Here is a 57,671-nt window from a genome sequence, read left to right on the forward strand (position 1 = left end):
CCCGCCGTCTCCACATGCGCCAAGGGTCAGAAGGGCGAGGGCCGAGGCAGCGGCGAGAAGGGTGCGGGTCATGAGAACAGCTCCGTAAGGTTCGTGGCGCTTAGAACAGAGGATTGTGACGGTTGGACGAAAGGGAAGCCAAGATGTTCCTTGTGCATGGCGGGAGGATTCTGCCGCTAGGACGAAGACCGGGTACGTATTTCGCACGGTTGTCAGACGATGGTCGTGAGGAGACGTTTTCAAAGTGTCGACTAATCGGCAACGATCCGTCTGTACGATCATCACACCAACGTCCGCCTTCAGGTCGCGAGCACGCGCATGGCATCCGTGGTCCGAAGCGACAGGAAATGCCGCCGGGAGCCCATGCGTCCGGAGACCGGATTCGACGAGCCTCCGAGCCGACAGTCACCCGGTCAAACACATCGTGAAGTCGAGACGGTACGGTATCGGAAACCGTCTTCGAACGATCTGCAGGTGACGGGGGCGGTAACCTGCCGGCCCATCCCACCCGTCAAGGGCTAAGCTCTTGCGGACAGCGAATAGCCATACCTGTGCAGTCCCGCTTTTGCTCGCAATTCACGCGCAGATTCCTATATATCTGGGTATGTGGCGCGGATCGGATTCGTGACCCGAAAACAGTCCGTCCAAGGCGGTTTGGCCGCCGCCTTCAGAGGCCCCGATCAGGGGCGTTTCACCGACCGAATAGATGACCGAAAACACCGAGACCGCGCGCAACGTCGATACCGCCGAGGAGGCCGCCTACGGCGCCGATTCCATCAAGGTCCTCAAGGGGCTGGACGCCGTTCGCAAGCGGCCCGGTATGTACATCGGCGACACCGACGACGGCTCGGGCCTGCACCACATGGTGTATGAGGTGGTCGACAATGCCATCGACGAGGCCCTGGCCGGACACGCCGATCTGGTTCAGGTCATTCTGAATGCCGACGGCTCGGTGACCGTCACCGACAACGGTCGCGGCATCCCGACCGACATCCACGGCGAAGAGGGCGTCTCTGCCGCCGAGGTCATCATGACCCAGTTGCACGCGGGCGGTAAGTTCGACCAGAACTCCTACAAGGTTTCCGGCGGCCTGCACGGCGTGGGCGTTTCGGTCGTCAACGCGCTCAGCGACTGGCTGAAGCTGAAAATCTATCGCAACGGCAAGCGCCACGAGATGAAGTTCGAGCGCGGCGACACGGTCGAAAGCCTGGTCATCACCGGTGACGCCCCCATCCGCGAGACGGGGGACAAGGCGGGCCAGCCCCTGTCGGGCACCGAGGTCACCTTCTATCCGTCGGTGACGACGTTCAGCCACATCGACTTCGACCTGAAGACGCTGGAACACCGCCTGCGCGAACTGGCCTTCCTGAACTCGGGCGTTGTGATCAAGCTGCGCGACGATCGCGGGGCCGAACCCTTCGAGGAAATCCTGCACTACGAAGGCGGCGTCGAGGCCTTCGTGCGCCACCTGGACAAGTCCAAGTCGCCGATCCTGAAGGACGTCATCGTCATTCGCGGCAAGAAGGAAGGGATCGAGATCGATCTGGCCCTGTGGTGGAACGACAGCTACCACGAGACCATGCTGTGCTTCACCAACAACATCCCCCAGCGGGATGGAGGCACCCACCTGTCGGCCTTCCGGGCCAGCCTGACCCGCGTCATGGGTGGCTATATCGACGCCGCCGGTGCCGCCAAGAAGGAGAAGGTCTCCGTCAGTGGCGAGGACGCCCGCGAGGGCCTGACCTGCGTTCTGTCGGTCAAGGTGCCGGACCCCAAATTCAGCTCCCAGACCAAGGACAAGCTGGTCTCGTCCGAAGTCCGCCCGGCCGTCGAGGGTCTGTGCTCCGAGGGCCTGTCGCAATGGTTCGAAGAACACCCTGCCGAAGCCAAACAGGTGGTCGCCAAGATCATCGAGGCCGCCGCCGCCCGCGAGGCCGCCCGCAAGGCGCGCGACCTTACGCGCCGCAAGACGGCCATGGAAATCTCCAGCCTGCCCGGTAAGCTGGCCGACTGTCAGGAACGCGATCCGGCCAAGTCCGAACTGTTCATCGTCGAGGGCGACAGCGCCGGCGGCTCTGCCAAACAGGCTCGCAACCGCGAGAACCAGGCCGTCCTGCCTCTGCGCGGCAAGATTCTGAACGTCGAGCGGGCGCGGTTTGACCGCATGCTGTCGTCCGAACTGATCGGGACGCTCATTCTGGCGCTGGGCACCGGCATCGGCCGTGACGACTTCAACGCCGACAAGCTGCGCTATCACAAGATCATCCTGATGGCCGACGCCGACGTCGACGGCGCCCACATCCGGACCCTGTTGTTGACCTTCTTCTACCGGCAGATGCCGGAATTGATCGAGCGCGGTCACGTCTACATCGCCCAGCCGCCGCTCTACAAAGTCTCCAAGGGCAAGCAGTCGCGCTACCTCAAGGACCAGTCCGAAATGGACTCCTATCTGATCGAGGAGGGCTCATCCGAGGCGGAACTGGATCTGCCGACGGGCGAGCGCCGGACCGGCATGGACCTGCAATCCCTGGTACGCGAAGCCAAGGCGTTCAAGGCCGGCGTTGATCGCCTGTCGCAGCGCGCCCCCGCCTTCGCGGTCGAACAGGCCGCACTGGCTGGTCTGTTCGATGAAGACGCTGCCGATCCGGCCAAGGCGGCGGCCCGGCTGAACCTTTATGCCGAAGAGGGTGACGGCGACTGGTCCGGCGCACCAGGTGCCCAGGGAGCCGTGGTCTTTGAACGTGTGCGCCGCGCCGTCACCGAACGGATCGTGCTGGAGGAAGCCCTCATCCGGTCCCAGGATGCACGCCGGCTGGCCGAGCGCTCGGTCGCTTTCGACGGCCTGTTCTCGACCCCGTCGGTCTATCGCCGCAAGGATAAATCCGTGACCATTCGCGGTCCGCTCGACCTGCTCGAGGCCGTCCTGGACGCTGGCAAGAAGGGTCTGGCCATCCAGCGCTACAAGGGCCTGGGCGAGATGAACCCCGAACAGCTGTGGGAGACCACCCTGGACGCCAACGCCCGCACCTTGTTGCAGGTGTCGGTCGAGCATCAGGAGGATGCCTCCGACCTGTTCGCCAAGCTCATGGGCGACGTGGTCGAGCCGCGTCGCGAGTTCATCCAGGCCAACGCGCTGGATGCCGCCGTGGATGCCTGATGCTGTTGGCTAGATGGGCGGCAGTACCCGCCCCGCGTCGACGAAGGCTTTGATCGAGGGCCATGTCGGTGGGGCGGCGCGCATTCCGTCACAGGCGATCTGTTTCAGGTATTCGGGCAGGGTGTTGGCGCGGATCGGCACCCAGCTGCCGCCTTCTTCGGGAACGCGGTCTGCTTCGGATCCGTCTTCGCCATATTCGACGATGCCCGCAGTCCGCCACTGACCGGCATTGCAGTTGAACTCGTAGGTCTCGATAGAATGACTGTAGTCAGCCGCGTCGCCACTACGCGGTACAGTCGCCACCGACACGATCGTGACGTCACCGGTCACCACGATGCTGTCCACCTCGATCATGAATGCGTTGTTCGGACTGCGTGATACGGAATTCCAGTTTTCGGCCATAACCGGCCCCGCACAGACCAGAAGAAACGCTCCGCAAAGTAGCGACACTCTCATGACAATCTCCCCGTTCCCGGAGATATCATGCGCTACATTCGTGCCTTGGCAAGAGGATGTAGCCCCAAGGCGTCAGCCGACCAGATAGGCCGCGCCGCCATCGATCGGGCAGGTCGCCCCGTGGACAGTCACATCGGCCTCGCCAAATGACAGGCCAAGAGTGTCGAGAACACCGTTGACTACGCCATCCAGCACCGGCCCCAGAGGTGACAGCAACCCGCTCAGAGACTGGGTCAGATTACCCAGCCCCAAACCCAGTCCGACCACCTTTACATCCAGTTGCATTCTGCCCAGCAACGAGGACACAAGGCCGGACGTGAAGCCGGTCGATTTTACGGTTTGCGGCGTCTGGCTCGTGATCTGGGCATCGCTGAAGGTCACTGGCTTGAAGCTCTGATCCGCCGCTTCAATATCCGCTGCCGCCTTGATGACGATCAGACCGGCAACGTTCACCAGGGACGCCGCCTGAACGGCAGGCGCGGCCTTGAAGTCATCGAGGGCGGCAATGCTGGTCGTGCCGATCCGCGCCCTTGCTACGCCTGGCCGGACGCCCAGACGCACCGATCGAGCGCCCTCACAGTCTATCGCTTCCAGTCGCGCCTCCGACGATGCCAGCTCGACCAACAGGGGCACCTTGACCTGGGCCAGTCCTGACAAACTCTGGCTCGTCCTTGCTTCGATATAAAGCCGCGCCTGGGCTGTACGGATGATGGGCTGGCCCGACTTGGCCACCGCCAGCCAGGGCGATCGGTTCGGCCGTTCCCCGATGGCCAGCCAGACGTCCAGATCAGCCAGCCCGGCCCTGGCTCCCAGATCAAGCGCGACCTGTCGATCGCCACTGGAGAGCTCCAATACGGCATTGGACAGGTCCAGAGCCGACACGGCAACCTCCAGTCCGCCTCGCAGCCCTTGTTCAGCGCCCGCTTCCGCCCCGATCAACTGGCCGACCTGAAATCTTTGGCCATCTGCTGCACGCGCCAGTCGGTTCAACCCACTATCCGCTCCATCCGTCAGGGTCTCGAGAATGCGCAAGGCGTCTCCTGCATCGACGTCCTGGGCCAGCAAGGTCTCGTAGTCTCCCACCGTCACGCCGGCATGTGTCGCCAAGGCGTCCGTAAAGCCCAGCAGGTCAACATTCACATCCGCCAGAGACCGATAGTCCATCAGGCTCAGCGAGACCTGGCTGCCGGTAAGCCCGCTCAACACCTGGTTTGCCAAGCCCCCATCCAGCGCGGCAAGGCGCGAACCTATGGACAGCGTGGCCATGGGCTCGGCAGAACGAACAGCTGCAGTGCCTGTCCGCTTCACCTCGACCCGATCCTTGCCCAAAAGCCATCGTGAGAACCAGACTTGAGCAGGCATAGTGACCGTTACCTGCGCGGCGTTGGCGTCTGTGTCGCCTGGAATGAATCTTTCACTCGGCGCAAGCGAAGCGTTCGGAGCATAGACCCCTGTTGCAGTCATGATCTGCAAGTCTAGTCCGACGTTGGCCTTTGCTGTGGCTTCCGCAGCCTGCTCGGCGTTAGCAAGGTCGCGCGCGGCCGCCAGCGCGCTGAGGTCTGCCGCCGATTGGGCCCGTCGTGCAGCCAGCGCTATAGAGCCACCGTCGATGACGACTGCTGCCAGCAAACAGGCAAGGCCCGCCCCCACAGCCGCCATGGTGGCGATTCCCCCCTTGCGGCACCGCCGGAGGGACTGGCATCGCGGACGCATCAATAGCCTCCTGTACGGATCACCGCTTCTCGGCGGATAGTGCGGGGGGGCGACGGGACAAGCCTTGCCAGCGCCATCAGCGGATGGCCGGATGCGTCATAGGTTATGGTGACCCGGATTGCTCCCGTATCGCTGGTCACTTCAACCTGAACCGCTTCGGGGTCGAGAATCGTAGCGCCGTCCAGCGAGCCGGACACGGCAGATCGCGCCAATGTATCGCGCTCGTCTACGTCGATACCTGCAATCGCCGCCCTTGCACCTTCGGCCGCCAGATGCTGGACCCCCTGCGCCATCCACATCCAGCCGCCGTAAACGACTGAACCAATCAAGAGCAGGATGAACAAGGGTCCAACCATTGCGAACTCGACTGCAGCCGAGCCTCGCTCAGACCTATGAGGTCGCTTGAGTCGTCCACGCATGGCCTTCTCCCTAAACGAGAGGTCACTATGCAACCTTAGCGTTAAGTGTGCGTGAAGGCGGGCGAAAATAATCCAGGCCGACCCGCTGGAGGTCATTCGTCCTGCTCACGCAAGGCAGGCTATCAACCTGAAAACAGTCGGCAATATACCTATGCCGGTTCGTAAGGTCCGGCGCAGAATGAACACGGGCCGGTCCCTGATCCGTACCGGCCTGCGGCCGAGTTGGCATGCCGGGGGGGCCGCCTCCTGAATCGAACGCGCCTGTTCCGGCCTGGAACAGAACTCTGACCGGACACGGCTTGCGCCGGGCTATCCGTTCATCGACACCAAGCTGGGCGATCAAGGCTGAAAAGGATTGGACGCCGGGTCCTGTCCTGCTTGGACTCGAAAAGTCAGAACTGTCTCGACAGCGTGACAAAGACCCGCCAGTCATTGTCAGTCTCTGTATAGGGGACCCAGTCGAGAGGCTTGGCGAGCTCGGCCCTGAAGGTCGTTCTGTCCTTGAACGTGACCCTCACGCCGACGCCGGCAGAGGACAACTCGTTGGAGCGGGTGCCGGTACGCGTATAGTTGGAAACCGAGGCCGCATCGTAGAAGGCGTAGGTCTGGAAGAAACTGACCGGGGCAAAGTCAGGGTCCCATCCTGCACGCAGTTCGATCGCGGCCGCCGCCCCCATGTCCCCGCTGACCTCGCCATAGTTGTAGGCGCGGCCGTAGGTCGGTCCACCCACGGAAAACTCTTCCGAGCTCAGAAGCGGATCGTTGGACCACTGTCCCGAAACCTCGGCGTAGATGCCGAGAAAGCGCCAGACGTCTGTGTAGCCCGAAACTCGTGCATTGAGCTTGGTGAAGATGCCATCTGCGTTGCTGCGGGAGAGGTTGGGAGCGTTCCCCACCGTTGCTCCAAATGCTTCCAGGCCCTGCGAGACTTCCAGGCTGCTGGACAGATATCCGTCGGCAAACCGCTGCCAGGCAAACAAGGATGCCCGCGCGACCGCCAATGTCTCATCAGCGCGACCCGATTGGGCATAGGTCTGCTGCTTCTCTCGAACATCAAGGCTCGTATTGAGCCACAGGCTCTGCTTGCGTTTGCGGATCAGCGGTTGGGCCAGGTTCATCCAGACTTCGACGCTCTGCCCACTGAGGCGGCCGTTTGTCGAGGAGGGCTTGGCATTTGTGGTGTAGCCTGAGACCCCGGCTTCAAGACGACGTCCATCACTCAGTGGCAGAGAGTAGCCCCACTTGGCCGATGTCAGTTCGTCGGGGTTTTGAGGGGTCGTCGACGCGGCCAGGGTCATCTGGTCGCCATCTGCGATTATCGAGTTCGCCGCAGCGGAAACATAGACCTGCCATGGACCTTGCGTATCGGATCCGCGGTTGGTGACGCGGGCGTAAGCCGAGTATCTTTCAAACTCCGGCGTCACGACAAGCCGATGGCCAGCTGGATCACCCAGCACAGGTTCGATCCGACTCTCCAGGGAATAACCGGGCAGATCGGCGGCCAGCGTCAGCCGACGATCAAGCTCGGCAATCGTCGTGGGGTCGCGTCGCCCCAACGGGCCAACAAGGGCTCGGATAGTCGAAGGATCGGACCCTTCAACAATGACCTCGTCGATGTAGCCTTCGTAAACGACGATCGTCGCCAGGCCGCTTACGCCATCGTGTGGAGCCACGGCGGCGCGCGTCAGGAAATAGCCCTCGGCGCGATAGTGATCGGTAATGGAAGCGGCGACCTTCACCAGGTCTTCAACCGCGACCGGGCGCGTCAGATAGTCTTCATAGGTGTAGGCCAGCTCTGACGCAGGGAAGGCTGAGACACCCTGTAGCTGAACGCCCGTCAGGACAAAGCAGGCCTGCTCACATTCAGGAACGTCTGATGCCACAGCCGCGCCCGATAGAGCGCCTCCCGCCACAAGAGCTGCGAAAATCGCGGCTTTTTGCAATAGACGACAAGTAAAACGCAAATAACTGGGCACTATGTCGGCTTCCGGACACAAACTGGACAGTCCTGATCATACCGATGCCTGATTAAGTTCAGATTAAGTCTGCCGCTTAAGGGCCTCGTAGCTAAGCGAGGGTAAAAGTGATTGCGTAAAACAGTGCGCCGAGGGTTCTGGACGTGGTAAAACTCAAGTTAATCGTGGTCACACTGGCCATACTTCTGATCTTCGGCCCAACATCAGCCTGGGCTGCCGACTGGCGGCTGCGTGAAGTCAGCGGCGGCGTCCGGGTGGCAGTACCCGCACGGGCCATCGCCCCAGGCGTTGTCGGCCAGATGCTTCCGATCGGAACCAGTGTGACGACGGGCGGTAACGGTCGGGCCGTGATTACCAACGGCGATCAGCGCATTGTCGTCGGGCCGAACAGCCGCACGACCCTGGCGGCAGAGCAGCGTGGCATGACCCGTATCCTTCAGGATCTCGGGTCGGCGCTTTTCCAAGTGGATCGACAAAGACAACAGCATTTCCGCGTCGAAACCCCCCTTCTCGCCGCCGTCGTTAAAGGCACGACCTTCACTGTCAGCGTCGACTCGCAGGGCGACCGGGTGCACGTGTCCGAAGGCCTGGTCGAAGTGCGGGCGATCAGCGGCAACGCTGGAGGTGATGTGGGCCCGGGCGCGACCGGTGTCGTATCGCGCACCCAGCCGGATTCGGTTGAGATCACAGCCCCTTCGGCAAACGTGGTCGTCACAGGCCCCGTTGTGGCGCTGGCTCCCATCGACTTCAAGGAAGTGACTGGCGGCCTGGTACAGAACCCTCCGGCGACTCTGGCGTCGCTGCCCCCAACATCAAGCCCCACCGGCGGCACTACCGGTAATACCAGCACCCTTGGCGGCAGTTCCGTCGCCAGTGCCGGTGGAGGATCGAACGCAGCGGGTACGGGAAATAGCAGTGCGGGCGCAAACTCCGGCGGGGCCGGCAATGGAGGTAACAGCCCTTCGGGGAGCGGGAACGGAAATGCAGGTGAGGGTCCTCCTCCCGGCCTGCCGGGTGGCGGAGCCGGATCCGACGATCCGGGTGATAATGATGACTCCGGCTCCGGTGCACCCGGCAACGGCGGCGGCAATGGAGGCCCCGGCACACCTGGGGGTCCAGGAAACGGTGGCGGCAACTCCGGTGGCGGCAATGGAGGCGGTGGCTCCGACGACGACGATGGCGGCGATGGTGGTCCCGGCACGCCTGGCGGTCCCGGTAACGGGGGCGGCAACGGCGGCGGCAACGGCGGTCCCGGCAACGGCGGTGGCAACTCCGGCGGCGGCAACGGCGGTCCCGGCACGCCCGGTGGTCCCGGAAGCGGTGGCGGCAACGGCGGCGGCAACGGAGGCGGTGGCTCCGACGACGACGGCGATGACGGCAATGGTGGTCCCGGCACGCCCGGTGGCCCCGGTAACGGGGGCGGCAACGGCGGCGGCAACGGCGGTCCCGGCACGCCCGGCGGTCCCGGCAACGGCGGTGGCAACTCCGGAGGCGGCAATGGAGGCGGTGGCTCCGACGACGACGGCGATGACGACGACGATGGCGGCAATGGTGGTCCCGGCACGCCCGGTGGCCCCGGTAACGGGGGCGGAAACGGCGGCGGCAACGGTGGTCCCGGCACACCTGGCGGTCCCGGCAACGGCGGTGGCAACTCCGGCGGCGGCAATGGAGGCCCCGGCACACCTGGCGGTCCCGGAAACGGCGGCGGCAACGGCGGCGGCAATGGAGGCGGTGGCTCCGACGACGACGGCGATGACGACGACGATGGCGGCAATGGTGGTCCCGGCAACGGCGGCGGGAATGGCGGTCCCGGCACGCCCGGTGGTCCCGGAAACGGTGGCGGCAACTCCGGTGGCGGCAATGGAGGCGGTGGCTCCGACGACGACGGCGATGACGACGACGATGGCGGCAATGGTGGTCCCGGAAACGGCGGCGGCAACGGTGGTCCCGGAAACGGTGGCGGCAACTCCGGCGGCGGCAATGGAGGCGGTGGCTCCGATGACGACGATGATGATGACGACGACGACGGCGGCAACGGTGGCGGCCGTGGGGGCGGTGGCTCCGATGATGACGACGATGATGATGACGACAACGGCGGCAACGGCGGCGGCCGTGGGGGCGGTGGCTCCGGCGACGACGATGATGATGATGACGACGACGGCGGCAACGGCGGTGGCCGCGGGGGCGGTGGCTCCGACGACGACGATGATGATGATGACGACGACGACGACGGCGGCAACGGCGGTGGCCGCGGGGGCGGTGGCTCCGACGACGACGATGATGGGGACGACTGATCTTGATTACCGTCGCGGGAAGAGAGTTCGGAGTTCGCTCGGTCAACCTGTTCTGGGCCACCCTGATCATCGTGGTGGTGTCGATGGCTTTGCTGTCGGGGTTTCTGCGCCCCGTCAGCGACGCCCTGGCGGGCGTTCGCTTCAGGCTGACTGACCGCGAGGCCAGCCAGACCCTCACTGTGGTGGAGATCGACTCGCGCAGCCTTCAGGCGGCGGGAGCCTGGCCTTGGGACCGGCAGCGGTATGCGACCGCGATCGACAATCTGGTCGAGGCAGGAGCCACCTTGGTGGCGTTCGACGTGGATTTCAGCGCACCCTCGCAAACGGCGGCCGACGCCGAGTTGGCGGCCGCAGTCTCGCGTCATCCGGGACAGGTAGTTCTGGCCAACTTCCTCCAGCAGGAATCTTACGGATCGAGGGACAGCGCGGTCGGCGAGAACACGCCCATCCCCAGCCTTCGCCAGGATGCGCTGCTGGCGTCTGTGAATGTACCTGTCGATGTGGACGGCAAGGTCAGAAGCTATGACGTCACACCATCGGGAGCATCCCAGCCGTCGCTGGCGGCGGTCGTCGCAGGACGCAGTGGCGGAACAAGCTTCGATATCGATTTCGGGGTCGACCACCGGACGATTTCGCATCTGAGCTTCGAGGACGTTCTGGCCGGCGACTTTGACAGGACGCTGGTTTCGGGCCGGGTCGTACTCATCGGCGCTACTGCGGTCGAACTTGGGGACGAGTTCGCCACGCCGGCGGGTCTCATTCCAGGCGTCTACATCCATGGCCTCGCTTACGAGAGCCTGATTGGCGGCCGGGCTCTGGTGGGGCTTCACCCGGGCCTTCTGCTCGCGCTCTGCCTTGTTGTGAGTGGCCTCCTCTTGCCGCGACGCGACGGCGGGGCATCGCTCCATCGACTGGTCCAGGTCCATGCCCTGGCTGCGGCAACCATCCTGATCGGGCCCGTGGTGCTTCAGGCAATCTCTCCGATCAGCCTGAACCCTGCCCCCCTGATGCTGACGCAGCTTCTGTTTGCCATCTGGGGCACACGCGTCGAGCTGGAACGGCGCGAGCGGGCCATCGTCGCCGAGCGCGAGGCGGGCCTGCTGCACCTGGCCATGCACGAGCCGGAAACCGAGTTGCCCAACCGCCGGGCCCTGCTGAAGATCATCGGCGACACCTGGGCGGCCTCGTCTGATGCAGAGCTTGCCGTCATTACCGTAGGGGTGGAGCGACACGCCGAGATGCGGGGCGTGGTGGGCTATAACGTCGCCAACGCCGTGCTGGTCCAGCTCGCGGCCCGACTGGAAGCCTTCGGTGCCACCGGAGGGGTGACCCAGCTTTCCAGCTCTGTTCTTGCGTTCGCGAGAACGGATCTGAGCGCAACCGGCCTCGCCGAACTGCTCACACGGCTCAAGGGACTTGAGACCAACTTCGTCGTCGGGGATCATTCCATCGATATCTTCCTTCGCCTGGGTGCGGCCCTCGAACGAGGCGGTCAGCTGGAACCAGAGGCGCTGGTGGAGCGCGCGACGGCCGCACTCAACTCCGCCCGTGCCTCGGACGATCGCGGCGTGGTCTATGACGATGACGGGCAGGGCACGCCCGAAAACAATCTGGCCCTGATGTCAGAGATGCGCGAGGCGATCGCCGCCGGTGACATCTCGCTCCACTACCAGCCCAAGATGAGCACTGCCGACGGTGTGATCCGGTCGGTCGAGGCCCTCTGTCGCTGGCGGCATGCGGAACGCGGCTTTGTCTCTCCCGATCTGTTCGTTCCTATCGCTGAGGATACCGGCCAGATCCGTGTCCTGACCGAGTGGAGCATCACGCAGGCACTTACGGATCACGCAGTGCTCCGCCTGGGCGGGCAGGACCTTGTCATCGCGCTGAACATCTCCGGGCGTCTGCTTGCGGATCAGGTCTTTCAAGCCAGGGTCCTCGACATGGTCGGGACATCCGGAGCCGCTCTGTGTTTCGAGATCACCGAAACGGCCGTGATACAGCAGCCCGGTCTGGCCAAACAGGCGCTCGCCGCCTTCCGTGCGGCGGGCATAAAAATCTCGATTGACGACTACGGCTCGGGCCTCTCGTCGCTCAGCTATCTGAAGATGCTCAATGCGGACGAGCTGAAGATCGACCGCTCGCTTGTCGTCGACGCACTGGAAAGTCAGCGGGACCGGCTCATCCTGAAATCCACGGTCGATCTGGCGCATGGTCTCGGCATGTCTGTTGTAGCCGAAGGCGTGGAGACCGAAGAACTGACCTCGTGCCTGACGCTTCTCGGATGCGACGTCATCCAGGGCTACTGGGTATCGAGGCCGCTGCCGCTCGCGAAGCTACAAAGCTTCGTAGAGCACAGCCGATCTGCCCTTTCAGAGAGCTGGCCGGACCACAAGGCTGACGTTGTTTCTCTCAATCCCGAACGCTCGAAACAGTCGCTGGCTTTATGAATTGCACGGCCGCGCTCCCGGAGAAGACCGGTAGCGTCAGTCCTTCTCGGACTTGACCAGTGAGGAAGACCAGAAGTTCGACACAGCCAGGCAGAAGACGTCCGGGGAACCCTTACCAATATCGGGAGGCGGTCAACTCGTTCGCCGTATCCTGAAGCAAGCCGGCATGGGAGGGGGCTCTCATAAGAACCGGGCGACACCATAAGGCTTTCCGAACGATGGGCTGGCCACTTCATGCACCTGAAGCAGGGTCCACGCCGTATCGGCCAGGGCCTTTCGGCTGCGGTGGAAACCTTGGGCCAGATGTCACACTATAGGACCATGCCTAGAACCAAGATGAACCCACGCGTCTTCTGGGGCGCGAGCCTGATTATCGGGCTCCTGCTCGCTGTAGCCATTGCTGCTCCCGGAGAGTCCGACCGCCTGTTTCAGGCGGCCCAGGGATGGGTGATCGAGACGTTCGGCTGGTTCTACGTCGCCTCGGTGGCCGGCTTTCTGATGGTCGTCCTGTTTCTGGCCCTCGGCCCGACCGGAGCGCTCAAGCTCGGTCCGGACGACTCGGAACCCGATTTCCCCTACCTCTCATGGCTGGCGATGCTTTTCGCAGCAGGCATGGGCATCGGCCTGATGTATTTTGCGGTTGCCGAACCGATCCAGCACTACGCCAGCCCTCCGGAAGCCCAGCCCCAGACCTTCGACGCGGCGCGCGAGGCGATGGTGATCACCTTCACCCACTGGGGCGTTCACGCCTGGGCCATCTATGCGCTCGTCGGTCTGAGCCTCGCCTATTTTGCCCACCGCAAAGGCCTGCCCCTTACGCTACGGTCTGGTCTGGCACCGCTGTTGGGCAAAAGGATCGACGGTCCGATCGGCGATGCGGTGGATGTGTTCGCCATCTGCGGGACTCTGTTTGGCATTGCCACCTCCCTGGGTCTGGGCGTGTCGCAGATCAATGCAGGGCTGAACTATCTGACGGGCCTGCCGAACACACCGTGGATGCAGGTCGGACTGATTGTCCTGGTGATGGCGGGGGCGACCGCGTCCGTCCTTACGGGACTGGACAAGGGCGTTCGGCGACTATCGGAGCTGAACCTCGTCTTGGCGGTGCTGCTCATGCTGTTCGTGCTGGCCTTCGGGCCGACGGCTTTCCTGCTCAAGGCACTCGTGCAGAATTTCGGCTTGTATCTGGACCATTTCTTCGTCCGGACCTTCAATCTCTACGCCTATGAACCCAGGGGGTGGATGGCGAACTGGACGCTGTTCTACTGGGCCTGGTGGATCGCATGGTCTCCCTTCGTGGGGATGTTCATCGCCCGGATATCGCGCGGCCGGACCGTGAGGGAGTTCGTGATCGGCGTCCTGTTGGTGCCGACCGGCTTCACATTCCTGTGGATGACGGTCTTCGGCAACACGGCCATCAGCCTGGACATGGGCGTCGCGGCCGGTGCCATTTCGAATGCGGTCACCGCAGACCTGTCGACCGCCCTGTTCCGCTTCTTCGAAGAACTTCCCGGGACTGCGATTACATCGACGCTGGCGGTGACGCTTGTGGCGGTTTTCTTTGTCACATCGGCGGATTCGGGCTCCCTTGTGATCGACACCATTGCGTCCGGCGGGGCTGATGACACTCCGCGCTGGCAGCGGGTCTACTGGTGTTCCCTGGAAGGGCTGGCGGCGGCCCTGTTGCTTCTCGCTGGAGGACTGGGTGCGTTGCAGGCGGCGACGCTGGTGGCTGCCCTGCCGTTTGCGGTCATCATGATCCTCCTGGCAGCCGGGCTGGTCCGACAGATGAACGCTGACGTCGCCGGCCGAACCGTCGAGACCGAGGGCCCTCCCCTCGCAGAAAAGCTCAAGCGGATACTGTCTCCGGCCACCCGACGTGACATCGAACGGCAGATTGATCAGGTGGGCGCACCAGCGCTTGAGACCGTGCGCCAAGGGTTGGCGGCGGAGGGTCTGGAGGCCGAGGTTAGCCGCGAGGCAACGGGCCTGTCCCTTCTGGCCACTTCAGGGGCCGGCACCGCCTTCCACTACCATCTCGAAGCGCGTGAGCGACCTCGTCCTGCTCTGACGGCACTGGAGGCTCCCGAACGTCACCGTGCCAAGGAATGGCGCATGACGGCGCGTTCCGACGATGTCGCGCGCGTCCGGGATGTGACGGGGTTCACCCAGACGCAGATTGTCAACGATGTCCTCGACCATCTGCATCGCTGGCGGACGGTCTGATGTAAACGGACCCGATCCCCTCAACCCTGTGTGCGCCTGCCTGCGAGTTCATATGGGCGCTGATGGCTTCCATTGACCGGCGCACATGTCTTCATCCAGCCGTCCGCAGTGCTTCTGGAACTTCTCGGCGCAGCCATCCTAGGCAGTGACAGCCGACGCTGGTTTAGGGAGGGCGGGGCGCGTTACAAATCTCGTCGGCTTTCTGATAGCGGCTGGAGGCACGCTCGCGCAGCGACATCAATGGAAGTCGCGCGATCCCGGCATTATCCGAGCGTTACGGGGATGCGTGTGGCCGTGGTGGCGCGGATACTGCGGACGCACGATTTCGTCAGCGCGGCAAAGGGCGATCTCCGGGCAGTGCCCGTCCGATAGTCGGTTCAGTTCGACAGAGCGATCAAAGACCCGGTGCGCCATCAGATGAACGACGCCCTCCGGGCTTTTCTCGACCACGCCTTCGACGCCCATCAGCCGGGCAGCCATGACGACGCCTCGATACTCTTCGAACATTCGCGCCCACAGAACCAGGTTGGTGACGCCGGTTTCGTCCTCCAGGGTGATGAAGATGGCATTGCCCTTTCCCGGGCGCTGCCGGACAAGGACGACGCCGGCGGTGCGAACCTTGGTGCCGCTGCATTTGGTTTCCAGTTCGGCGCAGGTCAGCATTGTCTCCGCTGCAAAGATCGGCCGCAGGATCGCCATAGGGTGCGCCTTCAACGATAGGCGGGTTGTCTGATAGTCGGCGGCGACATGCTCGCCCAGAGCCATAAGGGGCAGTCGGGCATCGGCCTCCTCGCCCAGTTCGCGTGCGTCGGCCGCGGCGAACAGCGGCAGAGGTGCGTCGTCGGGCAGGCGGCGCACGGCCCATAGGGCCTCGCGTCGGTCCAGGCCGATCGAGCGAAAGGCGTCGGCCTCCGCCAGTCTGCGCATCGCCGCGCCGGGCAGGGTCGCGCGCCGAGCCAAGGTTTCGACACCCTCGAACAAAATGCTGCGGGCAGCCATCAGGGCCTTGGCCCAGTCTTTGCGGAATCCGTCGATCTGGCAAAAGCCCAGCCGCAGCGCCAGCGATCCCGGTGGCCCCTCCAGCTTATTGTCCCAGTCGCTCAGATTGACGTCGATAGGCCGGATTTCGACGCCGTGCTCCTGGGCATCGCGCACAATCTGGGCCGGTGCATAGAACCCCATTGGCTGGGAGTTCAGCAGTGCGCAGGCGAAGGCTGCCGGGTAGCGGCATTTGATGAAGGAGGAGATGTAGACCAGCTTGCCGAAGCTGGCCGCATGGCTCTCCGGAAAACCGTATGAGCCGAAGCCCTTGATCTGCTCGAAACAGCGGTGGGCGAAGGCGCGATCATAGCCGCGCTCGACCATGCGAGTGACCATCCGGCCCTCGTATTTCCACAGGGTTCCGTCGCCTCGGAAGGTGCCCATGGCCTTTCGCAGGCCGTTGGCTTCCCGGGATGTGAACTCGGCGGCGACCATGGCGACCTTCATCGCCTGCTCCTGGAACAGGGGCACCCCCAGCGTCTTGTGAAGAACCTCCTTCAGTTCATCCGGATTGTAGCCGGGACCGGGTTTTGAGTAGTCGGCCTCCTCCACGCCGGCGCGCCGGCGTAGATACGGATGCACCATGTCGCCCTGAATAGGTCCCGGCCGCACGATCGCCACCTGGATCACCAGATCGTAGAATGTACGTGGCTTCAGGCGCGGCAGCATATTGATCTGGGCCCGGCTCTCGACCTGGAACACGCCGATCGAGTCGCCCCGACAAAGCATATCGTAGACATCGATCTGCTCTGTCGGGATGGTGTGCAGTTCATAGGGCGCGTCTTCGTGATCGCGCATCAGGTCCAGCGCCTTTCGAATGCAGGTCAGCATCCCCAGCGCCAGCACATCGACCTTCATCAGCCGCAGGTCGTCGATATCGTCCTTGTCCCATTCGATGAACGTCCGATCCGGCATGGCTGCATTTCCGATGGGGACCAGTTCGTCCAGCCGGTCCTGGGTCAGGATGAAACCGCCGACGTGCTGGGACAGGTGGCGGGGAAAGCCCAGCAGCCGCGTCGCCATGGCGACCGCCCGCCCGATCATCGGATTGGCAGGGTCCAACCCGGCCTGTTCAACATGCTTGCCTCCGATCTCGGCACCCCAGCTGCCCCACTGACTGGCGGCCAGGCGGGCGGTCACGTCCTCGGTCAGGCCCAGCACCTTGCCGACCTCTCGGATGGCGCTCTTGGGGCGATAGCGGATGACGGTGGCGGCGATGCCCGCGCGGTGGCGGCCATAGCGCTCGTAGATGTGCTGGATAATTTCCTCGCGCCGCTCGTGCTCGAAATCCACATCTATGTCGGGCGGCTCTCCTCGGTGGTCTGACAGAAAGCGTTCGAACAACAGGTCGTTCTCGGCCGGGTCCACGCAGGTGATGCCCAGCACATAACAGACCGCCGAGTTCGCAGCAGACCCTCGCCCCTGGCACAGGATTCCCTTGGAATTAGAGAACCGCACGATGTCGTGGATGGTCAGGAAATAAGGCGCAAAATTCTGAGCCTGGATGAAGGCCAGTTCCTTGTGCAACAGGTCGACGACCTTGTCTGGAATGCCGTCGGCATACCGGGTTTGGGCATGCCTCCAAGTCAGTTCCTCCAGATACTCCTGCGATGAACGACCTGGCGGCGTCGGTTCCTGCGGATAATTGTAGGTCAGGTCTTTCAGGTCGAACCGGGCGCGGGCCAGCAGAACTTGCGTCTGTTCCAGGGCCTCGGGCGCATCCCCAAATAACCGGTTCATCTCGGCAGGGGTTTTAAGGTGTCGTTCCGCATTGGCCAGCAGCCGTCGCCCCGCCGCCTCGACCGTTACCCCCTCTCGGATACAGGTCAGCAAGTCCTGAAGATCGCGCTCCGACGGATCGTGATAAAGCACGTCGTTAACCGCCAGCAGGGGTACATCGGCCGCCTGAGCCATCGCCTTTAACCGCGCCAGACGACGCCGATCGTCGCCCTGTCGCAGCATCGCCGCAGCCAGCCAGATCGAACCGGGCGACGCCGCCTCCAGCCGTTTCAGGATGGTTGGCAAGCCCTCCAGCCGACGCTCTGGCATGACGATTAGCAGCAACCCCTCCGAATCGGCCAGAAGGTCAGCCAAGCCGATATCGCACTGGCCCTTCACAGCACGGCGGTTGCCCAAGGTCAGCAACCGCGTCAGCCGCCCCCACCCCGCCCGATCTTCGGGATAAGCGACGATGTCGGGTGCCCCGTCGTTGAAGGCCAGTCGTGTACCCGTCAGCAGGCGAAAATCCTGTGCCCGCGCCTTTACCAGGTCTGATAGGGCCGGATCATTCATGGTGTCCTCGACGAAGATGGTCTCGCCCGGCCCGCCACCGTCGCGGACTTTCTCGGGTGGCGACAATCCCTCCTCTCGCAGAGTATTAAGCGCGCTCCAGGCTCGAACGACACCCGCCACCGTATTCCTGTCCGCCAGACCCATACCGGTGTGGCCCCGCAGGATCGCGCTCAAAACCAGCGACTTGGGATGCGAGGCACCACGTAGAAACGAAAAGTTGCTCGCTGCCGCCAGCTCTGCATAGGCGGTGGAAGAAGTGACGTCCGTCATGCGAACAGACCGTGGATATACCAGCGCGGTTCGGGAACCTCGCCATACAAGCCTGCACGAAACAGCCAGAATCGCCGCCCCTCATGGTCCTCGACGCGGTAGTAATCCCGCGTGCGATGTCCCGGCCGACGCCACCATTCGCCGCCGATGCGTTCGGGACCTTCTGCGTGTGCAACCTGATGCGTGACTCGCCGCCAGCGAAACCGTGCCGGAGGTCCATCAGGAGCCAGAGCGATGGTTTCGATCGGCTGGGGTGAATCGAACATTTGCAACGGGCGTTGAGGCGGGGATTCTGGATCGCGCGCGGGCCAGGTGGTCTCGCCCCGGCGACGCCCAGCCCAGACCAGACGCGTGGCGCGTTCAGGCAGATGCGACTCCACCGGTTCGAACCGGCTAACCGCTTCTGGCCCCAGACGCGCTGTTAGTCGGTCGATCAGCCGGTCCAAGTTTTCGGCACCCGTCCCATTGCGATCTGGCGGCTTGGCTTCGAGCCTCGTCTGCGTTGACGCCATAGCTTGGGTGACAGGAACCGAGAGGCGCAACTGGTCGAACCCGAAGCCGGAGTCGAGCGGACTGGCCAGAGCCGCCAGCCTTTCCTTGAACAGCCGCATCACCCCGGTGGCGTCGCGCGTCGCCTGCCCGGTTCGCACTGTGATCCGCCGGGTCGCCCCATCGATGCGGAAAAAGGCCACCGCGAACGCCCGCCCGCCCTGCCGCCGCTGGTCCAGCCAGGCCATGGCCTCGATCAGCAAGTCACCGATCACCGCCTCGACATCAGAAGTCTGGGTGATCGGCTCGAACAGGATGCGATCAACGACGCAGGCCGGGGGCGGCCGCAGCGGCGTGATCCGCACGTCCTCCCGGCCCAGGATACGCGCCAGCCGTACCGGCAGGTCGGTCCCGAACCGCGCGGCCAGTGAGGCGGTCGGGCGGTCGTCCAGATCGCCCAAGGTTCGCAGGCCCGCCCGATTCAGGGCCTGATGCTCCCTCTCGTCCAGCTCCAAGGCTGCGATCGGCAAGGCTCGGACGGCTGCCGCGTCCTGACCGCCTTCAAGGATTCCTCCCCGTCCGAACCGGGCCAGGGCTCGCGCGGCCGGGGGCGTGCCGGCCAGGGCCGTGCGGACGCTCAGGCCGATGAGAGCGGCGCGCATTTCCACCGCCCGGACCAGCCCGGCCTCATTGCCGAACAGATGGGTGCAGCCGGTGACGTCCAGGATCAGGGCGTCGTCGCCATCGATCGCCGCCATCGGCGTGAACCGCCCGAAATCCTCAAGTACCTGAGTCAACAGGGCCGCATCGGCGTCGGGCCGATGCACGACCGTGCGCAGGGCGGGCGTCCGCGCCTGGGCGTCGGCCAGGGTCATGCCGCGCGTCAGTCCCAGGGCGCAGGCTTCCAGGTTCAGGGCGGCGAGCCGCAGGGCGCCCCGGACCTTTTCGACCAGAACGACGGCGTCTGGCGGGGCGCGTTCACCCGGTTCGGCGAAACCCTGTCGCGCTTCCTCCCGACCCAACCGATCCGACGACAGGAACGGAAACCAGACGGCCAGATAGCGGCGCGGGCTCTGCAAATGCGCGAGTCTCACGATCCCACTCCAGCGTCCATTTGGCGGGGGCGGCCCCCTGTCGGCTGCGGGTCAGGGCGGCGACAAAGGCGGGGCGGCCGGGAGCCCCGGCCTCCAGCGCCGTCGACAGGGCCGCGCGCACCGACCAGCGGGTCTCGGCCGCGCTGGGCAAAGCCGCCGCCGCCGCTCGGACCAGGAACGCTGTGCTTCGCCCCGCCCGTGACGCCAGAGCCAGACGCCGACTGGCAGTCAGGGTCATGGCCTTGGCTTCGCCCCAACCGCTCATCAGCACGGCTCCGACAGCCCCACTCTTCAAGGCCTCCTCGCCCGCAGCCAGCATGGCCGTAGCGTCTCGTACTCGCACGATCAGCACGTTCTCGGGTCGCAAGCCCCACTCGTGCAGCCCCGGCCCATGCAGGGCCCCCGCTTCTTGGCAAGCCAATGCCTGAACCACCCAGGCCAGGGGCCTCTCCGTTGTCGCACGAGACGCCAGACCCAGCGCAAAGGCATTGGCGGCCACAGCATCGGCGGCGGTTTCGGCATGAATGTCGTGGAGGCAGAAGAGGCAAGGTCCGGGGTCCAGATACGCATCGACACGATCCATCCCGAGCGTGAATCGTCCCGGCTCGGGCCCGGTCTCATGATGAGACAGCTTGGCCAAGCGGGATTTCAACTGCTCGATCTGAAGGGCCGAAGACAACGCATGTTCCTGTTATGTTCCTACATATGCCTCTCTCTCGATATGGAGAGTCAAGAGCCAAAAACTTGGCGCGCAAGCACCAGACCCAAATCGAGGCCTGGTCGTTTTGTAATTTCAGGAAATTAAGCGAGCGGCGGTCGGTTCGCTGCAAGCCGACCACATAAGCAGCCTACTGATCAGCACGGGTAAGCTGCTGCTATTTATCAGAAAATGGCGCGCCCGGAACGATTCGAACGTCCGACCCTCAGATTCGTAGTCTGATGCTCTATCCAGCTGAGCTACGGGCGCGCATGGCCGCGAACGGCGAGGCGGCTTCCTAGCGGAGGTGGGGGCAGGGGGCAAGGGGTTTAGCGCGGTTTTCGCGGCAAGTTTCGATCGGGGGTTTCTAAGCCGAGGCGCAGGCGTCAAGTTGAGACGAACCTCCCCGGTCGTCTTCGCGAGTGCCTGATGCCATCCTCCCTTTCCCGCCTGGCCAGACCTCTGGCTGTCGCAGCCCTGACACTGGCTCTTGTGGCCTGTGCGAGCGACACGGGACAATGGATTCAGAACGGGGCGACACGGGTTCCGGCCGCAGACGCCCCGTCTGTCCCGACCATGCCTCAGGCGCGCGGGCCGTTTGTGTCGGCGGCCAATCCGCTGGCGGTCGAGGCGGGGATGAAGATCCTGCGCGAGGGCGGCTCGGCCGTCGATGCGGCGGTGGCGGTGCAGGCGGTGCTGGGGCTGGTCGAGCCGCAATCATCGGGTCTGGGCGGTGGGGCCTTCATGATGGTGTTCGACGCGGAGACGGGCGAGGTCACCAGCTATGACGGGCGCGAAACGGCCCCGGCGGCGGCGACGCCGGAGCTGTTCTATGAGAATGGCCAGCCGTTGGGCTTCGGGGACGCCGTGCTGAGCGGTCGATCGACGGGCGCGCCGGGCGTGGTGGCGATGTTAGGCATGGCGCAGGCCGAGCATGGAACCCTGCCGTGGAGCACCCTGTTCGGTGACGCCGAGCGGCTGGCGCGCGAGGGCTTTGTGGTCAGTCCGCGACTGGCCGGCATGATCGCCCAGCCGCGTGGCCAGGCGCGGTCGCGCTGGGCCAATGCCTATTTTACGAAACCGGATGGCCAGCGGCTGGTCGCGGGCGATGTGCTGCAGAACCCGGCCTATGCCCAGACGGTGGCCGAACTGGCGGCGGGTGGGCCTGAGGTCTTCTATCGTGGTCGCATTGCGGAGGAGATTGCCGCCACCCTCGCCGAGGGGCCGCGCCCGGGGGCGCTGACGACGGCGGACATCGCAGCGTATCAGCCGATCGAACGCGGGGCCCTGTGCCGCCCTTACCGGGTCTATGTGGTCTGTGTGCCGCCGCCGCCGTCCAGTGGGGTGGCGATCCTGCAACTGCTGGCCATGGCGGAGCGTACACCGGCGATCGATGGCGGGGCGGAGGATGCCGACGCCTGGGTCGCCTTCGCCCAGCTTCAGCGGGTGATGTATGCCGACCGCGATCGCTACGTCGGCGACCCAGCCTTCGTCGGTGTGCCGGTGCAGGGGTTGCTGGACGAAGGCTATGTGGCCGAGCGCGCGTCGCTGGCGGCAGGTCTGACGGGCGCGGCCGAGGCAGGCACCCCGCCGGGCGGCGTCTTCGCCGGGCCCGATGCCACGCGCGAACCGGCTGGCACCTCGCATTTCGTCGTCGTGGACGCAGCGGGCAATGCGGTCAGCATGACCACGACGGTCGAGAGCATCTTCGGCTCGGGCAGGATGGCGGCGGGCTTCTTTCTGAACAATCAGCTGACGGACTTCTCGTTCGAGCCGCTGCGCGAAGACGGCCAGCCCGCGGCCAATGCGGTGGCGGCGGGCAAGCGACCGCGCTCGTCCATGTCGCCGGTGATCATCCTGGATCAGCACGGCCGTCTGATCGGGGCGCTGGGATCGCCCGGCGGCTCGTCGATCCTGGCCTATAATGCCAAGGCGCTGATCGCCGGGCTGGACTGGGGCCTGCCGGTCCAGGCGGCGTTCGACCTGCCCAATCTGGTGGCCAAGGGCGATGGGTTTGGGGCGGACACCGAGCGGTTCCCGGCGGCTGTGCGCGAGGGGATGGCCGCTGAGGGCGTCGTCATCCGCCCCAACGCCAGCGAGAACTCCGGCCTGCACGGCGGGCTATGGCGGCAGAGTGCGGACGGCTGGAGCTGGGACGGCGGGGCAGACGACCGGCGGGAAGGGGTGGCGAAGTTTTAGGGATGAGGGATGAGGGATCAGGGAAGACAAGCAGGACTCCGAGCCTTCGGCTATCTGCCCTGGTCCCTGGTCCCTAGTCCCTAAAACCTGACCCCTACTCCGGCTTGATCGACAACTGAAATGCGATCACGCCTTCGGACACATCGGTATCGACGCCATGGCCGGCGCGAAATCCTTCGGTCTCGATCTCGCGGTAAATCAGGCCGACGGAGCTCTGGACCGCCCCTTTTCGCATGGCCACGCCGATGGAGGCGTCGCCCAGGAAGTTGCCGCTGTCGTGGCTGACGCCCGAGCGGGCATAGTCGCCATCGCGCGTGCGGGCGAAATTGTATCCGACGGCCCGGCCCGATCCGGCGGCATAGACATACCAGCGCGGGCGCTCGCCAAAGGCCTCGGTGCCATCGGGCACCAGGCGATCCAGATTGCGTCCGACACGCAGGGTCGCCCCCGCCTCGGTCGAATTGCCCCGGCTGCCGACGCCGACGCCGACATGGGGCGTCAAGGTGACGTCCAGTCCCGAGCCCGTCTGGCCCAGCGTCTCGGTCCAGCCGCGAACATAGGAGACGTCGTAATGTTCGGTGTCCCAGCCCGCGCGGTCCAGCGGCCCAGGCGGCACGGGCGCGCCATCGGCCCGGCGGATGGAGCCTTCGGTGCGCAGGCGCAGCCGGTCGTCGAAGCCGCCACCCGAGAACCATACGTCGCGTTCCGCCACCGCCCGCGGTTCGGCACGATCGGCACGCGAGACGCTGGCGACCCAGCGTGGCTCGATATCGGTGATGGGGGCGTCGAAGGCGGCGACGGATCCGTCGCGCTCCAGTCGGGTCAGAAGATCGGAGACCGTGACGGGCCGGTCCGCGCCGTCGGCAAAGGGATCGGCCAGCCGGACGGCCTCCTGAGCCGTAGCAACGGTCGCCACGCCCGCGCAGGCCATAGCCAAAAGCGCAGCGGTTGTTACTGAAATGGCCGTCGTTTTCAGCATCAACGGGACCCTCCCCAGTCCGTCAACGCCTCGACCCTGCACCAAAGGGCCCCGCGCGCCAATAGACTTCTCTCGCCACATATCAGGCGGTCGAACGTCGGGGATGTGGCAGGGTTCCTCTGCGACCGTCGTTCGACGGTCGTAGAGGTTGGTCAGCCTACTGGCAGGCCAGGCACTCGTCGTAGTCGGTGCGGGCGGCGCTGAAGAGGTCCGGCTGGTTGGGATCGACCTCGGCCTCGACCTTGTCGGCGGCGCCGGCGAAGGACGCGCGCTGAACCGACTTGGAGCGCAGGTAGTAGAGCGACTTCACGCCCTTCTCCCAGGCCTGCCAGTGCAGCATGTGCAGGTCCCATTTGTTGACGTCGCCCGGGATGAACAGGTTGATCGACTGGGCCTGGCAGATTTCCGGCGAGCGGTCGGCCGACAGTTCCACGATCCAGCGCTGGTCCAGTTCGAAGGCGGTCTTGAAGATGCCCTTCTCGTCCTCGTCCAGGTCGTCAAGATGCTGGACGGAGCCTTCGTTCTCGAGGATCGAGTTCCAGACGGCCTCGGTATTGATGCCCTTGCCGTCCAGCAGACGCTCCAGATAGGGGTTCTTGACCGCGAACGAGCCGGACAGGGTCTTGTGGGTATAGATGTTGGCCGGGATCGGCTCGATGCCCGCGCTGGTGCCGCCGCAGATGATGCTGATCGAGGCGGTCGGGGCGATGGCCAGCTTGTGGCTGAACCGCTCCATCACGCCGCGCTCTTCGGCATCCAGGCAGGGGCCCTTTTCTTCGGCCAGCAGGCGGCTGGCCTTGTCGGCCTCGCGGCGCAGATGTTTGAACAGGCGCATGTTCCACGACTTGGCCATGGCGCTTTCGAAAGCGACGCCCTGGCCTTGGAGGAAGGAGTGGAAGCCCATCAGGCCCAGGCCGACCGAGCGCTCGCGCTTGGCCGAATAGACGGCGGCGGCCATTTCGGGCGGGGCGCGGGTGATGAAGTCCTCCAGGACATTGTCCAGGAAGCGCATGATGTCCTCAATGAAGCGGGGCTCTTCGCGCCACTCCAGGAACATCTCGGCGTTGACCGACGACAGGCAGCACACGGCCGTCCGGTCGACGCCCAGGTGATCGCGCCCCGTGTGAAGCATGATCTCGCTGCACAGGTTGGACTGTTTGACCGACAGGCCCAGGTCGCGCTGATGCTGCGGCATCTGGCGGTTCACAGTGTCGGAGAAGATCAGATAGGGCTCGCCGGTCTGCAGACGGATTTCCAGGATCTTCTGCCACAGGCTGCGGGCATCGACGGTCTTCATGACCTCCTGGTTTTTTGGCGACACCAGGTCGAAGGTCTTGCCGTCGCGGACCGCCTCCATGAATTCGTCGCTGATGCTGATGCCGTGGTGCAGGTTCAGGGATTTGCGGTTGAAGTCGCCCGAGGGCTTCCGGATCTCCAGGAACTCCTCGATCTCCGGGTGGTGCACGTCCAGATAGACGGCGGCCGAACCGCGACGCAGCGAGCCCTGGCTGATCGCCAGCGTCAGGCTGTCCATCACGCGGATGAAGGGGATGATGCCGGACGTTTGTCCCGCACCCTTGACCTTCTCGCCGATCGAACGGACGCCGCCCCAATAGGTGCCGATGCCGCCGCCGTTCGAGGCCAGGGCCACGTTTTCGTTCCAGACGTTCTGGATGCCGTCCAGGCTGTCGGCCACGGAGTTCAGGAAGCAGGAGATGGGCAGGCCGCGCGCCGCGCCGCCATTCGACAGCACCGGCGTCGAGGGCATGAACCACAGCTGGGACATATAGTCATAGACGCGCTGGGCATGGCCCGGATTGGTCGCTTCATCGTCGGCAAAGGCCAGCGAAACGCGGGCGAACATGTCCTGGTAGGACTCGCCGGCCAGCAGATATCGATCTTCCAGCGTCTTCTTGCCGAACTCGGTCAGCAGGTCGTCACGCGACCGATCGATCTGGATGGAGGGCACGACCGACAGATGGGGACGACTGGCCTGTTCGGCGAGTGCCCGCGCATCGATAACTGACTGCAATTCCACTGTCTTCAACGCTTCGCCGCCGGCCATGATCGTATTCGCCCTGAACTTCTGATTGATCGTCAACCGCGCCTGAGACCACATCATCTAGTGGCCCCTTCGCTTCCCCAACCCACATATAGGGCACAGATGGCTAACGAGCCGTCAACGGGGTTGACGATCACTTTCTGGGCGAATCGCATTCATGACAGGGGATGAGCCTGTGGACAGGCCGCGACGACGGCGTGACAGGGCAGGGGCGTCAAGATCACGAAACCGTGAGCGGGAACGTCTCACAAGCGTGACCGTTTGGGCGCGATGACCGCAGATCAGACCGTGACCTTTTTCCGCCGCGCCCTGCGCATCGCCCGCACCGAGATCGCGGCCGTCAGCGCCCTTTTCATCATCGCCCTAGGCGTCATGACCTTCGTCGAGCTGGCGGATGACATGACCGAGGCGGACGGTCAGGCCTTTGACCAATCGGTCCTGGCCTGGGTCCAGCCGATGGCGGGCGAACCGCGCGGGCCGTGGTGGATGAAGGAGGCGGCGGCCGACCTGACGTCCCTGGGCGGCATATCGGTGCTGGCCCTTTTCGCCACCATCGCCATCGTCTTTCTGCTGATCCATCGCAAGCGGCTGTCGGCCCTGCTTCTGGTGGTCGGCCTGGCGGGCGGAGTGGCGCTGAGCGAAGGCCTGAAGGCGATTTTCGAGCGCGAACGTCCTCCTGCGGCCTTCCAGGCCGTTGAGACGATCAATGCCAGCTTCCCTTCTGGCCATGCGCTGCTGGCCACGGTCTTCTACCTCAGCCTGGGGGTCATGCTGACCCGCGCCTTTTCGCGCCGCCATGTGAAGGCTTTCGTGCTGGGGGCGGCCATCGTCATCGCGCTGCTGATCGGAACGACCCGCGTCTATCTGGGTGCGCACTGGGCCTCGGACGTTCTGGCCGGCTGGAGCGTCGGTGCCGCCTGGGCCATGGCCCTGTGGCTGGTTGCCTATGCGGTGGAACGCCGCCAGATCGCCCACCATGCCGCGCTTCAGGATGAAGCCGATCCGGGCTGATCGCTGACGCGCCTTCGACCTTTGTCGCGCGTGCATTCCGGCGATGCGTGGCACTATGCAGACCTTGGCTCCTGCGTCTGGGCCAATCATTGACTGCGACGCTGCCGGAGCCCTGCATGCCCGACCCTGCCCACGCCTCCCTCTATGCCGAACGTCTGATGACCGCAGGCCAGGCGGCGGCGCTGATCCCGTCCGGCGCGCGCGTGGTCATGGGCCTGGGCGTCAGCCAGCCACCGGCCTTGCTCAAGGCATTGGCTGACCGGGCAGAGGCGGGAGAGGTGGAGGGGATCAATCTCTATTATCTGCTGTCCACGGCCATCGCAGGCGACACCGTGCTGCGCTGGGAGGTGGTGGATCGTATCCGCCCTCACAGTCTGTTCCACGGCGCGATCGAGCGGCGGCTGGAGGCGCGGGCTGCCGAGGAGGGACGGCCCAACCCCGTTCACTTCATCCCGACGGGCTTCCAGCAGACGCCGCGCGTGCTGTGCGAGGAGGTCGGCGTGGACACATTGGTCTGCACCGTCTCGCCGATGGACGAAGACGGCTTCTTCAGCTTCGGCACCAATACCGACTACAGCCTGCCGGTCTCGCGCACAGCCAAACGGGTGATCCTGGAGGTCAATCCGCACATGCCGCGCGTGTTCGGCGATTGCACCGTTCACGTGTCGCAGGTCACGGCGGTGGTCGAACACAACGCATCGCTTCTGGAAATTCCCAAGGCTGCACCCCAGCCCCAGGATCGGGCCATCGGCGCGATCATCGCCGGAATGGTCGAGGAGGGCGCGACGCTGCAGATGGGAATCGGGGCCCTGCCGGATGCCGTCTGCGACGCCCTGAAGGATCATCGCGATCTGGGCATCCACACCGAGATGCTGACGCCCGGACTGGTCGAGCTGATGCGAGCGGGCGTGATCACCAATGCGCGCAAGACATCACATCCGGGCAAGGGGGTGTTCGCCTTTTCCATGGGCGACCGATCGACCTATGACTTCCTGGACGGTAATCGCGATCTGGAAGCCCACCCGGTTTCCTATGTGAACGATCCGGCCGTCATCGCCCGTAATGCCAGGATGATTTCGGTCAATGCGACGCTCCAGATCGATCTCAGCGGAGCCTGCTGCTCGGAGTATCTGAACGGACGACAGTTCACGGCCTCGGGTGGCCAGCTCGATTTCGTGCGAGGGGCCTATGCCTCACAGGGTGGTCGGTCGATCATCGCCTGCCACTCGACCGCCGCCAGGGGCACGGTATCGCGCATCGTCGCCCGGCTCGACGGGCCGGTCACCACACCGCGCAATGATGTCCATATCGTCGTGACGGAGCACGGGCACGCCAATCTCAAAGGCTTGACCACGGCCGAGCGTGCCCGCGCCCTTATCGGCCTCGCCGATCCGCAGTTCAGGGACAGGCTCGAGCGCGACGCGCGCGAGGCGGGGCTTTTCTGAAAGGCATGAGAGGTGCCGGCGCACTGCTCAGACCATCCCCAGGCTTCTCCCCACCAAACTGCGGCGGGAACACCACATGTAGCGTTGTGCGACAAAGTGATCGCTAAATAGCCGCAATTCGACTTGGCACCGGGCGCGTCTGGCCGCATGGTTAGGGCCTGTCCTTTTCTCCGGTTTCGCGAGTCGCCCGATGAACGCCCACACCATCATCAAGCCTGCCCGCCCCGGCCTGCTAACCCCGTCGGCCGCCTACAAGCCCTTCCGCTATCCGTGGGCGTTCGACATGTGGAAGAAGCAGCAGCAGGTCCACTGGATGCCCGAGGAAGTGCCGCTGGGCGAGGACCTCAAGGACTGGGCCGTCAAGCTGAACGACAAGGAACGCAATCTGCTGACGCAGATCTTCCGCTTCTTCACCCAGTCGGACATCGAGGTGTCGGACAACTACATGGAAAAATACGGCCGCGTCTTCAAACCCACCGAGGTGAAGATGATGCTGTCCAGCTTCGCCAATATGGAGACCATCCACATCGCGGCCTATGCGCTGCTGCTGGAAACCATCGGCATGCCCGAGAGCGAATTCGGGGCCTTCATGGAATACGAGGCCATGCGCGACAAGCATGACTTCATGCAGGAGTTCGGGGTCGAGACCGAAGCGGACATCGCCCGCACCCTGGCCATGTTCGGCGGCTTCACCGAGGGGCTGCAGCTGTTCGCCAGCTTCGCCATGCTGATGAACTTCCCGCGCTTCAACAAGATGAAGGGCATGGGCCAGATCGTGTCCTGGTCGGTGCGCGACGAGAGCCTGCACTGCGAGGGCATCATCAAGCTGTACCATGCCTTCAACAAGGAAACGGGTGTGGTCACCAAGGCCGTGGCCGATGACATCGTCCAGTGCTGCGAGACGGTGGTGAATCTGGAGGACAAGTTCATCGACCTGGCCTTCGAGGCCGGCGAGGTCCAGGGCATGACGCCAGAGGACATCAAGAAATACATCCGCTTCATCGCCGACTGGCGCCTGCGTCAGCTGGACCTGCCGGAGCTGTACGGCGGTGGCCGCGAGAACCCGCTGCCCTGGCTTCAGTCGCTGCTCTCGGGTGTCGAACACGCCAACTTCTTCGAGGCCCGCGCCACGGAATATTCCAAGGCGGCGACCCAAGGCTCGTGGCACGGCAACGAGGGCGTCTGGACCGAGTTCGACCGGATGATGGCCCGCCGCGATATGAGTGGCGTCATCGGCTGACGGGCCGGCGGGGGTCGTCAGATCCCCGCGTACCACTCATAGCCGCGGTCTTCCCAATAGCCGCCCTTGCCGCCCCCGATATGAGCGAAACTTTCGACCGCCTCGATGCGTCGGATGTATTTGGCGTGTTTGTAGCCTAGCTGCCGCTCGACCCGCAGGCGTAGCGGGGCCCCGTGCGGCACGGACAGGGCCTGGCCGTTCATGGCATAGGCCAGGATCGTCTGGGGGTGGCGCGCGTCGATCAGGTCGATACTTTCATAATAGCGGTCGCCCGTCTCGGTCTGATCCAGGGCATCGAAACAGTGGAAGACGATGTATTTGGCCTCGGGCTTCAGGCCTGCCTCGTCCAGCAGGGTTTCCAGCCGCACGCCGGTCCATTCCCCGATGGAGGTCCAGCCCTCGACGCAGTCATGCTTGGTGATCTGGCTCTGCGCCGGACGGCCGCGCAGATCGTCCAGGGACAGCGACAGGGGCCGTTCGACAAGGCCGTCGACGACCAGCCGGTAGTCTGAAAAGCCGCCCGTCTTCAGCGCCACATAGTCCGCCGCCGCCGGATCGGTGGAGCCATTGGCGCGAAAGTCCGGCGAGATTTCCGACCGGTCGTAGGTCGGGGCCAGGGCCTCGCGGGGGATCAGCAGACGCTGGGTGCGGCGGGTCAGGCCCTCGCCCATCCGCCGCGCCTGTTCGGCCAGGCTGATCCGCGCCTGGTCACAGGCCGACAGGGCCGAGGCCAGAAGAGTCGCAGCCGCTCCGGTCAGCCAGTGTCGGCGATTCATGACGGCTCTCCCGCGTCGTCCGAGGCCTTGCGTCGTCCGCCGGGCCCGGCCACCGATCCCGGCGGCTCGATGACGAACCAGCCCGTGACCATGGCCCGCATATTGTTGAACAGCCCCGTCCAGATCACCAGCCCGACATGGATGGCGATGAAGCCGACGATCAGGGCCGCCGAGATGAAATGCAGGGTCCGTGCCGACTGTCGCCCGCCCATGATCTCCAGCAATATGCCGCCGATGGCGTTGAACCCCGGCGACATCGACAGGCCGGTGATCAGCATCATCGGCAGGACAATCACGATCATGGCCAGATAGGTCAGCTTCTGGATCACATTATAGGTGCGGGCGTGGTCGTCGGTCGGAAACCGGAACCGCGCATGCTCGGCCACGGAGGCCCCGATGCCCTTCAGGTCCGCCGCCGTCGGGGCCAGCCGCCGCCCGAGCCGCCGCGTGATCAGACCGAAGGCCAGATAGATCAGCCCATTGATCACGAAGATCCAGGCGAACAGGAAGTGATAGTTCCGCGCCTCTGCCAGATTGCGTCCCTGCGGGATCAGCGGCCAGTTCGGCACCGTCGGCGTACTGACCCACGGATCGGCGAAGGTCGAGGTCAGACCCCAGTACAGATGCGGATGCGCGGCAAGGATGTTCAGCCCGCTCATGATCAGCACGACCACAGCCACGACATTGAGCCAGTGGGTGATCCGGACCCAGACGGGATGCCGCCATATCAGGGTACGGCCCTGGCCCAGCGGCCGGTCAGACCTGGCGGACGCGACGTCGATGGGCGCTTCGTCTGCGATATCGGTCATGCTGCGCCTTCCCGCCGTCCAGCGACGGTGTCACGGTAATCCTGACTACGCAATCCGGCGGCGAAAGGTTACGGCCTGACCCTGCAGTTTCGGCCACCGGCCTGCTCACAGGCCCGAACACTTTGCTCATACAGCGCCATGTCGCGCTGATAGCGTTCCTGGGCGGCAGCATTTTCTGCGGCGATACGGGCGTTATCGGCTTCGATACGCGCGGCCTCCGCCTGCCAGGCTTCCCGTGCCGCATCGTTGGAGGCGATGATTTCTGCCTCGCGACGAGCGGCCTCTTCGTTCTGGGCCAGGATGCCGGCGTTCAGCTTGCTGGTCGCGGCCAGCTCTGCCGGATCCTGGCGACTGTCAGGCACGGCGCGATAGGTTTCGCCACGCTGGCGGTCCCATTCCTCCGAGCCAGGAACGGGAGTGTCTGCAAGTTCGGGGGTCTGGACCGGTGCGGGCGCGGGCCTGGCCTGTTGCGCCGCGGCGGGCAGGCTCAAAAAACTCCCCAGAACCAGGGCGGCGGCGGCGGTCGTGAACGATCGGGACATCAAAGGGGTCTCCATCAGGGTCGGTGCGGACGCTGACCCGCAAGCTGGGCCATTTCGCGGCCCTCGACCAGCCTCAACGCCTGGAAGTCCTGATCGGTGCCGAGGGTGTCAGTCGGGCAGACGCAGGGCGAAGACCGTCCCGTCCTGCCCCGTCTCGATCAGGTCCAGTGTGCCACCGTGCGCCATGGCCAGTTCGCGCGAAATAGTCAGCCCAAGGCCGGTACCTTCCGAAGCCCGGCCGCTGACGAACGGATCGAACAGCTGTTCCGACACCCTGGACGGAATGCCCGGCCCGTCGTCGGCGATGCGAAGCAACCAGCCGACGCTGTCCTGGGACGCTGTGACCGTCACCGTACCCCGGCGCGGAGCCTTGCGTCTGGTGTCGCCCTGAATGGCCTGACGGGCATTGCGCATCAGGTTGACCAGGATGCGGTGCAACTGGTCCGGATCGGCCTGAACTGTGGCCTTTGCGGGCAGGCTCTGGACCAGCTGCACGGTGTCGGGTGTCAGACCTGCATCTTCGGCAGCCACGCTGACGGCGCTGGCCAGGACGACAGCGACACGCTGAGGCTCGGGTTCTTCGCTGCGACCATACTCAAGGACATTGCGGGACAGGGCGGCGGCGCGGCCCAGGGCCCGTTCCAGCCGGGGCAGGACGCGGGCCACCTCGGGGTCGGGCGATTCCGCCAGTCGTTCGGACGCCAGCTGGGCCGAGGTCAGCATGTTGCGCAGGTCGTGGTTGATCTTGGCCACCGCCTCGCCCAGCGCCACCAGCCGGGCGCGGGAGCGCAGCGACAGCCGCACCTCTTCCTGCATCCGGGCCAGTTCGCGCTCGACCCGGCCGATCTCGTCATGGCGACCGCTGGGCGGTTCGCCCTCGGCCTCGGGATCGCGGGCGAACCGCTCGATCGAGCGGGTTACCCGCCGCAACGGCTGGAGCACCAGAAAGGCCAGGCCAGAATAGAGCAGAGCGCCCGCCACGATCGACACCAGCAGCGACACCAGCAGACTGTTCAGCAGAAAGGTGCGCAGTTCCGCCTTCAGGGGCTGGGCCAGAGTCACGATCTCGATGAAGTCGCCGGTACGATAACGCGGCCGGGCCTGGACCCGGATAGAGCGATCCGGATGGCCAAACAGGGTCCGCCAGGGATCGATCAGGCGTGAGACCGGGCGGCTCTCCCGCAGATCGATCAGGTCGGGCGTTCTCGACAGATTAGGGGCCTGCAACAGAAGTCGCCGCACCCCCTGGTCCGCCACGACCACCGCCTGCACGCCGCCGATGGCCAGAAGCTGTTCTGCCGTATCATCCTCGACCGCCGAATAAGGCAGGGCCTGGACCGCGACCGAGGCCAGCTCGGCGGATTGCAGCCGGTCAGTCAGCCAGCGCTCGTGAAAGCTGGCCACACTGGGAGTGATGATCAGGATTTCCACCGCCACCGCAAAGACCATGGTCAGCAGCATCAGCCGTCGCGCCAGGGCATCCGGCGGGTTCAGCCCCAACCGCCGCCTCAGGCCCTCGGGCACCCAGGTCCACAGGCGAGGGCCGGTATGGGGTGCGACCTCGCTCATGTCGCCGCCTTGCGACCCAGCGCGCCTTGCAAGGCCTTCAGCGCCACGGGCAGGACGACGGCCAGCACGAAGACGCCCGTCATCGGGGCCCAGAACTGGCCGAACAGGGCCTGGAAGTCCGGATCGGGATCAGTGACCAGCAAGGTGTTCAGTCGCGCGCCTATCCAGCAATAGATGGTGTGGGCCGGCAACAGGCCGATCACGGTGGCCACCGTATAGGGCTTCAGCCGCGCCGCCATCACCCCGGCGGCGATATTGATCATGTGGAAGGGCACCACGACGGCCAGTCGGCTGGCCAGCACATACCAGAAGGTATCCTTGTCGATGGCGTTGCAGACCTTCTGCATCAGGCCCGCGTCCCGCTCGGCCTTTTCGCGCAGGGACTGGCCCAGGGCGGTGCGGGCAACCGCATAGACGATCAGGGCCCCGATCGTGGCGGCGATGGAGGTGGCCACCCCGCCGACCCAGGGTCCGAACAGATAGCCCGCCGTGATGGTGACAAAGAAAACGCCGGGCACCACGCTGGCGGTCAGGATGGCAAAGACCGCCATCAGGATCAGCAGGCTGACGATATAGTTGTCGGCGGTGAAGGCCCGGAACGCCTGACCGTGGTCGCGGATCGTGTCCAGCGACAGATAGCGATTCCAGCCCATGCCGAAGATCAGCGCGATGACGCCGGCCAGCAGGATCAGGGGCAGAAAGCGTTTCAGACGGTCCATCTTCACTCCAACGCAGACGCATCGGCGTTGACACCGCCTGCCCCTCCGCTTATACGCCCGCCCTTCCCGCGACGGATGCCTTTGTCCGCCGCCTCATTATTTAACGTTGGGAGCCGACCGTGAAGCGGACCTATCAGCCGTCGCGTTTAGTGCGCAAGCGCCGTCACGGCTTCCGTTCGCGGATGGCCACCAAGAACGGCGCAAAGATCGTTGCGCGTCGTCGCGCCAAGGGCCGCAAGCGCCTGACGGCCTGATCCGTCAGGCGTCCGTCTGCGGACGCATGACCGACTTTCCAGATATCGAACGTCTGACTTCGCGGCCCCAGTTTCTGGCGGCCGCGAAAGGCGTTTCAGAGGCCCGTGGTGCGGTCGTGGTCCAGCGGCTGGATCGCCGGGACGACGACCCCACCATACGTCTGGGCTTTACCGCTACGCGCAAGGTGGGCGGCTCCGTCGTTCGCAACCGCGCCAAACGCCGGCTCAGAGAGGCCGCCCGCGCCCTTGCGCCGCAGTTCGGACGCCCCGGCAGCGACTATGTCTTCATCGCCCGCATGGGTACGGCGGACCGTCCCTGGGACCGTTTGCTTGACGATGTGAAATCGGCGCTTACAAGGCTGGCGACCCCACGGTCGGCGGCTCCGAAGCCTTCGACCGCGCCGACCCCGCCCGCGCCCATTCCGCCCGCAACCGCCGGCCAGGATTCCTGATCTCCATGCCTCCCCAGAATAACAGCAAGAACACCATCATCTTCATGGTGATCGCTGGCCTCATGCTCCTGGCCTACAGCTTCTTCGTGATGCAGCCGCAGGCCGAGCGCCAGAAGGCGGCCCGCGCCGCTGCCGAGCAGCAGGCGGCGACAGCCACGGTGCCGGGCGCTGACGGGAGCACGACCGCCGCGCCTGTGTTTGTCGAGAACCGCGAAGTGGCCAGGGCCCAGGGCGGTCCCCGGGTGGCCATTCGTACCGACACGGTCTCCGGCTCGCTGTCACTGCGCGGCGCGCGCCTGGATGACCTGTTCCTGACCAAGTATCAGGAGACGCTGGCCCCGAACTCGCCCTCGGTCGAGCTGTTCCGCCCAGAGGGCATGGTGCACGGTTATCAGGCGCTGTTCGGCTGGGACGGCCCCAATGTCCGCGGCGGCGTGCCCGGCAAGGATACGCCCTGGCAGCTGACCCAGGGCACGGAGCTGACGCCGACGACGCCGATCACCCTGACCTGGGACAATGGTGCGGGGCTGCGCTTCACGCGCCGCATCGCCATCGACAACCAGTATCTGTTCACCATCACCGACACCGTCGCCAACTTCAGCGGCCAGCCGGTGCAGATCGCCCCCTGGAGTCGGGTCGAGCGGCGGGGCATCCCTGACGAGCTGGGCCGGAACCAGATCCTGCACGAAGGCGGCATCGGCACCTTCGGGACCGAAGGCGACTATGCCACCCAGCAGCTGAAGTATCCGGCCTGGGCCAAGAAGCCGTCGCAGTCGTTCGCCTCGACCGGCGGCTGGATGGGGATGACCGACAAATATTGGCTGGCCGCCATGATCCCGTCCCAGGACGAGAAGATCGACGCCGGCTTCTTCGTCACCGAACAGGCCAACTATGAAACCCATGCCGTGCTGATGCGCGGCGAGGCCCATACGATCGCGCCCAATGCCCAGATCAGCGAGACGACCCGCCTGTTCGCCGGGGCCAAGCGCAATGAGATCCTGGCGGGCTACGAGAAGTCGCTGGACCTGCCGCGCTTCATCTATGCGATTGACTGGGGCTTCCTGTTCTTCCTGACCCGCCCGATGTTCCTGATCGTCGAATTCTTCTTCGGCATCCTGGGCAATTTCGGCCTGGCCATCCTGGCGCTGACCCTGGTCGTGCGCCTGATCATGTTCCCTCTGGCCAACAAGAGCTACGAGAGCATGTCGCGCATGCGCACCCTCGCGCCCAAGCTGGAAGAGTTGAAGAAGAAATATCCCGACGATCCGGCCAGCCAGCAGAAGGAAATGATGGCGCTGTATCAGAAGGAGAAGATCAATCCGCTGGCGGGCTGTCTGCCGCTGCTGATCCAGATCCCGTTCTTCTATGCCGTCTACAAGATGCTGACGGTCACCATCGAGATGCGGCATCAGCCCTTCTTCGGCTGGATCCGCGACCTGTCGGCGGCGGACCCCTCGACCATCTGGAACCTGTACGGCCTGATCCCGTGGGACCCGGCGACGGTGCCGCTGATCGGCACCTTCCTGACCACCAATGCCTCGCTCAGCGTGCTGGCTATCGTCTATGGCCTGACCATGTGGCTGCAGATGGCCATGAGCCCGCCGGCGACGGACCCGATGCAGCGCCGCATCTTCCAGTTCATGCCGGTGGTCTTCACCTTCATCATGGCCACCTTCCCGGCGGGCCTGCTGATCTACTGGGCCTGGTCGAACGTGCTGACCATCTTCCAGCAGTACATCATCATGCACCGGCTGAAGTCGGAGAACCCGATCGACACCTTCTTCGCCCGGTTCAAGAAGGCCTGAGCTCTCTGATCCGCTCATCCCGGCGAAAGCCGGGACCCAGAGCTTTGGGTGGGCGGTCTAAGGCGATCATTATCAGGCAGTAGACCTGCAGCGCCTGCGCTAGGCTGGACATAACTGGGTCCCGGCTTTCGCCGGGATGAGCGGAGATTTGTGTTGGACGATTTCACGGATGAAGAACTGGAACAGGGCCGCATCCTGTTTGCGCGGCCCGCGACCTTCGTCATGGGCTGCGCCAAGATCGAGCAGCTGCCGGAACCGGACCTGCCGGAGGTGGCCTTTGCGGGTCGGTCCAACGTGGGCAAGTCCAGCCTGATCAACGGCCTGGTCGGCATGCACAAGCTGGCCCGGGCGTCGAACGAGCCGGGCCGCACGCGCGAGGTCAACTTCTTCGATCTGGACGGCAAGATGCGTCTGGTCGACCTGCCCGGCTACGGCTGGGCCAAGGCGTCCAAGACGACTGTCAGGAAATTTCAGGACTTGGGCCGCGACTATCTGAGGGGCCGGGTCACGCTGAAGCGGGTTTATCTGCTGATCGACAGCCGCCATGGGCTGAAGAAGGTCGACGACGAGGCGCTGGATGCGCTGGATCTGGCCGCCGTCAGCTATCAGATCATCCTGACCAAGGCCGACAAGCTGAAGAAGGGCGAGGCCGACAAGGTCCAGGCGGAAACACTGAAGGCCATCGCCAAGCGCCCCGCAGCCTATCCGGCGGTGATCGTCACCTCGGCGGAGAAGGGCGACGGCATGCCGGAGCTCCGCGCCGAGATCATGCGGACGACCGGGGCGGTGCTCTAGGGCTCTTGCGGACTTCGCCCGGGAATGATCGGGTGGCGGCCATGCAAACGCGCTTGATCCAGACCGATACGATCAGCCAGTCGGTCCTGGAGGCCGGCACCGGTCCGCTGGTCCTGTTCATCCACGGCTTCCCCGAGCTGGGCATCAGCTGGCGCGCGCAGGTCGAGGCGCTGGCCGAGGCGGGGTACCACGCCGTCGCGCCCGACATGCGCGGCTATGGCGGCACCGACAAGCCGGAGGATGTCGCCGACTATTCCATCCTGCATCTGGTCGGCGACATGGTCGCCCTGGTGCGGGCGCTGGGCGAGACACAGTGCGTGGTCGTGGGGCACGACTGGGGGGCACCGGTGGCCTGGCACTGTGCCTTGCTGCGTCCGGACATGTTCCGGGCGGTGGCGGGACTGTCCGTGCCGTTCCAGCCGCGCCGACCGGGTGGTCCCCCGACCCCGGCCATGGCCGCCATCGCCAAGCGGGCGGGACTGGGCGAGCTCTATATCAGCCAGTTCCAGGCCGCGGATGCCCACACCATCTTCGAGGTCGATGTCTCGGCAGGCCTGCGCAAGGGCTTCTACGCCTATGACGGGGCGACGCCCGATGCGCGGCAGTCCACCGGCTTCATCCCGGCCGGACAGGACTTCCTGTCAACGGTGGCGGACGATGCGACCCTGCCCCCGTGGATGAGCGCCGAGCATTTTCAGGAGTATGTCGATGCCTTTTCGAAGGGCGGCTTCAAGGGGCCGATCGACTGGTACCGCAACCTGGACCGCAACTGGGCCCTTACGGCGTTTCTGCAGGATCAGCGCATTCTTCAGCCGGCGCTCTTCCTCGTCGGCGAGCGTGATCCGGTGCGCCACTATTCGGGTCAGCATGAGGCAGGGCTGAAGGACTGGCTCCCCAAGCTGCGCGGTTCGCACGTGCTGGCCGGGGCTGGTCACTGGCTGCAGCAGGAGCGGCCGGAGGAGGTCAACCGGCTGCTGCTGGACTTCCTTGCTGGCCTATAGACCCGCCACAGCCTCGGCCGTGATCTCAAGGCTGCGGATGCGGTCGTTCAGGTCGAAGACCATGCCGGTGACCATGACCTCGTCCACCCCGGTCTGTGTGGCGAAGGCGGCCAGCTTGTCGCGCACCGTGTCGCGCCGGCCGATGGCGGCATAGGTCAGGCGGCTTTGGACGGCGGCGATCTGGCGCGGGTCCAACACGGTGGTGATGTCGTTCACGGGTGGCTTGACCCGACCCGGCTTGCCTGTGACCACGGCGGCAAACGCCTGCTGCATGCTGGTGGACAGGCGCAGGGCCGCGGCATCCGTCTCGGCGGCGAAGACGTTGATGACCGCCAGACTGTGCGGTTCGCTGAGAACCTTCGAAGGGCGGAAACCGGCGCGATAGGTTTGCAGGGCCTGCATCAGCAGCTCGGGCGCGAAATGGCTGGCGAAGGCAAAAGGCAGGCCCAGGTGGGCGGCCAGTTCGGCGCTGAACAGGCTGGAGCCCAGCAGCCAGATCGGCACCTTCGTGCCCGCGCCCGGCCAGGCCGTGACCCGCTGGCCGTCGACGGGATCGTCCAGAAAGGCCTGAAGCTCCAGCACGTCGCGCGGAAACTGGTCCGCCGCCTCGAAATAGCGGCGCAGGGCCCGCGCCGTCTCGCCGTCCGTGCCGGGCGCGCGGCCCAGACCCAGATCGATCCGGTCGGGATAGAGGGACGCCAGGGTGCCGAACTGTTCGGCGATGACCAAGGGCGGATGATTGGGCAGCATGACACCGCCGGAACCGACGCGGATCGTCTTCGTCGCCCCTGCCACATGGCCGATCACCACGGCGGTGGCCGAGCTGGCGATGCCCGGCATGTTGTGGTGTTCGGCCAGCCAGAACCGCTTGAAGCCCAGCCGGTCGGCGGCCTGGGCATAGGCGGTGGTTTCCGCGAGCGCACGCGAGGCGTCGCCGCCCTCCACGATGGGCGACAGGTCAAGCACTGAGAAATCGGTCATGGACGCCAGATCGGGTCGAGGGCGTTGTCAATCAAGACCCACGAGGTTGTCGAGGGCGTCCGCAGCGCCCTAAGCTGGCACAGCCATGTCGTTCAGGGGGCCACCATGATCATCGCCGCATCCATCCTGGGAACCGTCGCCGTCGCCGTTTCGCCTGCACAGGCCACCACACCCGCCGGCGATCTGGCCGGAACATGGGAAGGCCCACTGGCCGTCGGCGGCCAGTCCATCCGCATCGTCTTCCGCATCCGTCCGGATGGAACGGCCGTCATGGACAGCCCCGATCAGGGCGCGCGCGACATTCCAGTCGATACGCCGACGGTAGAGGGCGGGGTGGTGCGGCTGACCGTGCCTGCGCTGGGAGGTCGGTTCGAAGGACGCCGCTCGGACGACGATGCAGTCCTGACCGGGGTCCTGTCGCAAGGCGGGGTGACCCTGCCGCTGGTCCTGACCCGCACGAGCACCACGGTCGCCGAACTGGTCCGACCCCAGAACCCCTTGCCGCCGTATCCCTATCGCGCCGAGGAGGTCGCCTTTGACAATGCGGACGCTCCGGGCGTGCGACTGGCCGGGACGCTGACCTTGCCGCAAGGGAACGGGCCGTTTCCGGCGGCGATCCTGATCAGCGGTTCAGGTCCTCAGGACCGGGACGAGACGGTCTTTGGCCACAAGCCCTTCGCGGTCTGGGCCGACGCCCTGACCCGGCGTGGCATTGCCGTGCTGCGTTATGACGACCGGGGTACCGCCGGCTCGACGGGTGAGTTCGCGGCGGCGACCAGTGCGGACTTCGCCACCGATGCCGATGCGGCGTTTGCATATCTCGCCGCAAGGCCCGAGATCGACGGACGACGCATCGGCCTGATCGGTCACAGCGAGGGCGGTACGATCGCGCCGCTGGTGGCACAGGAAGGCGTGCCGGTCGCCTGGGTGGTCATGCTGGCCGGACCCGCCGTGTCGGGCGGGGCGCTGCTGACCGAACAGTCCCGTGTCACCCAGGTCGCCATGGGGATCGCGCCGGCAGTGGTCGATTCCAATGTCGCCATACAGGCCCGCATCATGAGCGCCGTGGAAGAGAATGCGTCCAGCGCCGACGCAACCATCGCGGCGGTGGATGCCGTTCTCGCAGACGCCGGACCGTCGGTGGCACAGCGCCAGGAGCAGGCCCGCCAGACCGGCAGTGCCTGGACGCGCTGGTTCATCGCCCACGACCCCGGCCCGGCCCTGGCCGGTCTGGATGTGCCGCTTCTGGCGCTTTACGGCGGCAAGGACGTGCAGGTGCCGGCCGATCAGAATGCGCCCGTGCTATCCCGCCTCAAGCGCGATGCCGAGGTGGTCGTCCTGCCCGATCTGAACCATCTGATGCAGCCCGCCGTGACGGGTCTGCCCAATGAGTACGAGGCCATCGAGACCACCATCGACCCGCAGGCGCTTTCGACGGTGGTGGACTGGGTCGTGGCACGGTGAAGACTGGCGGACCGGCAGGTCCGCGCGCCCAGTGGGCCCCAACACCTTCTCAAGGACCTTTGGCGCGATATTTGAGCCGTCTTCGTCGCTCGGCGCGGCTGAGGCCGGGCTCGTCGGGGTCGGGTGGGGTGGATGCGACGGGAGCGGGTTTCTTCGAGTGCACTGTGTGCACTTGCGGCTTTCGAAGCGGATTTTCGGCCTGGATCTGGCGGATCATCGAGGTGGCCTGGGCCTCTATGCCGCGAGCCGTGCGGGTGATGGCCCGCATCTCTTCGGCCGAATTCCAGTCGCGCTCGCGGGCCTCGCTGCGTTCGGCGGCCAGCAGCATGGCGTGGACCCGCATCCAGCGCATGGCCTCGGTCGAGCGACCCGTATCCAGCGCATGGGATACGCGCCGCCAGGCCTTGTCCAGCATGCGACTGCGAGGTTTGGCGGGCGAGTCCAGATCGATGTCGTCCTCGACCGGATCGGGCGCGGGCTGATCTGTGCGACGCCAACCGCCCTGACGCGCACGAACCTTGAAAGCCGACAGGCCAAGGTCGTGGCGGCGGCAGACCTCTTCGGCCGTGGCCCCGGCCAGATAGTCATCTCTGGCCCTGTCCCAGACGATGTCCGGGCGGATACGCCGGGGCGAAGAGGCGGATGCGGGTTCTGGCGAGGCATCGGTCATGCGCACAGGCTGACACGACGCTGCGTCAGAATCGGTCGTGCGTCGCTTACACCGGGTGGGTCGGCTCCGGCTTCGGCGCAGGCTCCTGCGTCGAGGGCACGTCAGGCAGGGGGATGAACTCCAGAGAGTCCTCGTCTGGCAGGCTCATCCGCCCGGCCTTCCAGTCGGCCTTGGCCTGATCCAGTCGGGCCTGGCTGGAGGAGACGAAATTCCACCAGATCAGCCGCTCGCCGACCGGCTCGCCGCCCAGGACCATGACGCTGGACGGGCGGATGGCCTTGATGGTCGGCTCAGCGTTTGGCTCCAGCACGACCATCTGGCCTTCGCGGAAGGTGCGGTCGCCGACCTCGATCTCGCCCTTGGCGATATAGAGGGCGCGTTCGGAATAGCCGCCGGAGCCGACGAAACTCTTGCCCGGCGGCGGCGCGGTGCGCACCCCCTCGGCCAGTTCCCAGTGGATGTAGAACAGGGGCGACGAGGTCTTCACCGCCGCCCTGGCCCCGTAGGCCTCGCCCGCGACCAGCCGTGCGAACAGGCCGTTGTTGTCATAGGCGGGCTGATCCGCCTCGCCGTGGTGATGGAAGCTGGGATCGACCTCCTCGGCCTCGTCCGGCAGGGCGATCCAGGCCTGCATGCCGTGCATGGGGCCGCCGGTCGCCTTCTTCAGCGGATCGGTGCGCTCGGAATGGACGATGCCCTTGCCGGCGGTCATCCAGTTGACCTCTCCGGGACGGATGGCCTGGGTCGCGCCGGTATTGTCCCGGTGCATGATCTCGCCCTCGAACAGATAGGTCAGGGTCGACAGGCCGATGTGGGGATGCGGGCGGACGTTGATGGCCTCCGACCCCGCTGCGAACTCCGCCGGGCCCATCTGGTCCAGGAAGATGAAGGGGCCGACCATCCGGCGGCTGTGAAACGGCAGCACGCGTCCCACCTCGAAGCCGCCAAGATCCTTGCGCCGCGCGTCGATCACCATCTCGATCATCGGTGTTTCCTTCAGTCGAGCCGCAGGCGCGCAATGATACCCGGGGCAGGTTCAGGCGTACGCAGCGATCCGTCAGCGGCGAAATCGCTCCATTGCGAGCGCGATACAAACACGAGTTCACCCCCTGCCACCAGACCTGTCGTGGGTTCGGCGATCTGAGGGAGATTGGCGGCCAGCACCTCTACCGTATCGATCCGCGTCCAGTCGGCATCGGGCACAAGCCTGAGGACCCGTTGGGGGGCGGTTCCGTTCTGGAGCGCGTAGATCGCCTGGCCATCTGTCATCAGCCCATCGATGCCGATCAGGCCGGCATCCGCAGGCACCACCATGCGTGAAGGTGCGCCGCCGCCGAGGGCGACCCGCCACAGGCCCGAGGAATAGTCGGCGATCACCAGCGCCGTGCCATCCGGCGTCACCACCAGTCCCTGTGGCGAACCCAGGGTCCCCGAGACGACGAGGGTTTCGAGCGCCGCTCCGGACGGGGCCAGGCGATAGACCTCACCGGCCAGACCGTCGGACACATAGACGGTGCCGTCAGGGTGGACCGCGACATCACCCAGGCCATGTTCACGAGGCTCAAGCCCGGGTTCATCAGGCACGGGATAGACGGCCCGGACGCGGCCGTCGTCCAGGCCGATCTGCAGGAGGGCCGCCGGGCCGGTCGCGCCCTGGCGGGCATGAACGGCGGGTGGAGCCGGACTGCTGGCGGCCCACAGGACCCCTGTATCGGTATCCAGTGCCAGTCCCAGGAGGCCTTCGATCGAGGGGGTCGCACCGACGAAGGTCGTGAACTCTGTGCCTCGAAGCCTGAGGATGTCGCGTCCGGCGACCCGGGAAACAAGCCAGCCCTCCCCGGCTTCGTCACGCACGACGCCTTCGATCAGGCCCGCCCCCGGCACGGAAGCCAGGATCGACAGCCGCTCGGCACCGATGGGCAGCGCGTTGGCCGCGATCCGATCCGCAGCCTGCGCAAAACCCGGCATGTCCGACAGGGCCGACAGGGCCGCGTCCCGTTCAAGATTCATGATGAAGCCTGCACGCGCATAGCGCTGCAGATGGCTGATCGCGCCTGCCCCGTTTCCTCGCGCCGCGTCGACCCGTGCCTGCAAAGCCATCAGACCCGGGTGATTGGGGATCCGCCCGTCGGCCTGGGCCAGCAAGGCCGCCGCGAGGTCCAGATCATCGGCGGTGGCGGCTGCGATGGCTTCGGTGCGGAGACGACGAAAGGCCATGACGTCGCTCTCGGTCGCAGGCGCGGCGCTCTGGTTTCGGGTGTGCACCTCTCCAGATTGGCTCCCGGCGACAGCGGGGCCAGGCACCAGGCAGGCGGTGCCCAGCATCGCAAGCGTGAGCGACAGGCTCTTCACGCGCAAAAACAATCCGTGCGGCATATCCCCTCCCAGGTGACGAAGCCGCAGCTTTGCAGTTCCGGGCACCGGAATCCACCAGGCCTGGCGAGAGGAGGATACGGCTAGCCGACGTGAGGGGTGACGATACCCAGCGGCAGGGTGGTGACGTTCTTCACGCCGCGGGTGACGATGTGGCTCTCGCAGTCCGAGACGATGCCCAGGCTGAGCAGCTTGTTCCTCAGAAACTGGTCGAAGGCATGCATGTCGGAGGTGATGATCCGCAGCACATAGTCCTCGCGCCCGGTGATCGTCGCGCACTGGACCACCTCGGGCCATTGGGCCACGGCGGCGTCGAAGATGTTCAGGTTTTCGGTGGACGGCAGGCTGAGCTTGACGATGGCGTAGACCTCGAAATCCAGGCCCAGCAGGCCCGCGTCCAGCAGGGTCACACGCTTCCTGATAAAGCCCGTGTCCTCCAGCCGCTTGATCCGGCGCCAACAGGGCGAGGCGGACAGGCCCACGCGCTCGGCGACCTCGGCAACCGACAGACCGGCGTCCTGTTGCAGGATATCCAGAATGCGGGCGTCGACGGGATCCAGATCGTCAGCCAATGCGTTTCTCCCATTGTTATTATAGGGCAATAAAATACCCGTGAACCGCAGAGTGCAAGGTGAAATTGGGCGAGCCTTGGCCAGCGCCCCATGCTAACACCACGATCACGAGGAAAACGCGGTCGGATCAACCGGACAGCAGGACGGAATGAACAAGCCCAATAGCCAACCCCTGTCGTTGCGCGTGCCGGAGCCTTCGGGCCGTCCGGGCGACCCCACCGATTTCAGTCATCTGAAACTGGACGAGGCCGGAGCCGTCGACCGGCCCGAGGTTTCGACCGCGCCCTATGACATGCGCGATCACGCCTTTCGCCTGGTGCGCGTCCTGGACGATCAGGGCCAGGCCGTCGGGCCGTGGAATCCGCGCCTGGACGCCGAGACCCTGAAGAAGGGCCTGAAGGCGATGATCCTGACCCGCGCCTTCGACGACCGGATGCACCGCGCCCACCGTCAGGGCAAGACCAGCTTCTACATGAAGTGCACGGGCGAAGAGGCCATCGCGGTGGCGCAGGGCATGATCCTGTCGCGCGAGGACATGGGCTTCCCGACCTATCGCCAGCAGGGGCTTCTGATCGCGCGCTGCTATCCGCTGGCGACCATGATGAACCAGATCTATTCCAACGCCGAAGACCCGATCAAAGGCCGCCAGCTGCCGATCATGTATTCGGCCAAGGACTATGGCTTCTTCACCATCAGCGGCAATCTGGGGACGCAGGTTCCCCAGGCCGTGGGCTGGGCCATGGCCAGCGCCTACAAGGGCGACGACAAGATCGCCATCACCTGGATCGGCGACGGCGCGACGGCGGAGGGCGACTTCCACAACGCGCTTACGTTTGCGGCCGTCTATCGCGCACCGGTGATCCTGAACATCGTCAACAACCAGTGGGCTATCAGCTCCTTCCAGGGCATCGCCGGCGGTCTGGAGACGACCTTTGCGTCCAAGGCCATCGGCTATGGCCTGCCCGCACTGCGGGTGGACGGCAACGACTTCCTGGCTGTCTGGGCCGCGACCCAGTGGGCCGAGGAACGGGCACGGACCAACCAGGGCGCTACGGTGATCGAGCTGTTCACCTATCGCGGGGCCCCGCACTCCACCTCCGACGATCCCAGCCGCTATCGGCCCGGCGACGAGCATGAGAAGTGGCCGCTGGGCGATCCGGTCATGCGCCTGAAGCAGCACCTGATCGCGATCGGCGAATGGTCGGACGAAGCTCAGGCCGAGGCGGAGGCCGATGCGGTCGCCCAGGTCCGGGCCGCCGGCAAGGAATCCGAGGCCATCGGCACCCTGGGTCAGTCGCGCCCCAGCGTGAAGGAAATGTTCAACGAGGTCTTCGCCACCGAAGACTGGCGCATCGCCGAACAGCGCGGCGAGGTTGGGGTCTGATCATGAGCGAGCAAACCTTCACCGAATCCGACCGCACCGACGGCATCGAGCCTGACATGGTCGACCAGAATGCGGCTCCGAAATCCGAGGCTCCGGCTTCGGGCGTGCAGCCGATGAACATGATCCAGGCGCTGAACTCGGCCCTGCACGTCAAGATGGCCGAGGACCCCGACGTCCTCAGCTTCGGCGAGGACGCCGGCTATTTCGGCGGCGTGTTCCGCGTCACGGACCAGCTGCAGCAGAAGCACGGCCTGACCCGCAGCTTCGATGCGCCGATCAGCGAATGCGGCATTGTGGCCGCCGCCATCGGCATGGGGGCCTACGGTCTGCGTCCGGTCGTGGAGATCCAGTTCGCCGACTATATCTATCCCGCCTACGACCAGATCGTCAGCGAGGCGGCCAAGATGCGCTATCGCTCGGGCGGTCAGTTCACCAGCCCGATCACCATCCGCAGCCCCTATGGCGGCGGCATCTTCGGCGGCCAGACCCACAGCCAGAGCCCTGAGAGCCTGTTCACTCATATCGCGGGGCTGAAGGTCGTCATCCCGTCCAACCCCTATGACGCCAAGGGTCTGCTGACCGCCGCGATCGAGGACGACGATCCGGTCGTCTTCTTCGAGCCGAAACGCCTTTACAACGGCCCCTTCGACGGCTGGCACCAGAACCCCGTCAGCCCCTGGAAGGCGCAGGATCTGGCCCAGGTCCCGACCGGCAAATATGTCGAGCCGATCGGCAAGGCCCGGGTGATGCGCGAGGGCAGCGACGTCACCATCCTGGCCTATGGCACCATGGTCTGGGTTTCGCTGGCCGGGGCCGAGCATGCCGGCGTGGACGCCGAGGTCATCGACCTGCGCTCGCTCGTGCCGCTGGATATCGAGGCCATCGAGGCGAGCGTGAAGAAGACCGGCCGCTGCGTCATCGTGCATGAAGCGCCCAAGACGTCAGGCTATGGCGCCGAGCTGTCGGCCCTGGTGCAGGAGCGGTGCTTCTATCATCTGGAAGCCCCCATCGCCCGCGTCGCCGGCTGGGATACGCCCTATCCTCATGCCTATGAGTGGGAATATTTCCCCGGCCCGCAGCGCGTCGCCGATGCCCTGAAGTCCGTCATGACGGGAGGTCGCTGAGATGGGTCGTTTCGTCTTCAAACTGCCCGACGTGGGCGAAGGCACCGCCGAGGCCGAACTGGTCGCCTGGCACGTGAAGGTCGGCGACATGGTCGAGGAAGACCAGCTGCTGGTCGACGTCATGACCGACAAGGCGACAGTCGAACTGACCTCGCCCGTGGCCGGCAAGGTAACGGCCCTGCACGGCGAACCCGGCGTGATGTCGGCGGTCGGCTCGGCGATTGTCGAGTTCGAGGTCGAGGGGGCGGGGAATGCGGCGGAGGCCGCCGAGCCTTCTTCTGCGCCTGCCAGCGCGGCGGAACCAGTTGCTGCAGAACCTGTCGCGTCCGCTGCTCCGGTTGCAGAGCCCGCGCCTGCGGCGACACCCGGCAACTATGTCTTCAAACTGCCCGACGTCGGTGAAGGCACCGCCGAGGCGGAGCTGGTCGCCTGGCATGTGGCGGTCGGCGACGCGGTCGAGGAAGACCAGCTCCTCGCCGAGGTCATGACAGACAAGGCGACGGTCGAGCTGACCAGCCCGGTCGCGGGCACGGTCGCGGCCCTGCATGGCCAGCCGGGACAGCAGATCGCCGTGGGCGGGCCGCTGGTCGGGTTCGATGTCGAGGGCAAGGGGAATGTGGCGGCTGCGCCGCAACCTGCTTCGGTTTCCGCCCCTGCCCCGGCCCCCTCCACCGCGCAAGCGCGGTCCGGTCGTCAGGCCGGCTCCGCCGACCTCTCCTCCACCCCCGATGGGGGAGGAATGAAGGCACCGAAAGCCGCGCCTCATTCTCCCCCCGCCGGGGGGAGTACCCGCGAAGCGGGGGATGCGGGCAAGGCCCGCACCCTCTCTGACCGGAACCAGCGCCCGCTGGCCTCCCCCGCCGTGCGTCAGCGCGCGCGCGACATGGGCATCAATCTGCAGTTCGTGCCAGGCTCTGGCCCCGCAGGCCGGATCGACCATGCCGATCTGGACGCCTTCGTGTCCGGCGCGAGCCAGTCATCGTCCGTGTCCGGAACATCGGCCTCGACCTATGCGAAGGCCGAGGGCACAACCGAGGTCCGCATCATCGGCCTGCGCCGCAAGATCGCGGAGAAGATGGCCGAGAGCGTGCGGCGCATTCCGCACATCACCTATGTGGAAGAGATCGACGTCACGGCGCTGGAGGAGTTGCGCGCCCATCTGAATGCCCAGGCCAAGACGACGGGCAAAGGAAAGCTGAACGTCCTGCCCTTCATCGCTCGCGCCATCGTGGTGGCCCTGCGCGACCAGCCGACGATCAACAGCCACTATGATGACGAGGCCGGGGTCCTGACCACGCACGCCGCCGTGCATCTGGGCATCGCCGCCCAGACCCCGAACGGCCTGATGGTGCCGGTGGTGCGTCACGCCGAGGCGCGCGACCCCTATGACACCGCCGCCGAGATCGCGCGGGTGTCGGGCGCCGCCAAGGACGGCTCGGCCAAGCGCGAGGAACTGTCCGGCTCGACCATCACCATCACCTCGCTGGGCACCCTGGGCGGGGTGGTTCACACCCCGATCATCAACCATCCCGAGGTCGCCATCATCGGCCCCAACAAGATCGCCGAGCGCGTCGTGGTCCGCGACGGCCAGATGGTCGTGCGCAAGATGATGAACCTGTCCTCCAGCTTCGACCACCGCATCGTCGACGGCCACGACGCGGCGGTCTTCGTGCAGCGGATCAAGGGCCTGCTTGAGCACCCCGCGACATTGTGGATGGGGTGAGGGGGTGCGGGCGCTCCTGATTGCCGTTGCGATTGCGGCTGGTATCGGTGCGCCAGACGTCCAGGCGTGCAGTCTGCCCGATGGGCGACTTGGTGAGACTGAGGCTCAGGCGACCGATCGATTTTATCGCGAGTACCAAGAGCACCTCTGGAGAACTTCGGATGTGGTGTTCGTGGGTGAGGTCCTGAGTCTCAGGAAATCAGGCGACACATTTGATGTCGAAGTGCTTCCTCGAGGCGCATTGAAAGGGGAGGTTGGTGCCGCCGCGATTGTCTATGCTTTGGATTATGACGGACTAGCGTGTAACCGCCTTAGCTTCCCGGCGGTAACGTTCCCGGGCTTATTCTACGCCCGCCGCGATCCAGACGGCGAACTGCGTGTCGTTGGCATGCTTAATGATGTCGACATCAAGAACCGGACCCTGCGGGATCGACTTTACCGACAGCTCGGGATGGAGCCCATTCCGCCCGGGCTGCCAGATGAAGCGGCTTCCCGCCTACCGCATTGGTTTTGGCTGGCCGGAACGGCGGGTATTTCGCTTCTGGGCGGCTTTTTGATCGGCCGCACGCGTTCCATAGCTTCCAACAAGCAGAAACCTCGTCAATGACCCAGACCCTCAAAACCAAAGTCCTGATCATCGGCGCCGGCACCGGCGGCTATGTCGCCGGTATCCGCTGCGGCCAGCTGGGGCTCGACACCATTCTGGTGGACGGCGGCGACGGGCTGGGCGGGACGTGCCTGAATGTCGGATGCATTCCGTCCAAGGCCATCATCCATGCGGCGTCCAAGTTCGAGACGGTGTCCAAGGCGGCCAATGGCGGGACGCTGGGCATCACCGTGGCGGACCCGGTGATCGACTTCGCCCAGACCGTCGCCTGGAAGGACGGGATCGTCAAAAAGCTGAACGGCGGAGTCGCGGCCCTGCTGAAGAAGGCCAGGGTCAAGGTCATCAAGGGCTGGGCCCACTTCTCCGACGCCAAGACCTGCACGGTGAAGACCGATGAGGGCGACATCGTCATCAGCGCCGAACACGTCATCCTGGCCACGGGGTCCGAGCCGGTCGAACTGCCGTTCCTGAAGTTCGGCGGCGACGTCATCTCCTCGACCGAGGCCTTGTCGCTGGATGCGGTGCCGGAGCGTCTGGTCGTCGTCGGCGGCGGCTATATCGGGCTGGAACTCGGCATCGCCTATCGCAAGCTGGGGGCCCAGGTCGCCATCGTCGAAATGGCCGACCGCATCCTGCCGCTCTATGACAAGGCCCTGACCGATCCGGTCGCCAAATGGCTGGAAAAGCACGGCGTCGAACTGCATCTGGGGGCCAAGGCCGGCGGGTTCGGAGAGGGCCAGCTGTCCATCACCACGCGCGACGGTACGCCGATGCAACTGCCCGCCGACAAGGTGCTGGTCACCGTGGGCCGCCGTCCGCGCACCAAGGGCTGGGGTCTGGAGAACATGGGCGTGACCATGGACGGGCCGTTCGTCAAGATCGACGACCGCTGCGCCACCAATATGAAGAACGTCTGGGCTGTTGGCGACCTGACCGGCGAACCCATGCTGGCCCACAAGGGATCGGCCCAAGGCGAGGTCGTGGCGGAGATCATCGCCGGACACGACAAACGGTTTGATCCGGTGACCATCGCCGCCGTCTGCTTCACCGAGCCGGAGATCGTGTCGGCAGGCCTGGGCCCACTGGACGTCGAGGGCCGCGACGACGTGATCACTGCCATGTTCCCGCTGGCCGCTATCGGCCGAGCGCTCGCCATCGAGGCGGGCGAGGACGGTGGTTTCGTGCGCGTGCTGGCCTCGAAGTCCGATCACCGCCTTCTGGGCATCCAGGCCGTCGGTCAGCATGTCGCCGAACTGTCGAACAGCTTCGCCCAGATGCTGGAGATGGGTGCGGTCTTGGAAGATGTCGCCGGCGTCATCCACGTCCACCCGACGCTAGGCGAGGCCTTCCACGAGGCAAGCCTGCGGGCCCTGGGGCATGCGATCCACATCTAGATCAGCAGAGCTTTTCCTGTCGTCGCCGGGACGTCTTCACGCCACATCGAACCTGCCGTCTGCCACGCGGACAAACTGTGCCCGCCCCCTGAGCGGGGCAAACAGCTCTGCCTCCGTGCCTGTCATGAAGGCCTGCAGACCCAGGGCCTCGATCTCGTCGAACAGGGCGGCGCGGCGCGCGGTGTCGAGGTGGGCGGGGGCTTCGTCGAGCAGGAGGACAGGGGGTGCGCTCTGGTCTGCGAGGCGGGTGATCTGGGCGAGGATCAGATTGAGGACCAAGGCCTTCTGCTCGCCGGAGGAGCCCTCGGCGGCGGGGCGGTTCTTCTCGCGGTGAAGCGCGGTCAGATCGGAGCGGTGCGGGCCAAACAGGGAGCGGCCGGCGGCGGCGTCACGCGGGCGGGCGCGGGCCATGCCGTCGCGGATGTGGGCGGCGATGGTGTCGGCGTCGGAGCCGGTGACAGCCAGGCCCTCGGCCTCTCCGGTCAGGCCCAGGTCGGCCTGGGGGAAGGGGCGGTCGGCGCGGACGTCGATGGCGGTCTGAAGTGTGGCCAGGGCTCCGGCACGGGCCAGGGCGGCGCGGGCCCCGGCCTCGCCCAGGCGGATCTCCAGAGCGTCGAGCCACAGGGGGTCGGCGGCCAACCTTCCTGAAGAATTCGGGCCTTCGGCCCCGTCGGTCAGCAGGCGCAGCCGCTCGCGCAGGGCCTTTTCATAGGCCGAGACGGCGGCCGCATGAGACGGGTCGGCGGCGAAGACCAGCCGGTCGAAGAAGCGCAGGCGCTCGGCACGGGCGTCGGAGAACAGCCGGTCCTGCTCGGGCGTGGCCCAGACAGGGCGCAGATGGTCCAGCAGGCGGCCGGGCGGCGCGGTTTCTCCGTCGATGCGGACGATCCGGCGGGCGGCCCCTGCGGACTGGACGCCGGTACCGAGTTTGGTCTCGCCCTCCCCGTCAGTCAGCACCGCCGCGACGGCCCAGGCCCGGCCGGTCGCCTCGCCGGGTTCGCGCCGGCCCATTTCCGGCGCCGTCGCTCCGCGCAGCCCCTTGCCCGGCGTGAACAGGCTGAGCGCCTCCAGCAGATTGGTCTTGCCCGCGCCGTTCGGACCGTGAAGCACGACCGTGCCCGCCTGGATCGGCAGGGTGGCCGAGGCGTAGGAGCGGAAGTCGGTGAGGGTGAGGGTGGTGATCAAGGGGCTATAAAAATTCCGCTCATCCCGGCGAAAGCCGGGACCCAGTCCTTTTGCGTAGACTCAGGCCTCTCGTCCAAACGTATCGAACAGGTCCGTCCAGCCCGGGTTGGATTTTTCGATCAGCTCCAGCTTCCAGACCCGCTTCCATTCCTTGATCTGACGCTCGCGGACGAAAGCGGCATGCCGGGTGTCGTGGCGCTCGAACCAGACCAGAAGGGCGACGCCGTGCTTCTTGGTGAAGCCCTCGTATTTGCCGTTTCGGTGCTGATTGATCCGCGTCACCAGATCGTCGGTCGATCCGGTGTAGAGCGTTCCGTTGCGGCGGCTGGTCACGATGTAGGTGAAGAAGACCAACCGGACACCTCCGTGTGCAACGAAAGGACTGGGTCCCGGCTTTCGCCGGGATGAGCGGATCATAAAAAAGTGGGTACTAAACCCGCAGCGGCATCAGCACATACTGCACGCCCGGATCACCCGGATCGAGCACAAGCGTCGGGCTGGCCGGGTCGGCGAATTTGAAGTGGGCGGTCTCGCCGGTGATCTGGCCGGCGACGTCCAGCAGGTAGCGGGCGTTGAAGCCGATTTCGAAAGGCTCCTCGGAATAGCCGATCTCGACCTCCTCGACCCCCTGCCCGGCCTCCATGTTGCGCACGGTCAGGGTGACCCGGTCCAGGTCGAAGGCCAGTTTCACGCTGCGGCTCTTTTCAGCCGAGATGGTGGCGACGCGGTCGACGGCAGAGGCGAAGACGGCGTTGTCGATGTCGGCCTGTTTGTCGTTCCCCTTGGGGATGACGCGCATATAGTCGGGGAAGGCGCCGTCGATGACCTTGGACGTCAGGCTGGCCTGGCCGAACTCGAAGCGGATCTTCTGCGGCGAGACCATGACCTCCACCGGGCCGGAGCCGTCGTCCAGCAGGCGGCGGACCTGGTCGACGGTCTTGCGCGGCACGATGACGCCGGGACTGCCGGCGGCCCCCTCGGGCGCGGGCGTCTCGGCCAGCGCGAGGCGGTGGCCGTCGGTGGCCACGGCGCGCAGCAGGGGAATGCCCGCCTCGGCGACCGTGTGCAGGTAAAGTCCGTTCAGATAGTAGCGCGTTTCCTCGGTCGAGACGGCGAAGCGCGTCTTGTCGATCAGCCGGGCCAGGTCTTCCTTGGGCAGGGCGAAGCGGGAGCCGGAGGTGTCGGTGGACATGACCGGGAAGTCGCCTGCTGGCAGGACCGGCAGGTTGAACTTGGACCGCCCGGCCGAGACCGTCAGGCGCGGATCGTCGCCGTTGTAGGTCAGCGAAACCTCGGCCCCGTCCGGCAGCTTGCGGATGATTTCGTACAGGGTGTGGGCGGGCGCGGTGATCTGACCCTCGACCTGGACCTGGGCCTCGGCCTCGTCGACCATCTCCATGTCCAGATCGGTGGCGGCGAAGGCCAGCTTGTCGCGCCCGGCGGACAGCAGGACGTTGGACAGGATGGGAATGGTGTTGCGGCGTTCGACGACGCTCTGGACGTGGCCAAGGGCCTTGAGGAGCGCGGAACGTTCGATGGTCAGCTGCATGTGGTCTCGCCCGCCGGCGGCGACTCAGGCGTCGCCGCGAAGATAAGGGCCTTGGACACTAGCGGATTGGTGGCGGGGAGCAAGGAAGGCTCTAGGGGCCAGGGGCTAGGTTCCAGGGAGGATGTCGCGGGCACCTGTGGACAACCCCAAAAACCTAGAACCTGGACCCTGTTCCCTAACCTCTCAGCTTGCGCGTCAGCGTCTCGACGTCCCGCGCGATCTGGTCGTCGGCGGCGATCAGTTCCTCGACCTTGCGCACGCCGTGCAGGACGGTCGTGTGGTCGCGGCCACCGAAGCGGCGTCCGATGTCGGGGTAGGACCGGGTGGTGTGCTGTTTGCACAGCCACATGGCGATCTGGCGCGGGCGGGCCACCGCGCGGGTGCGGCGCTCGCTCAGCAGGTCGGCCTGTTTCAGGCTGAAGTGGTCGGCGACCGTCTTCTGGATCTCGTCGACGGTAATGCGGCGCTCGGGGCCCCCGCGCAGGGCGGAGCCGAGCAACCCTTGCGTCTCGTCCACGCCCAGGGTGGACAGGCGGGCGCCGGCGACGGCGGCCAGGGTGTTCACGGCCCCCTCCAGCTCGCGCATCGAGCCGGGGGTGCGGTCGACCAGATGTTCCAGCACATCGGCCTGAACCTCGCCCGAGACGACGCCGAGACGGGCCAGGGCCTGCAGACGGTTGCGGGCGACGGCCAGTTTCAGCTGGCGGTCGGCGGGCTCGACCGGGCAGGTCAGGCCCGAGGCCAGATGGCTGCGCAGGCGCGGCTCGACCTCGGTCAGGGCCATGGGCGGGCGGTCGGCACTGAGCACGATCTTCTTGCCGTCCTCGATCAGGCAGGTGAGCGTGGCCAGCAGCTCTTCCTGGGTGGAGGCCTTGCCGCCGACGAACTGGACGTCGTCGATCAACAGCATGTCGGCGCTGCGCAGGCTTTCCTTGAAGGCGGCGGTCGAGCGGTCCTGCATGGCGCGCACGAAGGTCGACAGGAAGCGTTCGGCGGTCAGATAGACCACCCTGGCGTCCGGACGCAGGCGCTGGGCCTCCCAGGCGATGGCGTTCAACAGGTGGGTCTTGCCATAGCCATAGGGGCCGCAGAAGAAGATGGGGTTGAAGTGGCCGTCGGCCCAGGCGGCCGCCTGGCGGGCGATGGCCAGGGCGAAGGCATTGCCCTGCCCTTCCACAAAGCTGTCGAAGGTCAGGCGGTCCTGCAGGCCGGCGGCGCGGACGGCGCGCTCGCCATCGGCCACGGGGGCCACGGTCGGCATCGGGATGGGGGCGGTCACGGCAGCACCCTCGGCCCGGCCGGCGGCGACCTGGGAGGCAGGGGCGACGGAGCCCATCTCGGCGCGGCAGCGGACGTCCAGACGGCGGTTCAGGCCATCGAGGCCCAGCCACAGCTCATTCATGCGGCGCAGGGCGTTCTTGCGCACCCAGTCGCGGGCATAGGCGGTCGGCGTCACCAGGATCAGCTGGCCGGCCCCATCGGCGCGCACGGCCGACGGCGCAATATAGGAGCTGAAAGGCCCGTCGCCGATCTCGGCCCGAAGACGGCTCGCCGCCTCGGTCCAGATGTGATCCGGATCCGTCATCCCCGCCATCATTGCGCCCCCAGTCATCGTTCAGCCACCCGCATTAGAAACCCATCACCGAACACGCTTCGCAGAGCCGCCTGAGCCAAGGCACGACTTCTCCGGTCCCTCGAAGCGGTGCTTCAACGGTGGGGTCGAACTCTTGAAAAGGCGTCTCACGCCGCCGCGAAATCAGGTCTCGCGCCGTCTTCATCCGTGAGGGGATGGAAGTGCGTCAGAGCCCCAAACTTACGCCCCGAGCGGGGGGCGTCAACGCTGATTCGCGGTCAGAATTGAAGTTAAAATCGTTGACTCCGCTAAAGCCCGGAGCGGCTTGGAAAAAAACCGCGTTCACCATAATCGGCGACCCGATTCCGCGCTCAATCGCTTAGCCGCGCACGTGCAAACGGCGAGAGAGCCTGAGCCCTCTCGCCGTTGAAATCACTGATCTTTACCATGACAGGCCTATGAAAGGCCGTCCGGTGCCCGATGGATCAGGCGGCCGACATCTTCTTCAGCTGGGCGGCCAGACGACCGACCTTGCGCGAGCCCGTATTCTTGTGAACGACGCCCTTGGAGACGGCGCGCATCAGCTCGGACTGGGCCTCGATGAAGGCGGTCTTGGCGGCACCGGCGTCGCCACCCGAAACGGCTTCCTGGAACTTGCGCAGGAAGGTGCGAACGCGCGTGCGGCGCGCCTTGTTCACTTCGGTGCGGGCGGCGATCTTGCGGATCGCCTTCTTGGCGCCGGCGTTATTGGCCATCAGTCAAAAACCTATCGTGCGAAAGCGCTGCGGAAACGTCCGTCCCCGGCGCAGGAACCTCAAGAGCGGGCGGCTATAGCGGAAAGGCCGTGGGGAGGCAAGGCGGAGTCTTGGATGCTCACCGCAGTTGAAAATTGACTGCCCGGCGCGCGACTATTGACGCCGCTTGGTTACAATTGTAGCGTAATCGCGACATCTACAATGTGGTGAGCCATGGCCGAGCCGACTGTCCCCAGCGAGACCGAGCTGGACATCCTTAAATGCTTCTGGCGCGACGGGGATCTGTCGGCGCGTGAGGTGCAGAGTCGTATCGCTGGAAACCTGGGCTGGTCGTCATCGACGACACGGACAGTGCTGGAGCGAATGCGGGCCAAGGGCCTGCTGAGCCGGCGTGATGTGCACGGGATGGCGGTCTATTCTACGGCCCAGCCAAAGACGGCGGTGATCGGCGGGTTGATGAAACGGCTGGGTGCCCTGCTGGATCTGGACGGGCCGCTGCCCGCGGCCGCCTTCTCGGGCAGCCAGATCCTCGACGCAGACGATATCGCAGAACTGGAGGCCGCTCTGGCCGCGCCCGACGCCGCCGGGGAGGACCGCTGATGGGCGCGGCCGAGCTGATGGTCCTGTCGCTTGGGCTATCAATCGTCGTGGCGGGCCTCGGCTGGGTCGGCGGCTGGGGGGTCGAGCGAATGAGCGCCGATCCGCGGCTGAGGGACAGGGTGTGGGCCGGAGCGCTGGTCCTGCCAGCCCTGCCGCCGCTGGCGCTCGGGTTGATACTGCTGACGCCGGCACCGGTGCGGGAGATATCGTTGGCCCCCGCGGCCCTGCCGAACGGCCTCATCTCGATGCCGGTCGCAAGCGCCGCCACGCCAGCGCAGGCTTTCGCCCTCGACCCGACAATGGCGGCCTGGGTCATTCTCGGTGTTGCGGCCGTGCTGACGACCGTTCGTCTCGCGGCTCTGGTGTTGCGAGCCGGGCGACTGCTCCGTGTAATAGGTCAGGCCAAGGCACCTAACCCGACGGTGGCGGGGATGGTCGAGGCCGCGGCCCGCGACCTAACCATCCGCCCGCCGCGTGTGGGCGTCAGCACCTCCGCCCGGGAGGCGTTGCTGGCCAGTTTGGGCCGAGCGCGACTGATCCTGCCCGTCGGCCTGGCCGAGGCGGCAGATGCGGAGGCGGCCCGGGCCGTGATCGCCCATGAACTGGCCCATCTGAAGCGGGGCGACCATCACGCCGTCTGGATGGAGGAAGCGCTGCTGGTCGCCTTGGCCTTCAATCCTCTCATGCCGGTTCTGCGCGCCCGGCGCGCCGCCGCGCGGGAAGAGGCCTGCGACGCCTTGGCCCTGGAACAGGCCGCGCCGGACATTCGCCGGGCCTATGCCCGATCCCTGATCGAGGCCTTGCGGGACCGCGCCGGTCCGCACGCCTCCGGCGGCCTGCCCGCCCTGACCTTCACCGGCGCGGGAAGGACCACCGCCATGCTTCGACTGAAAGCCGTCCTCAGCCCCGCTCCCGCCGCGGGCAGAGGACTCCATCTGACCGCCTTCGGACTGGCCGGCCTGATTGCCCTGCTGGGCGGTGCCGGATCGCTGGCAGTAGCCGGGGAGCGAGAGGCTGTGATTGTGATCCGGACCACCGCTCCGGCGATCGGCTCGGAGGCGGCGGCCGAACGGGCAGACAGCCCGGCCGCGGCTGCGGCTTCGGCTTCGGCGCTTCTGGTCGAACAGTCGCGCACCGTCGACCTAGGCCCGGACACGCGCACCCTGCTGAACGGCACCCTCCTGCCCGAGGGTCTGCCGATGTGGGCCGTGGCCCCCGAACGCGTGGACGTCCGCACGAACGAGCTCCCGCGGGCCGTCAATCTGATCCTGGCCTTTACCGGAACGACCCCGGTCAGCGTGGACGGCCATCTCATGCCGGACGGTTTTCCAGTCAGCGGCGTCAGTCCGGAGGCCGTGGCCCGCGTGGAAACCATCGGGGGCCATGTGATGTATACGCTGAAGCCCGAAGCCGAGGCGCGCCGCGACCGTATGGACGCCAGCCGCGAACAAGTCGCCGCGCGAATGGCGACCGACACGGCCCGGAACG

The 57,671-nt window shown here is 65.6% G+C and carries 46 protein-coding genes, 1 tRNA gene and 1 pseudogene (2 of these 48 cut by a window edge); 21 read left to right on the forward strand and 27 right to left on the reverse strand.

The window, feature by feature from the left end; translation table 11 throughout:
* Nucleotides 1–72 carry the 5' portion of a substrate-binding domain-containing protein gene (locus AC4PRM_RS03875; RefSeq protein WP_492038863.1) on the reverse strand. 993 nt of this gene lie to the left of the window's left edge, so only the first 72 of its 1,065 coding nucleotides appear in the window; it begins with the start codon at nucleotides 70–72; its stop codon lies beyond the left edge, outside the window.
* Nucleotides 73–706: 634 nt separating this feature from the next.
* On the opposite strand from AC4PRM_RS03875, the gene gyrB reads away from it, so the two are divergent.
* On the forward strand, nucleotides 707–3,157 hold the full coding sequence (gyrB, locus tag AC4PRM_RS03880; RefSeq protein ID WP_373257026.1) for a DNA topoisomerase (ATP-hydrolyzing) subunit B: 2,451 nt from the start codon (nucleotides 707–709) through the stop codon (nucleotides 3,155–3,157).
* A 9-nt stretch (nucleotides 3,158–3,166) separates the two neighbouring features.
* Here the strand turns inward: gyrB and AC4PRM_RS03885 are convergent, their stop codons facing one another.
* From AC4PRM_RS03885 to AC4PRM_RS03905, 5 genes and pseudogenes are all read right to left on the reverse strand, one after another.
* The gene (locus AC4PRM_RS03885; protein ID WP_487921088.1) at nucleotides 3,167–3,613 is read right to left on the reverse strand and encodes a surface-adhesin E family protein; all 447 of its coding nucleotides are present in this window, start codon (nucleotides 3,611–3,613) and stop codon (nucleotides 3,167–3,169) included.
* 72 nt (nucleotides 3,614–3,685) lie between these two features.
* Complete coding sequence (locus tag AC4PRM_RS03890; protein WP_492039183.1) at nucleotides 3,686–4,879, reverse strand: Tad domain-containing protein; 1,194 nt, start codon at nucleotides 4,877–4,879, stop codon at nucleotides 3,686–3,688.
* 51 nt (nucleotides 4,880–4,930) lie between these two features.
* Nucleotides 4,931–5,326: pseudogene (locus tag AC4PRM_RS03895) on the reverse strand (pilus assembly protein TadG-related protein); the annotation flags it as partial.
* Entirely contained in the window at nucleotides 5,326–5,745 is a 420-nt protein-coding gene (locus AC4PRM_RS03900) for a TadE/TadG family type IV pilus assembly protein (protein ID WP_492038864.1), read from the reverse strand. The pseudogene AC4PRM_RS03895 and the gene AC4PRM_RS03900, both read right to left, overlap by 1 nt.
* Before the next feature lie 392 nt (nucleotides 5,746–6,137).
* Complete coding sequence (locus tag AC4PRM_RS03905) at nucleotides 6,138–7,721, reverse strand: ShlB/FhaC/HecB family hemolysin secretion/activation protein (RefSeq protein WP_373257023.1); 1,584 nt, start codon at nucleotides 7,719–7,721, stop codon at nucleotides 6,138–6,140.
* A gap of 143 nt (nucleotides 7,722–7,864) precedes the next feature.
* Here AC4PRM_RS03905 and AC4PRM_RS03910 point away from each other — a divergent pair, with 143 nt between their 5' ends.
* The 3 genes from AC4PRM_RS03910 to AC4PRM_RS03920 all read left to right on the forward strand — a co-directional run bounded on the left by AC4PRM_RS03910 (nucleotide 7,865) and on the right by AC4PRM_RS03920 (nucleotide 14,688).
* Nucleotides 7,865–10,015, forward strand: a complete 2,151-nt coding sequence (locus AC4PRM_RS03910; protein WP_492038865.1) for a FecR domain-containing protein — start codon at nucleotides 7,865–7,867, stop codon at nucleotides 10,013–10,015.
* 2 nt (nucleotides 10,016–10,017) lie between these two features.
* Nucleotides 10,018–12,462 (forward strand): putative bifunctional diguanylate cyclase/phosphodiesterase, encoded by a 2,445-nt coding sequence (locus AC4PRM_RS03915; RefSeq protein ID WP_492038866.1) that lies wholly within the window; start codon nucleotides 10,018–10,020, stop codon nucleotides 12,460–12,462.
* A gap of 336 nt (nucleotides 12,463–12,798) precedes the next feature.
* Nucleotides 12,799–14,688, forward strand: coding sequence for a BCCT family transporter (locus tag AC4PRM_RS03920; protein WP_492038867.1), 1,890 nt, complete (start codon nucleotides 12,799–12,801; stop codon nucleotides 14,686–14,688).
* A gap of 237 nt (nucleotides 14,689–14,925) precedes the next feature.
* Here the strand turns inward: AC4PRM_RS03920 and AC4PRM_RS03925 are convergent, their stop codons facing one another.
* The 4 genes from AC4PRM_RS03925 to AC4PRM_RS03940 form a co-directional block, all read right to left on the reverse strand.
* A complete protein-coding gene (locus AC4PRM_RS03925) occupies nucleotides 14,926–18,291 on the reverse strand; it encodes an error-prone DNA polymerase (RefSeq protein ID WP_492038868.1) in 3,366 nt (1,121 codons plus the stop codon).
* Nucleotides 18,288–19,874, reverse strand: a complete 1,587-nt coding sequence (locus tag AC4PRM_RS03930; protein ID WP_492038869.1) for a Y-family DNA polymerase — start codon at nucleotides 19,872–19,874, stop codon at nucleotides 18,288–18,290. The genes AC4PRM_RS03925 and AC4PRM_RS03930 overlap by 4 nt, the downstream gene beginning before the upstream one ends.
* The gene (locus AC4PRM_RS03935) at nucleotides 19,759–20,553 is read right to left on the reverse strand and encodes an ImuA family protein (RefSeq protein WP_492038870.1); all 795 of its coding nucleotides are present in this window, start codon (nucleotides 20,551–20,553) and stop codon (nucleotides 19,759–19,761) included. The genes AC4PRM_RS03930 and AC4PRM_RS03935 overlap by 116 nt, the downstream gene beginning before the upstream one ends.
* A 211-nt stretch (nucleotides 20,554–20,764) precedes the next feature.
* Nucleotides 20,765–20,841, reverse strand: a tRNA-Arg gene (locus AC4PRM_RS03940).
* 159 nt (nucleotides 20,842–21,000) lie between these two features.
* Here AC4PRM_RS03940 and AC4PRM_RS03945 point away from each other — a divergent pair.
* The gene (locus tag AC4PRM_RS03945) at nucleotides 21,001–22,770 is read left to right on the forward strand and encodes a gamma-glutamyltransferase family protein (RefSeq protein WP_492038871.1); all 1,770 of its coding nucleotides are present in this window, start codon (nucleotides 21,001–21,003) and stop codon (nucleotides 22,768–22,770) included.
* Nucleotides 22,771–22,864: 94 nt separating this feature from the next.
* Here AC4PRM_RS03945 and AC4PRM_RS03950 read toward each other — a convergent pair whose 3' ends face one another.
* Together AC4PRM_RS03950 and AC4PRM_RS03955 are read right to left on the reverse strand one after the other, a co-directional pair.
* A complete protein-coding gene (locus AC4PRM_RS03950) occupies nucleotides 22,865–23,749 on the reverse strand; it encodes a lipid A-modifier LpxR family protein (protein WP_492038872.1) in 885 nt (294 codons plus the stop codon).
* 157 nt (nucleotides 23,750–23,906) lie between these two features.
* On the reverse strand, nucleotides 23,907–25,868 hold the full coding sequence (locus AC4PRM_RS03955; protein WP_492039184.1) for a ribonucleoside-diphosphate reductase subunit alpha: 1,962 nt from the start codon (nucleotides 25,866–25,868) through the stop codon (nucleotides 23,907–23,909).
* Nucleotides 25,869–26,081: 213 nt separating this feature from the next.
* Here AC4PRM_RS03955 and AC4PRM_RS03960 point away from each other — a divergent pair, with 213 nt between their 5' ends.
* From AC4PRM_RS03960 to AC4PRM_RS03970, 3 genes are all read left to right on the forward strand, one after another.
* On the forward strand, nucleotides 26,082–26,822 hold the full coding sequence (locus AC4PRM_RS03960) for a phosphatase PAP2 family protein (RefSeq protein ID WP_492038873.1): 741 nt from the start codon (nucleotides 26,082–26,084) through the stop codon (nucleotides 26,820–26,822).
* Between the two features lie 116 nt (nucleotides 26,823–26,938).
* Nucleotides 26,939–28,267 (forward strand): acetyl-CoA hydrolase/transferase family protein, encoded by a 1,329-nt coding sequence (locus tag AC4PRM_RS03965; RefSeq protein ID WP_487921101.1) that lies wholly within the window; start codon nucleotides 26,939–26,941, stop codon nucleotides 28,265–28,267.
* Nucleotides 28,268–28,457: 190 nt separating this feature from the next.
* Nucleotides 28,458–29,507, forward strand: a complete 1,050-nt coding sequence (locus AC4PRM_RS03970; RefSeq protein WP_492038874.1) for a ribonucleotide-diphosphate reductase subunit beta — start codon at nucleotides 28,458–28,460, stop codon at nucleotides 29,505–29,507.
* Between the two features lie 17 nt (nucleotides 29,508–29,524).
* Here the strand turns inward: AC4PRM_RS03970 and AC4PRM_RS03975 are convergent, their stop codons facing one another.
* The 5 genes from AC4PRM_RS03975 to AC4PRM_RS03995 form a co-directional block, all read right to left on the reverse strand.
* Nucleotides 29,525–30,283 carry a molybdopterin-binding protein gene (locus AC4PRM_RS03975; RefSeq protein ID WP_492038875.1) on the reverse strand — a complete coding sequence of 253 codons (759 nt, stop codon included), beginning with the start codon at nucleotides 30,281–30,283 and terminating at the stop codon, nucleotides 29,525–29,527.
* Nucleotides 30,280–31,092, reverse strand: a complete 813-nt coding sequence (locus tag AC4PRM_RS03980; protein ID WP_492038876.1) for a cytochrome b/b6 domain-containing protein — start codon at nucleotides 31,090–31,092, stop codon at nucleotides 30,280–30,282. The genes AC4PRM_RS03975 and AC4PRM_RS03980 overlap by 4 nt, the downstream gene beginning before the upstream one ends.
* Nucleotides 31,093–31,160: 68 nt before the next feature.
* Nucleotides 31,161–31,634 carry a hypothetical protein gene (locus AC4PRM_RS03985; protein WP_487921105.1) on the reverse strand — a complete coding sequence of 158 codons (474 nt, stop codon included), beginning with the start codon at nucleotides 31,632–31,634 and terminating at the stop codon, nucleotides 31,161–31,163.
* Between the two features lie 108 nt (nucleotides 31,635–31,742).
* On the reverse strand, nucleotides 31,743–33,203 hold the full coding sequence (locus AC4PRM_RS03990; RefSeq protein WP_492038877.1) for a sensor histidine kinase: 1,461 nt from the start codon (nucleotides 33,201–33,203) through the stop codon (nucleotides 31,743–31,745).
* Nucleotides 33,200–33,922: a TVP38/TMEM64 family protein gene (locus AC4PRM_RS03995; protein WP_487921107.1), complete on the reverse strand. Its 723-nt coding sequence runs from the start codon at nucleotides 33,920–33,922 to the stop codon at nucleotides 33,200–33,202. The genes AC4PRM_RS03990 and AC4PRM_RS03995 overlap by 4 nt, the downstream gene beginning before the upstream one ends.
* 119 nt (nucleotides 33,923–34,041) lie before the next feature.
* On the opposite strand from AC4PRM_RS03995, the gene rpmH reads away from it, so the two are divergent.
* From rpmH to AC4PRM_RS04020, 5 genes are all read left to right on the forward strand, one after another.
* On the forward strand, nucleotides 34,042–34,176 hold the full coding sequence (gene rpmH, locus AC4PRM_RS04000; protein WP_029414875.1) for a 50S ribosomal protein L34: 135 nt from the start codon (nucleotides 34,042–34,044) through the stop codon (nucleotides 34,174–34,176).
* A gap of 26 nt (nucleotides 34,177–34,202) precedes the next feature.
* The gene (gene rnpA / locus AC4PRM_RS04005; protein WP_492038878.1) at nucleotides 34,203–34,628 is read left to right on the forward strand and encodes a ribonuclease P protein component; all 426 of its coding nucleotides are present in this window, start codon (nucleotides 34,203–34,205) and stop codon (nucleotides 34,626–34,628) included.
* Between the two features lie 5 nt (nucleotides 34,629–34,633).
* On the forward strand, nucleotides 34,634–36,433 hold the full coding sequence (gene yidC, locus AC4PRM_RS04010) for a membrane protein insertase YidC (protein WP_492038879.1): 1,800 nt from the start codon (nucleotides 34,634–34,636) through the stop codon (nucleotides 36,431–36,433).
* Between the two features lie 153 nt (nucleotides 36,434–36,586).
* Nucleotides 36,587–37,228 (forward strand): ribosome biogenesis GTP-binding protein YihA/YsxC, encoded by a 642-nt coding sequence (yihA, locus tag AC4PRM_RS04015; RefSeq protein ID WP_487921110.1) that lies wholly within the window; start codon nucleotides 36,587–36,589, stop codon nucleotides 37,226–37,228.
* Between the two features lie 41 nt (nucleotides 37,229–37,269).
* Complete coding sequence (locus tag AC4PRM_RS04020) at nucleotides 37,270–38,229, forward strand: alpha/beta fold hydrolase (RefSeq protein WP_492038880.1); 960 nt, start codon at nucleotides 37,270–37,272, stop codon at nucleotides 38,227–38,229.
* Here the strand turns inward: AC4PRM_RS04020 and AC4PRM_RS04025 are convergent.
* Entirely contained in the window at nucleotides 38,224–39,210 is a 987-nt protein-coding gene (locus tag AC4PRM_RS04025) for an LLM class flavin-dependent oxidoreductase (RefSeq protein WP_492038881.1), read from the reverse strand. The two genes, AC4PRM_RS04020 and AC4PRM_RS04025, sit on opposite strands and share 6 nt — an antisense overlap.
* Before the next feature lie 24 nt (nucleotides 39,211–39,234).
* Between AC4PRM_RS04025 and AC4PRM_RS04030 the strand changes: the two genes are divergently transcribed.
* Nucleotides 39,235–40,674: an alpha/beta hydrolase family protein gene (locus AC4PRM_RS04030; RefSeq protein ID WP_492038882.1), complete on the forward strand. Its 1,440-nt coding sequence runs from the start codon at nucleotides 39,235–39,237 to the stop codon at nucleotides 40,672–40,674.
* 49 nt (nucleotides 40,675–40,723) lie between these two features.
* On the opposite strand, the gene AC4PRM_RS04035 is transcribed toward AC4PRM_RS04030, so the two are convergent.
* The 4 genes from AC4PRM_RS04035 to AC4PRM_RS04050 all read right to left on the reverse strand — a co-directional run bounded on the left by AC4PRM_RS04035 (nucleotide 40,724) and on the right by AC4PRM_RS04050 (nucleotide 44,289).
* Nucleotides 40,724–41,344, reverse strand: coding sequence for a hypothetical protein (locus AC4PRM_RS04035; protein ID WP_492038883.1), 621 nt, complete (start codon nucleotides 41,342–41,344; stop codon nucleotides 40,724–40,726).
* Between the two features lie 46 nt (nucleotides 41,345–41,390).
* Entirely contained in the window at nucleotides 41,391–42,329 is a 939-nt protein-coding gene (locus AC4PRM_RS04040; protein WP_487921115.1) for a pirin family protein, read from the reverse strand.
* 11 nt (nucleotides 42,330–42,340) lie between these two features.
* On the reverse strand, nucleotides 42,341–43,696 hold the full coding sequence (locus AC4PRM_RS04045) for an SMP-30/gluconolactonase/LRE family protein (protein ID WP_492038884.1): 1,356 nt from the start codon (nucleotides 43,694–43,696) through the stop codon (nucleotides 42,341–42,343).
* A 104-nt stretch (nucleotides 43,697–43,800) separates the two neighbouring features.
* Nucleotides 43,801–44,289 (reverse strand): Lrp/AsnC family transcriptional regulator, encoded by a 489-nt coding sequence (locus tag AC4PRM_RS04050; protein ID WP_373256999.1) that lies wholly within the window; start codon nucleotides 44,287–44,289, stop codon nucleotides 43,801–43,803.
* A gap of 148 nt (nucleotides 44,290–44,437) precedes the next feature.
* On the opposite strand from AC4PRM_RS04050, the gene AC4PRM_RS04055 reads away from it, so the two are divergent.
* From AC4PRM_RS04055 to lpdA, 5 genes are read left to right on the forward strand one after another with little or no spacing between them, the layout of a single operon-like run.
* Nucleotides 44,438–45,673: a 3-methyl-2-oxobutanoate dehydrogenase (2-methylpropanoyl-transferring) subunit alpha gene (locus AC4PRM_RS04055; RefSeq protein WP_492038885.1), complete on the forward strand. Its 1,236-nt coding sequence runs from the start codon at nucleotides 44,438–44,440 to the stop codon at nucleotides 45,671–45,673.
* 2 nt (nucleotides 45,674–45,675) lie between these two features.
* On the forward strand, nucleotides 45,676–46,797 hold the full coding sequence (locus tag AC4PRM_RS04060; RefSeq protein WP_492038886.1) for an alpha-ketoacid dehydrogenase subunit beta: 1,122 nt from the start codon (nucleotides 45,676–45,678) through the stop codon (nucleotides 46,795–46,797).
* Between the two features lies 1 nt (nucleotide 46,798).
* Entirely contained in the window at nucleotides 46,799–48,520 is a 1,722-nt protein-coding gene (locus tag AC4PRM_RS04065) for a dihydrolipoyl dehydrogenase family protein (protein WP_492038887.1), read from the forward strand.
* A 4-nt stretch (nucleotides 48,521–48,524) separates the two neighbouring features.
* Complete coding sequence (locus AC4PRM_RS04070; protein ID WP_492038888.1) at nucleotides 48,525–49,127, forward strand: hypothetical protein; 603 nt, start codon at nucleotides 48,525–48,527, stop codon at nucleotides 49,125–49,127.
* Nucleotides 49,124–50,521, forward strand: coding sequence for a dihydrolipoyl dehydrogenase (lpdA, locus tag AC4PRM_RS04075; RefSeq protein ID WP_492038889.1), 1,398 nt, complete (start codon nucleotides 49,124–49,126; stop codon nucleotides 50,519–50,521). Before AC4PRM_RS04070 ends, lpdA begins: the two co-directional genes overlap by 4 nt.
* Nucleotides 50,522–50,557: 36 nt before the next feature.
* Here the strand turns inward: lpdA and recF are convergent, their stop codons facing one another.
* The 5 genes from recF to rpsT form a co-directional block, all read right to left on the reverse strand.
* Nucleotides 50,558–51,706 carry a DNA replication/repair protein RecF gene (gene recF / locus AC4PRM_RS04080; RefSeq protein WP_492038890.1) on the reverse strand — a complete coding sequence of 383 codons (1,149 nt, stop codon included), beginning with the start codon at nucleotides 51,704–51,706 and terminating at the stop codon, nucleotides 50,558–50,560.
* A 60-nt stretch (nucleotides 51,707–51,766) separates the two neighbouring features.
* Nucleotides 51,767–52,060, reverse strand: coding sequence for a GIY-YIG nuclease family protein (locus tag AC4PRM_RS04085; RefSeq protein ID WP_487921123.1), 294 nt, complete (start codon nucleotides 52,058–52,060; stop codon nucleotides 51,767–51,769).
* Between the two features lie 76 nt (nucleotides 52,061–52,136).
* Nucleotides 52,137–53,255 (reverse strand): DNA polymerase III subunit beta, encoded by a 1,119-nt coding sequence (gene dnaN / locus AC4PRM_RS04090; protein ID WP_296165961.1) that lies wholly within the window; start codon nucleotides 53,253–53,255, stop codon nucleotides 52,137–52,139.
* A 175-nt stretch (nucleotides 53,256–53,430) separates the two neighbouring features.
* The gene (gene dnaA / locus AC4PRM_RS04095) at nucleotides 53,431–54,840 is read right to left on the reverse strand and encodes a chromosomal replication initiator protein DnaA (RefSeq protein ID WP_492038891.1); all 1,410 of its coding nucleotides are present in this window, start codon (nucleotides 54,838–54,840) and stop codon (nucleotides 53,431–53,433) included.
* Nucleotides 54,841–55,313: 473 nt separating this feature from the next.
* On the reverse strand, nucleotides 55,314–55,583 hold the full coding sequence (rpsT, locus tag AC4PRM_RS04100) for a 30S ribosomal protein S20 (protein WP_373256991.1): 270 nt from the start codon (nucleotides 55,581–55,583) through the stop codon (nucleotides 55,314–55,316).
* A 213-nt stretch (nucleotides 55,584–55,796) separates the two neighbouring features.
* Here rpsT and AC4PRM_RS04105 point away from each other — a divergent pair, with 213 nt between their 5' ends.
* Together AC4PRM_RS04105 and AC4PRM_RS04110 are read left to right on the forward strand one after the other, a co-directional pair.
* The gene (locus AC4PRM_RS04105; protein WP_492038892.1) at nucleotides 55,797–56,183 is read left to right on the forward strand and encodes a BlaI/MecI/CopY family transcriptional regulator; all 387 of its coding nucleotides are present in this window, start codon (nucleotides 55,797–55,799) and stop codon (nucleotides 56,181–56,183) included.
* On the forward strand, nucleotides 56,183–57,671 hold the 5' portion of the coding sequence (locus AC4PRM_RS04110) for a M56 family metallopeptidase (RefSeq protein WP_492038893.1). It continues 566 nt past the right edge of the window; the window shows 1,489 of its 2,055 coding nt (coding positions 1–1,489); it begins with the start codon at nucleotides 56,183–56,185; its stop codon lies off the right edge, out of view. The genes AC4PRM_RS04105 and AC4PRM_RS04110 overlap by 1 nt, the downstream gene beginning before the upstream one ends.

This window comes from Brevundimonas sp. DW-iso22, from assembly GCF_058725425.1.

Coding starts and splice junctions, on each gene's coding strand:
- AC4PRM_RS03970 (WP_492038874.1), top strand. CDS start 28,458: ATGAACGCCCACACCATCATCAAGCCTGCCCGCCCCGGCCTGCTAACC.
- AC4PRM_RS03965 (WP_487921101.1), top strand. CDS start 26,939: ATGCCCGACCCTGCCCACGCCTCCCTCTATGCCGAACGTCTGATGACC.
- AC4PRM_RS03985 (WP_487921105.1), bottom strand. CDS start 31,634: ATGTCCCGATCGTTCACGACCGCCGCCGCCGCCCTGGTTCTGGGGAGT.
- AC4PRM_RS03980 (WP_492038876.1), bottom strand. CDS start 31,092: ATGACCGATATCGCAGACGAAGCGCCCATCGACGTCGCGTCCGCCAGG.
- AC4PRM_RS03995 (WP_487921107.1), bottom strand. CDS start 33,922: ATGGACCGTCTGAAACGCTTTCTGCCCCTGATCCTGCTGGCCGGCGTC.
- AC4PRM_RS04025 (WP_492038881.1), bottom strand. CDS start 39,210: ATGACCGATTTCTCAGTGCTTGACCTGTCGCCCATCGTGGAGGGCGGC.
- yidC (WP_492038879.1), top strand. CDS start 34,634: ATGCCTCCCCAGAATAACAGCAAGAACACCATCATCTTCATGGTGATC.
- dnaN (WP_296165961.1), bottom strand. CDS start 53,255: ATGCAGCTGACCATCGAACGTTCCGCGCTCCTCAAGGCCCTTGGCCAC.
- AC4PRM_RS03925 (WP_492038868.1), bottom strand. CDS start 18,291: ATGACGGACGTCACTTCTTCCACCGCCTATGCAGAGCTGGCGGCAGCG.
- AC4PRM_RS03945 (WP_492038871.1), top strand. CDS start 21,001: ATGCCATCCTCCCTTTCCCGCCTGGCCAGACCTCTGGCTGTCGCAGCC.
- AC4PRM_RS03890 (WP_492039183.1), bottom strand. CDS start 4,879: ATGGCCACGCTGTCCATAGGTTCGCGCCTTGCCGCGCTGGATGGGGGC.
- rnpA (WP_492038878.1), top strand. CDS start 34,203: ATGACCGACTTTCCAGATATCGAACGTCTGACTTCGCGGCCCCAGTTT.
- AC4PRM_RS04065 (WP_492038887.1), top strand. CDS start 46,799: ATGGGTCGTTTCGTCTTCAAACTGCCCGACGTGGGCGAAGGCACCGCC.
- AC4PRM_RS04055 (WP_492038885.1), top strand. CDS start 44,438: ATGAACAAGCCCAATAGCCAACCCCTGTCGTTGCGCGTGCCGGAGCCT.
- AC4PRM_RS03960 (WP_492038873.1), top strand. CDS start 26,082: ATGACCGCAGATCAGACCGTGACCTTTTTCCGCCGCGCCCTGCGCATC.
- AC4PRM_RS03885 (WP_487921088.1), bottom strand. CDS start 3,613: ATGAGAGTGTCGCTACTTTGCGGAGCGTTTCTTCTGGTCTGTGCGGGG.
- AC4PRM_RS03950 (WP_492038872.1), bottom strand. CDS start 23,749: ATGCTGAAAACGACGGCCATTTCAGTAACAACCGCTGCGCTTTTGGCT.
- lpdA (WP_492038889.1), top strand. CDS start 49,124: ATGACCCAGACCCTCAAAACCAAAGTCCTGATCATCGGCGCCGGCACC.
- AC4PRM_RS03990 (WP_492038877.1), bottom strand. CDS start 33,203: ATGAGCGAGGTCGCACCCCATACCGGCCCTCGCCTGTGGACCTGGGTG.
- dnaA (WP_492038891.1), bottom strand. CDS start 54,840: ATGACGGATCCGGATCACATCTGGACCGAGGCGGCGAGCCGTCTTCGG.
- AC4PRM_RS04060 (WP_492038886.1), top strand. CDS start 45,676: ATGAGCGAGCAAACCTTCACCGAATCCGACCGCACCGACGGCATCGAG.
- rpsT (WP_373256991.1), bottom strand. CDS start 55,583: ATGGCCAATAACGCCGGCGCCAAGAAGGCGATCCGCAAGATCGCCGCC.
- AC4PRM_RS04040 (WP_487921115.1), bottom strand. CDS start 42,329: ATGATCGAGATGGTGATCGACGCGCGGCGCAAGGATCTTGGCGGCTTC.
- AC4PRM_RS04035 (WP_492038883.1), bottom strand. CDS start 41,344: ATGACCGATGCCTCGCCAGAACCCGCATCCGCCTCTTCGCCCCGGCGT.
- AC4PRM_RS03900 (WP_492038864.1), bottom strand. CDS start 5,745: ATGCGTGGACGACTCAAGCGACCTCATAGGTCTGAGCGAGGCTCGGCT.
- gyrB (WP_373257026.1), top strand. CDS start 707: ATGACCGAAAACACCGAGACCGCGCGCAACGTCGATACCGCCGAGGAG.
- AC4PRM_RS03955 (WP_492039184.1), bottom strand. CDS start 25,868: ATGTGGTCTCAGGCGCGGTTGACGATCAATCAGAAGTTCAGGGCGAAT.
- AC4PRM_RS04020 (WP_492038880.1), top strand. CDS start 37,270: ATGCAAACGCGCTTGATCCAGACCGATACGATCAGCCAGTCGGTCCTG.
- AC4PRM_RS03920 (WP_492038867.1), top strand. CDS start 12,799: ATGAACCCACGCGTCTTCTGGGGCGCGAGCCTGATTATCGGGCTCCTG.
- AC4PRM_RS04105 (WP_492038892.1), top strand. CDS start 55,797: ATGGCCGAGCCGACTGTCCCCAGCGAGACCGAGCTGGACATCCTTAAA.
- AC4PRM_RS03975 (WP_492038875.1), bottom strand. CDS start 30,283: ATGAATCGCCGACACTGGCTGACCGGAGCGGCTGCGACTCTTCTGGCC.